The sequence below is a fragment of the Candidatus Pelagibacter bacterium nBUS_25 genome, assembly GCF_051200975.1.
GTDB lineage: Bacteria > Pseudomonadota > Alphaproteobacteria > Pelagibacterales > Pelagibacteraceae > Pelagibacter.
The window spans coordinates 1-57,671 of sequence record NZ_CP172846.1; the positions used below are offsets into that span (position 1 = coordinate 1).

The 57,671-nt window shown below is 28.9% G+C and carries 50 protein-coding genes and 3 tRNA genes (1 of these 53 running past the window's edge); 33 read left to right on the forward strand and 20 right to left on the reverse strand.

From position 1 onward, the window contains the following. Positions 1 to 100: 100 nt before the first annotated feature. Both dnaA and dnaN read left to right on the forward strand, forming a co-directional pair. Complete coding sequence (gene dnaA / locus ACIJYH_RS00005; protein WP_435163016.1) at positions 101 to 1,525, forward strand: chromosomal replication initiator protein DnaA; 1,425 nt, start codon at positions 101 to 103, stop codon at positions 1,523 to 1,525. Further along, positions 1,515 to 2,627 (forward strand): DNA polymerase III subunit beta, encoded by a 1,113-nt coding sequence (dnaN, locus tag ACIJYH_RS00010; protein ID WP_435088453.1) that lies wholly within the window; start codon positions 1,515 to 1,517, stop codon positions 2,625 to 2,627. Before dnaA ends, dnaN begins: the two co-directional genes overlap by 11 nt. On the opposite strand, the gene ACIJYH_RS00015 is transcribed toward dnaN, so the two are convergent. From ACIJYH_RS00015 to argH, 3 genes are all read right to left on the reverse strand, one after another. Beyond that, positions 2,624 to 3,325 carry a lysophospholipid acyltransferase family protein gene (locus ACIJYH_RS00015; protein ID WP_435163018.1) on the reverse strand — a complete coding sequence of 234 codons (702 nt, stop codon included), beginning with the start codon at positions 3,323 to 3,325 and terminating at the stop codon, positions 2,624 to 2,626. The two genes, dnaN and ACIJYH_RS00015, sit on opposite strands and share 4 nt — an antisense overlap. A gap of 5 nt (positions 3,326 to 3,330) precedes the next feature. Then, complete coding sequence (gene lysA, locus ACIJYH_RS00020; protein WP_435163020.1) at positions 3,331 to 4,545, reverse strand: diaminopimelate decarboxylase; 1,215 nt, start codon at positions 4,543 to 4,545, stop codon at positions 3,331 to 3,333. A gap of 124 nt (positions 4,546 to 4,669) precedes the next feature. Next, positions 4,670 to 6,061, reverse strand: a complete 1,392-nt coding sequence (argH, locus tag ACIJYH_RS00025; RefSeq protein WP_435163022.1) for an argininosuccinate lyase — start codon at positions 6,059 to 6,061, stop codon at positions 4,670 to 4,672. A gap of 24 nt (positions 6,062 to 6,085) precedes the next feature. Between argH and ACIJYH_RS00030 the strand changes: the two genes are divergently transcribed. Then, positions 6,086 to 6,595, forward strand: a complete 510-nt coding sequence (locus ACIJYH_RS00030) for a TlpA family protein disulfide reductase (protein WP_435163024.1) — start codon at positions 6,086 to 6,088, stop codon at positions 6,593 to 6,595. Here the strand turns inward: ACIJYH_RS00030 and ACIJYH_RS00035 are convergent. Then, positions 6,592 to 6,795, reverse strand: coding sequence for a twin transmembrane helix small protein (locus ACIJYH_RS00035; protein WP_435088458.1), 204 nt, complete (start codon positions 6,793 to 6,795; stop codon positions 6,592 to 6,594). The genes ACIJYH_RS00030 and ACIJYH_RS00035 overlap by 4 nt on opposite strands. A gap of 49 nt (positions 6,796 to 6,844) precedes the next feature. Between ACIJYH_RS00035 and ACIJYH_RS00040 the strand changes: the two genes are divergently transcribed. Further along, complete coding sequence (locus tag ACIJYH_RS00040; protein WP_435163026.1) at positions 6,845 to 7,495, forward strand: alpha/beta hydrolase; 651 nt, start codon at positions 6,845 to 6,847, stop codon at positions 7,493 to 7,495. Positions 7,496 to 7,542: 47 nt separating this feature from the next. After that, complete coding sequence (locus ACIJYH_RS00045; protein WP_435163028.1) at positions 7,543 to 8,112, forward strand: HNH endonuclease; 570 nt, start codon at positions 7,543 to 7,545, stop codon at positions 8,110 to 8,112. Here the strand turns inward: ACIJYH_RS00045 and ACIJYH_RS00050 are convergent. From ACIJYH_RS00050 to ACIJYH_RS00060, 3 genes are read right to left on the reverse strand one after another with little or no spacing between them, the layout of a single operon-like run. Continuing rightward, complete coding sequence (locus tag ACIJYH_RS00050; RefSeq protein ID WP_435163030.1) at positions 8,109 to 8,642, reverse strand: demethoxyubiquinone hydroxylase family protein; 534 nt, start codon at positions 8,640 to 8,642, stop codon at positions 8,109 to 8,111. The genes ACIJYH_RS00045 and ACIJYH_RS00050 overlap by 4 nt on opposite strands. Beyond that, entirely contained in the window at positions 8,626 to 9,111 is a 486-nt protein-coding gene (locus ACIJYH_RS00055) for a disulfide bond formation protein B (protein WP_435163032.1), read from the reverse strand. Before ACIJYH_RS00055 ends, ACIJYH_RS00050 begins: the two co-directional genes overlap by 17 nt. Then, positions 9,104 to 9,709 carry a YqaA family protein gene (locus ACIJYH_RS00060; RefSeq protein ID WP_435163034.1) on the reverse strand — a complete coding sequence of 202 codons (606 nt, stop codon included), beginning with the start codon at positions 9,707 to 9,709 and terminating at the stop codon, positions 9,104 to 9,106. Before ACIJYH_RS00060 ends, ACIJYH_RS00055 begins: the two co-directional genes overlap by 8 nt. Before the next feature lie 63 nt (positions 9,710 to 9,772). On the opposite strand from ACIJYH_RS00060, the gene ACIJYH_RS00065 reads away from it, so the two are divergent. Together ACIJYH_RS00065 and ACIJYH_RS00070 are read left to right on the forward strand one after the other, a co-directional pair. Next, positions 9,773 to 9,857 (forward strand) — tRNA-Leu (locus ACIJYH_RS00065). A 7-nt stretch (positions 9,858 to 9,864) separates the two neighbouring features. Next, positions 9,865 to 11,562 (forward strand): AMP-dependent synthetase/ligase, encoded by a 1,698-nt coding sequence (locus tag ACIJYH_RS00070; RefSeq protein WP_435163038.1) that lies wholly within the window; start codon positions 9,865 to 9,867, stop codon positions 11,560 to 11,562. 368 nt (positions 11,563 to 11,930) lie between these two features. Here ACIJYH_RS00070 and ACIJYH_RS00075 read toward each other — a convergent pair whose 3' ends face one another. The 4 genes from ACIJYH_RS00075 to ACIJYH_RS00090 are packed head-to-tail and all read right to left on the reverse strand — an operon-like array spanning position 11,931 to position 16,021. Next, complete coding sequence (locus ACIJYH_RS00075; RefSeq protein ID WP_435163040.1) at positions 11,931 to 12,851, reverse strand: CarD family transcriptional regulator; 921 nt, start codon at positions 12,849 to 12,851, stop codon at positions 11,931 to 11,933. Next, positions 12,793 to 13,119, reverse strand: a complete 327-nt coding sequence (gene fdxA, locus ACIJYH_RS00080; RefSeq protein ID WP_435088466.1) for a ferredoxin FdxA — start codon at positions 13,117 to 13,119, stop codon at positions 12,793 to 12,795. Before fdxA ends, ACIJYH_RS00075 begins: the two co-directional genes overlap by 59 nt. Further along, the gene (locus tag ACIJYH_RS00085) at positions 13,119 to 13,532 is read right to left on the reverse strand and encodes a TerB family tellurite resistance protein (protein WP_435163042.1); all 414 of its coding nucleotides are present in this window, start codon (positions 13,530 to 13,532) and stop codon (positions 13,119 to 13,121) included. The genes fdxA and ACIJYH_RS00085 overlap by 1 nt, the downstream gene beginning before the upstream one ends. Positions 13,533 to 13,537: 5 nt before the next feature. After that, positions 13,538 to 16,021 carry a helicase-related protein gene (locus ACIJYH_RS00090; RefSeq protein ID WP_435163044.1) on the reverse strand — a complete coding sequence of 828 codons (2,484 nt, stop codon included), beginning with the start codon at positions 16,019 to 16,021 and terminating at the stop codon, positions 13,538 to 13,540. A gap of 173 nt (positions 16,022 to 16,194) precedes the next feature. On the opposite strand from ACIJYH_RS00090, the gene ACIJYH_RS00095 reads away from it, so the two are divergent. The 3 genes from ACIJYH_RS00095 (at position 16,195) to ACIJYH_RS00105 (ending at position 20,896) form a co-directional block, all read left to right on the forward strand. Then, a complete protein-coding gene (locus tag ACIJYH_RS00095) occupies positions 16,195 to 17,421 on the forward strand; it encodes a pyridoxal phosphate-dependent aminotransferase (protein ID WP_435163046.1) in 1,227 nt (408 codons plus the stop codon). Between the two features lie 74 nt (positions 17,422 to 17,495). Further along, complete coding sequence (locus ACIJYH_RS00100) at positions 17,496 to 18,500, forward strand: TAXI family TRAP transporter solute-binding subunit (protein WP_435163048.1); 1,005 nt, start codon at positions 17,496 to 17,498, stop codon at positions 18,498 to 18,500. Positions 18,501 to 18,574: 74 nt separating this feature from the next. Continuing rightward, complete coding sequence (locus ACIJYH_RS00105; protein ID WP_435163050.1) at positions 18,575 to 20,896, forward strand: TRAP transporter fused permease subunit; 2,322 nt, start codon at positions 18,575 to 18,577, stop codon at positions 20,894 to 20,896. Here the strand turns inward: ACIJYH_RS00105 and ACIJYH_RS00110 are convergent, their stop codons facing one another. Both ACIJYH_RS00110 and ACIJYH_RS00115 read right to left on the reverse strand, forming a co-directional pair. Beyond that, the gene (locus ACIJYH_RS00110; RefSeq protein WP_435163052.1) at positions 20,897 to 21,322 is read right to left on the reverse strand and encodes a PaaI family thioesterase; all 426 of its coding nucleotides are present in this window, start codon (positions 21,320 to 21,322) and stop codon (positions 20,897 to 20,899) included. Positions 21,323 to 21,442: 120 nt separating this feature from the next. After that, positions 21,443 to 21,519 (reverse strand) — tRNA-Arg (locus tag ACIJYH_RS00115). Between the two features lie 74 nt (positions 21,520 to 21,593). On the opposite strand from ACIJYH_RS00115, the gene ACIJYH_RS00120 reads away from it, so the two are divergent. From ACIJYH_RS00120 to ACIJYH_RS00135, 4 genes are all read left to right on the forward strand, one after another. Then, positions 21,594 to 22,781 (forward strand): acetyl-CoA C-acetyltransferase, encoded by a 1,188-nt coding sequence (locus tag ACIJYH_RS00120; protein WP_435163054.1) that lies wholly within the window; start codon positions 21,594 to 21,596, stop codon positions 22,779 to 22,781. A 129-nt stretch (positions 22,782 to 22,910) separates the two neighbouring features. Further along, complete coding sequence (gene aceE / locus ACIJYH_RS00125; RefSeq protein WP_435163056.1) at positions 22,911 to 25,949, forward strand: pyruvate dehydrogenase (acetyl-transferring), homodimeric type; 3,039 nt, start codon at positions 22,911 to 22,913, stop codon at positions 25,947 to 25,949. Beyond that, positions 25,949 to 27,214 carry a 2-oxo acid dehydrogenase subunit E2 gene (locus ACIJYH_RS00130; protein ID WP_435163058.1) on the forward strand — a complete coding sequence of 422 codons (1,266 nt, stop codon included), beginning with the start codon at positions 25,949 to 25,951 and terminating at the stop codon, positions 27,212 to 27,214. Before aceE ends, ACIJYH_RS00130 begins: the two co-directional genes overlap by 1 nt. 8 nt (positions 27,215 to 27,222) lie before the next feature. Further along, positions 27,223 to 28,116 carry a DMT family transporter gene (locus ACIJYH_RS00135; protein WP_435088476.1) on the forward strand — a complete coding sequence of 298 codons (894 nt, stop codon included), beginning with the start codon at positions 27,223 to 27,225 and terminating at the stop codon, positions 28,114 to 28,116. Here the strand turns inward: ACIJYH_RS00135 and ACIJYH_RS00140 are convergent. After that, complete coding sequence (locus ACIJYH_RS00140; protein WP_435163060.1) at positions 28,113 to 28,877, reverse strand: undecaprenyl-diphosphate phosphatase; 765 nt, start codon at positions 28,875 to 28,877, stop codon at positions 28,113 to 28,115. The genes ACIJYH_RS00135 and ACIJYH_RS00140 overlap by 4 nt on opposite strands. A 182-nt stretch (positions 28,878 to 29,059) precedes the next feature. On the opposite strand from ACIJYH_RS00140, the gene ACIJYH_RS00145 reads away from it, so the two are divergent. Then, entirely contained in the window at positions 29,060 to 30,499 is a 1,440-nt protein-coding gene (locus tag ACIJYH_RS00145; protein ID WP_435163061.1) for an NAD(P)-dependent oxidoreductase, read from the forward strand. After that, positions 30,499 to 35,004 (forward strand): glutamate synthase large subunit, encoded by a 4,506-nt coding sequence (gene gltB / locus ACIJYH_RS00150; RefSeq protein ID WP_435163063.1) that lies wholly within the window; start codon positions 30,499 to 30,501, stop codon positions 35,002 to 35,004. The genes ACIJYH_RS00145 and gltB overlap by 1 nt, the downstream gene beginning before the upstream one ends. Here the strand turns inward: gltB and ACIJYH_RS00155 are convergent. Continuing rightward, a complete protein-coding gene (locus ACIJYH_RS00155) occupies positions 35,001 to 35,744 on the reverse strand; it encodes an alpha/beta hydrolase (RefSeq protein ID WP_435163065.1) in 744 nt (247 codons plus the stop codon). The genes gltB and ACIJYH_RS00155 overlap by 4 nt on opposite strands. Positions 35,745 to 35,786: 42 nt before the next feature. On the opposite strand from ACIJYH_RS00155, the gene ACIJYH_RS00160 reads away from it, so the two are divergent. The 11 genes from ACIJYH_RS00160 to ACIJYH_RS00210 all read left to right on the forward strand — a co-directional run bounded on the left by ACIJYH_RS00160 (position 35,787) and on the right by ACIJYH_RS00210 (position 48,901). Continuing rightward, a complete protein-coding gene (locus ACIJYH_RS00160; RefSeq protein ID WP_435163067.1) occupies positions 35,787 to 36,941 on the forward strand; it encodes a glycosyltransferase family 4 protein in 1,155 nt (384 codons plus the stop codon). Continuing rightward, positions 36,941 to 38,857, forward strand: a complete 1,917-nt coding sequence (gene thrS, locus ACIJYH_RS00165; protein ID WP_435163069.1) for a threonine--tRNA ligase — start codon at positions 36,941 to 36,943, stop codon at positions 38,855 to 38,857. The genes ACIJYH_RS00160 and thrS overlap by 1 nt, the downstream gene beginning before the upstream one ends. Beyond that, positions 38,858 to 39,403, forward strand: coding sequence for a translation initiation factor IF-3 (infC, locus tag ACIJYH_RS00170; RefSeq protein WP_028036189.1), 546 nt, complete (start codon positions 38,858 to 38,860; stop codon positions 39,401 to 39,403). Between the two features lie 53 nt (positions 39,404 to 39,456). Then, positions 39,457 to 39,663, forward strand: a complete 207-nt coding sequence (gene rpmI, locus ACIJYH_RS00175; RefSeq protein WP_008545827.1) for a 50S ribosomal protein L35 — start codon at positions 39,457 to 39,459, stop codon at positions 39,661 to 39,663. A gap of 2 nt (positions 39,664 to 39,665) precedes the next feature. Next, complete coding sequence (rplT, locus tag ACIJYH_RS00180) at positions 39,666 to 40,022, forward strand: 50S ribosomal protein L20 (protein ID WP_023649116.1); 357 nt, start codon at positions 39,666 to 39,668, stop codon at positions 40,020 to 40,022. 43 nt (positions 40,023 to 40,065) lie between these two features. After that, a complete protein-coding gene (gene pheS, locus ACIJYH_RS00185; protein ID WP_435163071.1) occupies positions 40,066 to 41,133 on the forward strand; it encodes a phenylalanine--tRNA ligase subunit alpha in 1,068 nt (355 codons plus the stop codon). Next, on the forward strand, positions 41,130 to 43,538 hold the full coding sequence (pheT, locus tag ACIJYH_RS00190; protein WP_435163073.1) for a phenylalanine--tRNA ligase subunit beta: 2,409 nt from the start codon (positions 41,130 to 41,132) through the stop codon (positions 43,536 to 43,538). Before pheS ends, pheT begins: the two co-directional genes overlap by 4 nt. A gap of 5 nt (positions 43,539 to 43,543) precedes the next feature. After that, entirely contained in the window at positions 43,544 to 45,352 is a 1,809-nt protein-coding gene (lepA, locus tag ACIJYH_RS00195; RefSeq protein WP_435163074.1) for a translation elongation factor 4, read from the forward strand. Between the two features lie 2 nt (positions 45,353 to 45,354). After that, a tRNA-Ser gene (locus ACIJYH_RS00200) sits at positions 45,355 to 45,444 on the forward strand. A 113-nt stretch (positions 45,445 to 45,557) separates the two neighbouring features. Continuing rightward, positions 45,558 to 47,618: a DNA gyrase subunit B gene (locus tag ACIJYH_RS00205; protein WP_435163076.1), complete on the forward strand. Its 2,061-nt coding sequence runs from the start codon at positions 45,558 to 45,560 to the stop codon at positions 47,616 to 47,618. Between the two features lie 2 nt (positions 47,619 to 47,620). Continuing rightward, complete coding sequence (locus tag ACIJYH_RS00210) at positions 47,621 to 48,901, forward strand: ActS/PrrB/RegB family redox-sensitive histidine kinase (RefSeq protein ID WP_435163078.1); 1,281 nt, start codon at positions 47,621 to 47,623, stop codon at positions 48,899 to 48,901. On the opposite strand, the gene ACIJYH_RS00215 is transcribed toward ACIJYH_RS00210, so the two are convergent. From ACIJYH_RS00215 to ACIJYH_RS00225, 3 genes are read right to left on the reverse strand one after another with little or no spacing between them, the layout of a single operon-like run. Then, the gene (locus tag ACIJYH_RS00215; RefSeq protein WP_435163080.1) at positions 48,898 to 50,697 is read right to left on the reverse strand and encodes a cobaltochelatase CobT-related protein; all 1,800 of its coding nucleotides are present in this window, start codon (positions 50,695 to 50,697) and stop codon (positions 48,898 to 48,900) included. The two genes, ACIJYH_RS00210 and ACIJYH_RS00215, sit on opposite strands and share 4 nt — an antisense overlap. Beyond that, the gene (gene cobS / locus ACIJYH_RS00220; protein WP_435163082.1) at positions 50,698 to 51,672 is read right to left on the reverse strand and encodes a cobaltochelatase subunit CobS; all 975 of its coding nucleotides are present in this window, start codon (positions 51,670 to 51,672) and stop codon (positions 50,698 to 50,700) included. It lies immediately after the preceding gene. After that, positions 51,644 to 52,189 carry a J domain-containing protein gene (locus ACIJYH_RS00225; RefSeq protein ID WP_435163083.1) on the reverse strand — a complete coding sequence of 182 codons (546 nt, stop codon included), beginning with the start codon at positions 52,187 to 52,189 and terminating at the stop codon, positions 51,644 to 51,646. Before ACIJYH_RS00225 ends, cobS begins: the two co-directional genes overlap by 29 nt. A 21-nt stretch (positions 52,190 to 52,210) precedes the next feature. On the opposite strand from ACIJYH_RS00225, the gene ACIJYH_RS00230 reads away from it, so the two are divergent. Then, entirely contained in the window at positions 52,211 to 52,471 is a 261-nt protein-coding gene (locus ACIJYH_RS00230; RefSeq protein WP_435163085.1) for a BolA/IbaG family iron-sulfur metabolism protein, read from the forward strand. Here ACIJYH_RS00230 and aroB read toward each other — a convergent pair. After that, complete coding sequence (aroB, locus tag ACIJYH_RS00235; protein ID WP_435163087.1) at positions 52,460 to 53,566, reverse strand: 3-dehydroquinate synthase; 1,107 nt, start codon at positions 53,564 to 53,566, stop codon at positions 52,460 to 52,462. The two genes, ACIJYH_RS00230 and aroB, sit on opposite strands and share 12 nt — an antisense overlap. Continuing rightward, on the reverse strand, positions 53,553 to 54,065 hold the full coding sequence (locus tag ACIJYH_RS00240) for a shikimate kinase (protein ID WP_435163089.1): 513 nt from the start codon (positions 54,063 to 54,065) through the stop codon (positions 53,553 to 53,555). Before ACIJYH_RS00240 ends, aroB begins: the two co-directional genes overlap by 14 nt. A gap of 57 nt (positions 54,066 to 54,122) precedes the next feature. On the opposite strand from ACIJYH_RS00240, the gene ACIJYH_RS00245 reads away from it, so the two are divergent. The 5 genes in view from ACIJYH_RS00245 to truA are tightly spaced (at most 23 nt apart) and all read left to right on the forward strand, a layout consistent with a single transcriptional unit that may run on beyond the window. Continuing rightward, positions 54,123 to 54,305 (forward strand): hypothetical protein, encoded by a 183-nt coding sequence (locus ACIJYH_RS00245; RefSeq protein WP_435163091.1) that lies wholly within the window; start codon positions 54,123 to 54,125, stop codon positions 54,303 to 54,305. After that, a complete protein-coding gene (locus ACIJYH_RS00250) occupies positions 54,280 to 56,043 on the forward strand; it encodes a hypothetical protein (protein ID WP_435163092.1) in 1,764 nt (587 codons plus the stop codon). The genes ACIJYH_RS00245 and ACIJYH_RS00250 overlap by 26 nt, the downstream gene beginning before the upstream one ends. A gap of 23 nt (positions 56,044 to 56,066) precedes the next feature. Then, entirely contained in the window at positions 56,067 to 56,582 is a 516-nt protein-coding gene (def, locus tag ACIJYH_RS00255) for a peptide deformylase (RefSeq protein ID WP_435088497.1), read from the forward strand. Positions 56,583 to 56,585: 3 nt separating this feature from the next. Further along, positions 56,586 to 57,509, forward strand: a complete 924-nt coding sequence (gene fmt / locus ACIJYH_RS00260; RefSeq protein ID WP_435163094.1) for a methionyl-tRNA formyltransferase — start codon at positions 56,586 to 56,588, stop codon at positions 57,507 to 57,509. Beyond that, positions 57,510 to 57,671, forward strand: partial view of a tRNA pseudouridine(38-40) synthase TruA gene (truA, locus tag ACIJYH_RS00265; protein WP_435163095.1) — the start only. It continues 579 nt past the right edge of the window; only the first 162 of its 741 coding nucleotides appear in the window; its start codon is at positions 57,510 to 57,512; its stop codon lies beyond the right edge, outside the window. It abuts the gene before it with no gap.

Here is a 57,671-nt window from a genome sequence, read left to right on the forward strand (position 1 = left end):
ATTAAATTCTACAATCATAGATTTAATTTATTTTTAAAAAAAAATATTAAGTGGTTGCAAATTTTTTTATTTCGTTCTAACTGAGATTTCCCTACAAGTTATGAACAAATCTACAAATATAAATAATTTAAATAGTTTTAAGTCTGAAAATTTTGATTGGAAATTAGTTCAGTCTGAAATGAAAAATAAGCTAGGACTAGACGTTTATGAAAGCTGGCTTAAAAAAATTACTTTTGTGGATGAATTTAATAATTATTTATTATTATCTGTTCCAACAAGATTTATTAGAGACTGGATTACATCAAGATACATTGATCAAATTTTACAAATAATTCGTTTATATAAAAAAGATATTATTAGAATTGAATTTAAAATTGATGACAAAAATACAAATCAAAATCTTGAAAATATAAATGTTAATGAACAATTACCCGATAGAAGTGAAAATGTATCATTTATAAAAGATTCTTATTTGCAGTATAATCGAATTGATCCAAATAAAAGATTCGACAACTTTATAACTGGTACAAGCAATAAACTTGCTTATGAAGCATCGTTAAAGGTTTCAGAAAATATATCTCATTATAATCCACTTTACATTTATGGTGGTGTGGGAATGGGTAAAACCCATCTATTAAACTCAATTGGAATTGAACTTAAAAAAAATAACAAAGTAATGTTTATATCAGCTGAACGGTTTATGTATCAGTTTGTGAAATCGATCAAAGCTAATGATATGGTTAAATTTAAGGAATATTTTAGAAATACAGATATTTTATTAATTGATGATATTCAATTTATAAGTGGTAAAGAAGCGATGCAGGAAGAATTTTTTCATACATTTAATGCATTATTAGATAAAGGTTCTCAAATAATTGTATCAGCTGACAGAGCACCAAACAAACTATCAAGAATTCAAGATAGAATTAAGTCTAGATTTTCTGGTGGTTTAGTTGTCGATATTCAAAAACCTGATCTTGAACTTAGAAAAAAAATTGTTGAAAAAAAAACTGAGGAATTAAACAATTTATATGCAGACCAACTACAAGTATCAAAAGAAATACAAGATTTTATAAGTACTGAAATTACAGCAAGTGTTAGAGAATTAGTTGGAGCAATAAATAGAGTAGTTTCATTTTCTAGAATCTACAACAAAGTTCCAAATTTGGCTGAAACAAAGGTTGTTTTGAAAGATTTGTTAAATCTGGCTGAAAATAAAGTAACAATAGATTTAATTCAAACAACAGTATGTAAATTCTTTAAAATAAGTAAGAATGAAATGCTTTCATCAAGAAGATCCAGATATTTAGTTAGACCTAGACAAACCGCTATATATTTAACAAAAATTTTGACATCAAAATCTTTACCAGAAATTGGAAGAGAGTTTTCAAATAGGGATCATACTACCATAATACATTCAGTTAAAACCATTGAAAAAATTAAAGAAAAAAATCCTGAGATGGTAGATAATATTAATAAATTAAAAAACCAGATATTATATAATAATAAAGATAATGAAATTTAACGTAAATCAACAAGATCTTCAGCAAGCATTGAATTACTGCCAGGGTGTAATTGAAAAGAGAAGTACTCTACCTATATTGTCTAATATTTTATTAGACGCAAGTAATTCCAGATTAACAATTACAGCAACAGATTTAGACTTAATATTTATTCACCAATTAAATAATGTTGAAGTGTTAGAAGAAGGAAGAACAACAACAACCTCTTCAATTATGTATGATATCATAAGAAAATTCTCTTCTGGAAAAAAAATTAATTTATCTTTGACAGACGTCAGTAAATTACAAGTAGAGTCAGAAAAATCTATATTCAACTTAAATTGTATTAGTGCAACTGAATTTCCATTAACTGATGAAAATTTTAATCAAAATGAATTTACAATAAAATCTAAACAGCTTTTAAAATTATTAAATAAATGTAAATTTTCAGTTTCTAATGATGAAACAAGACATTATCTAAGTGGGATTTATTTTCATCAGACAGAAGTTGAGGATAAAAATTATTTAACGGCTGTAGCAACTGATAGTCACAGAATGTCCATTTCAAAAATAAGATTAGATCAAAAAATTGATTTTGAACCAATTATACTTCCAAAAAAAACTATTTTTCAATTATGCTCGTTGCTAGATAGTTATGATGGAGATGTTAAAGTATCTAACATTAAATCAAAGATAAAATTTGAGTTAAATAATAGCATATTGATTTCAAAACTAATTGATGGGAAATTTCCAAATTATATTCAGGTAATACCAAAGAATAATCAAAAAAAACTAGAAATAGATTTAAAGTTATTTTTAAATTCTGTTGACAGAGTTGCTTCTGTATCTTTGGATAAAAAAGATGGAGTTAAATTCAATTTATCAAAAGATACTCTAGACCTTTCGGTTAATAATACAAATAGTGGTGATGGTAAAGAAACATTAAATGTAAAATTTGATCATGATTTAGAAATAAGTTTTAACTCAAGATACTTAATTGATGTTGCTTCGCAATTAGATGGAGAAAGAGTTGAAATATTTTTTAATGACACAGGCTCACCAGCTTTAATAAAAGATCCAGGTGATTTTGATAGTATTTTTGTGGTTATGCCTATGAAGGGTTAGTTTAACAAATTAAGTTCTTCATAAATATTATTTTCTAAAATTTTGATAAAATCTTTCTTCGAGTAACCTGCTATTATTGGTTTTAAGATTGAAATAGTTATTACTTTATTGCTATGTTTTAGACCCTTTTTAGGCCAAACATAACCCGAATTAACAGCAACTGGCTGGCAAGAAATTTTTAATTCTTCATAAATTCTTGATGCACCTTTTTTAAAAGGAGGTCTTTCACTTGGCGGAACCCTAGTACCTTGTGGAAAGATTATTAATGGTCGTTTAGATTCATCAATTATTTTAGAGATATCTTCAAAGAATCCCAAGTTATCCTTGGTAACTTTATTTCTCTTAATTGATATTGATCCAATTTTTTTAAGATACCAGCCAAAAATTGGAATTAAAAGTAACTCTTTTTTTAAAATGAAAACTGGTGAATTGAAAATAGTTTGAAGATAAAATGTTTCAAACATTGATTGATGAGATGCAGCAATAAAAAATTTTTCATTATTTATAATATTTTCTTTACCTTTAATTATTATTTTTGTGGATAAAAAAAACTTTAAACAAAAACTTGTCCAATAACCCATCAATTTACCGCCAAATAAAACAACTTTTTGAGGTAAAAGAAAAGCAGGTAAAAAAAATAATGAAATAATAATTATTCCAGAAAAAAAGAATATTGAAAATATAAAGTTTCTTATCATTAAAGCTACATCAAATCTTTGTGCTTTTGCCTTTTTTTAATAATTCTAATTTTTGACTCTTCAATTAGTAATTCTGCTGGTTTTGGCCTAACATTATAATTTGAGCTTAATGACATCCCATATGCACCAACATCACACATCACAATAATATCTTTTTCCTTTAATTTCTGAAAATTTTTTAATGACGCAAATTTGTCTGTACTCTCACAAATGGGACCTACAAATTCATAGGTTTTTTTTGATTTTCGATTTGTTTTGATTGAGGTTAATGTTTTGTGATTTGCTCCATATAAAGCGGGTCTCATTAAATCATTCATGGCCGCATCTAGTATAACAAAATCTTTCTCATCATTTTCTTTAATGTAAATGACTTTAGAAATTAAAAAACCTATATTTCCGACTATAGATCTTCCTGGTTCAAAAATGATTTTTGTAGAATGTTTTTTTAAAAATTTTTTGATGGCAATATTGTATTTGGTGTAATTAAGTTTTCTATTATTATCACCATAGGAAATTCCCATTCCTCCACCTAAATCAATAAATTCAAAGTTATGTTTAGTTTTAACAATAATTTTATCAATCACATTAAGCATTTTTTCATAAGGTTTATGGTCTAAAATTTGACTCCCAATATGAACACTCAAACATTTTAGACTAATATTTTTGGAACCCATGCAGTAATTAACAAGCTCTAAAAATGTCTTTTCATTTACACCAAACTTATTTTCTTTTTTACCAGTTGAAATTTGACTTAAAGTATTTGCATCTGTATTTGGATTTAATCTAATACCAATTTGTACTTTCTTTTTTTTATTTTTTGCTATTCTATCAATTTCTTTGATTTCACTTTTAGACTCAGCATTTATTAATAATATTTTTTTATCAATAGCATAAGCTATTTCCTTTGATGTTTTGCCAACACCTGAAAAGACAATTTTTTTTGGATTAATACCTGCTTTAAGAGCCATCATAAGTTCTCCTATTGATACAACATCTGCTCCTAAACCAAATTTTTTGATTTCTCTAATTAAATTTACATTCGTATTAGATTTAATTGCAAAACAGATTAATGGAGAAAAAGATTCAAAATTTTTTTTAAAGTCATTAATATTTTTTTTTAACTGATTATAAGAATAACAATAAGTTGGTGTATCAAATTTTTTAGCAATATCTCGAACTTTTACTTTTTCAATTGTTAGTATTTTTTTGATATATTTCATCAAGCCTTATTGGTAAGGATTATTATTTCAGCTTTTTGTTTTGGATCTTTATATTCAGGATCTCCTTTTTTTCCACAAGAGATCAATAAACAACTAAGTAAAAAGGTAAAGATAATTTTTTTAATCATTTTTGTTTTTTATATTTTATTATCATTTTTTTAATATTTTCAAAAGCTGTTCCTCCATAAGATTTTTTAGAATTTACAGAATTTGTTAAATCAAACACTTTTAAAACTTCGCTAGTTAATTTTGGCTCAATTTTTTTTAATTCCTCTAAGCTTAACTCATTTAGTTTCTTTTTTTTCTTTTCAGCCAAATTAACCACAGCAGCTGTTTTTTGATAAGCTTTTCTAAATGACATGGAGTGGTTTTTTACAAGATAATCTGCAAGATCTGTTGCAGTAATGTAGCCCGTATTAGCAAGTTCAAGCATTCTTTTTTTATTAGGGCTAGAATTCTTAAGTACTTCATCAAATATTTTTAGACTATTTATTAAAATGTCATTAGATTTAAAAACAATTTCCTTATCATCCTGAAGATCTTTGAAATAAGATAAAGGCAATCCTTTCAAAATCGTAAGCATAGAGAATAAATTTCCATAACTGCTCCCAGATTTTCCTCTTAAATATTCTAGAAGATCAGGGTTTTTCTTTTGTGGCATTATGGAGGAGCCTGTTACAACTTTATCTGATAAATTTAATAAACTAAATCCATCTGAGCTCCATATGATTAATTCCTCTGCAATTCTTGAAATATGCATTGAACATACAGAAATACTATACAAAAAATCTAAAACAAAATCTCTATCTGAAACAGTATCAATTGAATTATTTGTTGGTCTTTTAAAACCAAGTTTTTTACTAGTATAATTTCTATCTATATTAAAAGAAGTGCCTGTCAAAGCAGCAACTCCTAATGGATTTTCATCTAAGCTATCTAAATTATTATTAAATCTTTTTTTGTCTCTATTAAACATTTCAACATAAGCCATTAAATAGTGGGCAAATGAAATAGCTTGAGCATTTTTAAGGTGTGTAAAACCAGGCATTATGGTTTCAATATTTTTTTCAGCTAATTTTAATGTACTTTTAATTACTTTATCTAAATTAAAGTTAATCTCTTTGGTTGCAGATCTCATCCAAATTTTAAAATCTGTAATAACTTGGTCGTTTCTTGATCTAGCTGTATGAACATAACCTGCTTCATCACCAATTATTTGAAAAAGTCTTTTTTCAATATTCATGTGAATATCTTCATATTTCTTATCAAACTCAAATTTTTTATTCGATATTTCCTTTTCTATTTTATTTAGACCATAGATAATTTTATTTTTAATTCTAAAAGAAATAATTTTTTGTTTAAAGAGCATTTCAACATGTGCAATGGACCCTTGAATATCTTCTAGGTAAAGTCTCTTATCGATATCTAAAGAATTACCTACTTTTTGAAATAAAGTCGATGAACTTTTTTTAATTCTAGTATTCCAAATTGCTTGGTTGTTTTTATTTTTTCTCATGTTATTTAATTATACCTATTTAACATGAGATTCTTAATATTATTTATTTTTTTGATAACAAGTGTTGCGGCAAATGAATTGTCTGAAATAAAAAATATAGTCATACATAAAGACCCAAAAACATACGATAATCTAATTTTTTTAGACAAAAAAGATCAAAAAATTAATATTAAAGATTTTAATGGAAGCTTGGTTTTAATGAATTTTTGGGCAACTTGGTGTGAGCCATGCAAGGAAGAAATGCCATCATTGGATAGACTTCAAAATAATCCAAAACTTAATAATTTAAAAATTTTTGTAATTAATATTGAAAAAGAAAATTTAAAAAAGGTTAATAAATTTTTACAAGAATTGAATATTAAAAATTTAGAACCTTATTTTGACAATCCAATAACTTTAGCAAAAAAACTTTCACTACGTGGAGTTCCAACAACAGTACTTTTTAATACTGAGGGCAAAGAATTCGCAAGGATTATGGGTTCAATAGATTTTGATAATTTAAAATTTATTGAGTGGTTAAAAAATTATAATTAGTTTTTAAAAAAATAGGCAAACGCAACAAGAACAAGTATTGCTATAAATTGCAAAAGAACTCTTAATTGCATTAATTTATTAGAGTATTTTTTACTAGTCTCTCCACCTTTAAATAGAGTTCCAATACCTAAAATTAAAACAATTCCAACTGCTAATAAAAGTACAATAGATATAATTTTAACTAATATTCCTGAAATCATATAATTATTGTAGTGTGTTTTAAAAAATAAAAAACATAATTAATTGACTATGACATTTTGCCTAAACTCTATAATTATAAAACCAGAAAATGGGAACGAGATCAAAAATGCTATAATCTTACTTCATGGGTATGGAGGTGATGGCAAAGATATAAGCATGCTGTCTTTAAATTGGAAAAGACATATGCCAAATACAGTTTTTATTTGTCCTAATGGACATGAAATTTGCTCAATTAATCCATCAGGATTTCAGTGGTTTGATTTAACTAAGGATGATCCTGAATATATCCTTGAACAATCTATAAAGGCTGAAAATAAAATTCAAAAATTTATTCATGAAATTAAGCAAGATTTTAATTTAACTAATGATAAAATATGTTTATCAGGATTTAGCCAAGGATGCATGATGTCAATTAATGTGGGTTTAACTTCTGAGAAAAAATTTTCATGCATTGTTGGTTTTTCAGGAAAAATTATCAATCAGAATAATCTAAAAAATAGAATAAAAAATTCTACAAATACTTTATTGATACATGGTGAGTCAGATCAAATAGTACCTTCAACAAGTTTATTAGAAGCAAAAGACTTTTTAATTAGAAATAATATTGAAGTTGAGACTCTATTAATTAAAAATTGTGATCATCATATTCCTATGGAAGCATCAAGTACAGCTCTTAATTATATTTTAAAAAAATTTTAATATCTCTTATTATTGATAAAATAACTCAACTAAGTTAAAAATAGTTAATGAATAATTTTTTTGAACAAAATGTTTCATTAGAAAAGTGCCCAGCTTTAGTTCTTAATGCTGATTACAGACCATTAAGCTATTATCCATTATCTTTATGGTCTTGGCAAGATACTGTTAAATCTGTTTTTCTAGATAGAGTTATAATTGTTAGTAATTATGATCGAACAATCAGAAGTCCATCATTTGATATGAAATTACCAAGTGTCATTGCTTTAAAAGATTATATCGTACCACAATCAAAACCTAGTTTTACAAGGTTTAATGTATTTTTAAGAGATAAGTTTTCTTGTCAATATTGCGGAAGTAATGAAGAGCTTACTTTTGATCACTTGTTACCGAGATCAAAAGGAGGTGAAACAAATTGGGATAATGTGGTTACCGCATGTTCTTTGTGCAATGTGAGAAAAGGAGGAAAATTATTAAAATATTCAGGTATGTCGCTTAATCAAAATCCTTATAGACCTACAACTGAAGATTTACACAAAAATGGTAAAAACTTTCCACCTAATTTTTTGCATAAAAGTTGGATGGATTATTTATATTGGGATGTTGAGTTAGAGTCTTAAATTTTTTCAGAAATATTAATTGCAATTTTAGAGCCAGTTTTAATCATTAAATCTAAAATTGAATAGGCACCCTTTTTTGTTGCACCCTTTTCGTAAGCTATATCTTTGTGATTTAACTCATCTTGTCTAAATTTAGTAATCTTTTTCTTTAAATTTTTTTCATTGCTTCCAAGCTGTTTTATTTGATTTAAGTAGTGTTCATCAATTACCTCTTCCACAGAAGCTGTACACAGCATTGCTGCTTTTTTACCAAGTAAAGTTGAACCAAAACCTAAACCAACACCAAGCAAATCCCAAAGAGGCAACAATTTTGTCGGAGGAATTTTTCTTTTTTTAATTTCATTTTCAAAAAATTCGCAATGTTCTTTTTCATGTATTTTCATTTCCTCAATAGTTTTTTTTAAACTTTCATCTTTTATAAATGTATTAAGAGCTAGTAATTGACCTTCATATATTTTAACTGCTCCACGTTCACCAGCATGATCAACTCTTATGAATTCTTCAATTTTTTTTTTATCTATTTTTGTCATATTCAAAATATATTTTTATTAAGATAATAGTTATTAAACATGAAATAATTATATTAAATGTTGTAAGCGATAATCCAAAGATTTTAAATGTTACATCTTTGCAACTAACACTTTTTTGTTGCAATTGCTTGAGTATTTCTTCTTTAGATAGAGTTTCAGATGCATTTTGAAGATCACACACAAGTGATTCTTGTATTAAGCCTTGCTCAATACCGAAGTGGTATAAAGATAGTAGTGTTGCACCAAGAAACACTATTATTAATAAGAAAATAAAAAATTTTTCAAAATGATTAAATTTTAAATTTAGAATAATTATAATTATTGAAAAGAAATAGGGTATTCTTTCCAATAAACAAAGATTACAAGGTTGATGGCCTAGAACAAGCTCAATAAAGTAAGCTGAAATTAATGAAATTAAACTAATTAGAAAAATAGTTTTGAATAAATTTTTTTGAATTAGACTAAGCATTAAACTTGTGAATTAAATATATAATAACAAATATTAAAACTAATAATATGCCAACAATAGCAAACCATTTAGAACCATATTTGCTCATGAACTGTGTAAATAAATGACCAAATCTATATGATAAATAAGCTATGATAAAAAATCTTAAACTTCTTGAAATTAAGCTGACCAATATAAAGCCTAATAAATTAAAACCAATTAATCCGCTTGCAATAGTAAACACTTTATAGGGTAATGGAGTAAAGCCAGCTAGAAAAAGCACCCCTAACCAAGCCAGAAAACCTTCTTCAAGTGTTAGACTATTTTTTAAGGCAGAAACTTTGTTTTCATAGCCATAAAACTCAATTACTCCCATTGCCATATCAAAAAATATAGCACCTAACATGTATCCGAATATACCACCCAAAACTGAAAAAATAGACGCTATTATAAAAATCTTAATATATTTAATCTTTTTAGCAATGACCATTGGAATGATCATAACATCAGGAGGAATTGGAAAAAAAGAACTTTCAGCGAAAGAAACTATACCTAAAAAAAAATTAGAATTTTTATGAGAAGCTAAATCTAAACATTTTAGGTAAAGAGTTTTAAACATTTTTTGGTTTTATTATAATTTTAGTTCTTATACTATTTAAAATATTATTTTATTAATAATTAAGGGCGAATGGCGGAACTGGTAGACGCGCACGACTCAAAATCGTGTTTCGCAAGAAGTGAGAGTTCGATTCTCTCTTCGCCCACCAAGAATTTATGAATATAGATCAATATAACAACCTTTTAGAATTGTTTCATTATCAATTTGTAAAAGAAAAACCTGATCAAATTTTTCTTCAATCACTAAAAGACCATAACTTGAAATTTACTTGGCAAGATACATACCTAAATATTTTAAAGTTGGCTGAAGAATTAGATAAAATTATTGATAATAGTGATCGATGCTTGTTAATTTCAGAAAACAGGCCAGAGTGGATGATTTCCGATTTAGCCATTATGTTATCTAAAGGCGTAACAGTTCCAGCTTACACAACCTATACCGAAAGAGATTATGAATATTTGATAGACGATTGCGAACCATCAGTAATAATTGTTTCTGATGAAAATCAATACGAAAAGATAAAGAATTTTATAAGTAATAAAACATTTATTAAGAAAATAATTTCATTTGAAAGCTTCAAAAACGATCATAAAATAATTTGCATAAAAGAAATTTTTAAAAAAAAACAATTTAAAGAAAAGAATTTATTAAATCTTGAAATAAAAAGAAAAGATTTAGCATGTATAATTTATACATCTGGTACACAAGGTAACCCAAAAGGTGTAATGTTAAGTCATGGAGGCATACTAAGTAATTGTGAGGGATCAATTTTATTATTAAATGAAATCATTTCAGTAAAACCAAAATTTCTTACTTGGTTACCTTTGTCTCATTCATATGAGCATACCGTACAATTTGTTCAGATTGCAATTGGTGCTCAGGTTTTTTATGCAGAAAGTATTGATAAACTAATTAAGAATATGAGTGATTGTAGCCCTGATATAATGACGGCTGTGCCACGGTTTTATCAAAATTTGTATCAAAAAATTGGTACAAGCTTTAAGAAGACCAAGGGTTTTAAAAATTATCTAATAAATAAAACATTACAGTTAGGTAAAAAGAAACTATTAAAAGAAAAATTTTCCTTACTTGAGTCTTTACAAAATTTAGTTTGTGAAACATTAGTTAGAAAAAAAATAAAATCTCAATTTGGAGGATCATTAAAAGCTTTTATATCAGGTGGAGGAGCACTTGATAAGGAAGTTGGAGTATTTTTAAACTCAATAGGACTTCCAACGCTGCAAGGTTATGGTTTAACCGAAACTTCTCCAGTTGTGAGCTGCAATCCAATTCACGATATAAGAATTCAAACTGTGGGACCTCCCTTCACAGGAAATCAAGTTAAAATAGCTGATGATGGAGAAATTTTGATCAAGGGAGAAAATGTAATGTTAGGATATTGGAATAATAAGGCAGAAACAGATAAAGTGTTAAAAGATGAGTGGTTATATACAGGTGACATTGGTCATTTTGATAATAGATATTTAAAAATTACTGATAGAAAAAAAGATATTATAATTACCCTTGGAGGAGATAATATTTCTCCAGTTAAGATAGAAAATGATCTTGCTAAAATAAATTTTATAGAACAGTCATTAGTATATGGAGATAGTAAACCTTATTTAGTTGCTCTATTAATCTTAAATAAAGAATTTAAAAAAACTTCTAACAATGAAATTGATCGTGAAATAGAAATAATAAATAAAAATTTACCAAAAATAGAAAAAATAAAAAAATTTATTGTTGCTGAAGAACAATTCACAATTGAAAATGGATTAATGACTCCAACGTTAAAATTAAAAAGATATAAAATAATTAATAAATATAAAAATCAATTAGAAGAACTTTATTAAATATTATTATTAAGTGTGTTTATTATCCGCATAAACATTAATTAAATTGATTAAATAAAATTTTAAATAAAAAATAAAAAATAAAAAATTTATTTAAAAATTCAGTTTTAATTAAAGAATTGACATAACTTACATAAAAAAATAAAAATATAGTAATAGCGAATCAACTTGATTCGTTTAACTTAAACAGGGAGCTAAAGATGCCTAAGAAAAGAAAAAAAGCTGCTAAAAAAACTAAGAAAAAAGCAGCAAAGAAAACTAAGAAAAAAGCAAAAAAGGCTAAAAAAGCTAAAAAAAGAAAAAGATAGTAATTTACTAATCTTTACTAAAAACGCTTCTCATTACAAACTGTATGAGAGGCGTTTTTTTTATTCGTCTAAATTTTCGTCTGGATCAGTTGGAGGCTCTTCAACAGGTAATTCTGCTGTAGGTGATTTTGGTGCAGAAGCTATTGGTTGTGCCTGTCCACCTAAATTTCTTTTTAACGCCTTATCAAGTTTCTTTTGTGTATCCTCTAAAGATACATTCAGCACAATTTGAAACTCTGATAAAATTCTTTCATATGCTTTTTCAAACAATTGTCTTTCACTATAAGATTGGTCAACCATAAGATCATCGCCTTTATTTAAATCCCTAACTACCTCTGCTAATTCATAAATTTTACCAGAAGAAATTTTAGCTTCATATTCTTGTGCTCTTCTACTCCACATAGATCTTTTAATTTTTGGCTTACTTTTTAAAATGGAAATACATTTATTAACTTGATTGATTGTTGCCAGAGGTCTCAAGTGAGATTGCTTATTAACTGGAACCATACCGTTGGCTTTATCTTTTTCAAACTTTATGACGTATGTTTCTACATCAATACCACCAATATTTATCTTTTTAAATTCTGTGATTTGACCAACGCCGTGCTTTGGATAAACAATGTGGTCTTTTATTTTATATTCTCTTTTTTCAGTTTCTTGTTTTTTAACTTTTTTTATTTCAGGTTTTATTTCATTACTTTTAGAAATTCTTAAGTTATCAACTTTTGGTTCTTCTTTGGTTTCAGAGGCTTTTGCTGTTTTTTTTATCTTACCTGGTTTAGGAGCAACTTTTTTTAAAACTTTCGTTGTTTTTTTGATTACAACTTTTTTAGTTTTTTTTACTTTTTCTTTTACTAATTTTTTAGTTTTAGCTACTTTTTTAGTTGGAACTTTCTTCTTCACTTTTTTTTCAGGTTTAGCTTTAAAGATTTTCTTTAAAATATTTTTCGTACTTATTTTGCTCATTTTTAAATTTTTCATGATCCGTTGGAGGATCTTTTTTTTCACTTATGTTTGGCCAGATTTCTGAATATTTTTTGTTGATTTCTAGCCACTGTTCACTCCCAGACTCAGTATCTGCTTTTATGGCATCTACTGGACATTCTGGCTCACAAACGCCACAATCTATACACTCATCCGGTTTAATTACAAGCATATTTTTGCCCTCATAAAAACAATCCACTGGGCAAACATCAACGCAGTCAGTTAATTTACACTTAATACATTTATCATTAACTATATAAGTCATTATAATTTTTCTTTTTTAATTCTGTCTTTAATATCGCCCATTGTTGAACTGTCAATATAAAGTAAGCCAGCTAGACGTCTCATTAAATTTGTCTCATAAATATCAGCATCATTGTTAGAGTAAATAATAGACCATAGAGCTTCAATTATTTTAATTTTGTCAGCTTCAGGTAAGTTTTTTACTTCTTTTGTAAAATCTAATATTTGATTTGAATTTTCTTCAATAGTTTTTGCCTCTTGGATAATTTTAGATATATCTTTATTGTCTGCACCTAATTCTAAAAGAGTTTTTTTAATAATTTCTTCTTCACTTTCAGTATAATTTTCATCAATTTTAGCTGCATAAATTAATAATGCACATGTTCTAACTAAAAAGTTAATTTCGGTAACAGGTAAATCTTTTTTAAAAAACATCAGAATTAACCGAGATTTAAATTTTTTAAGATTTTAAATGGATTTTCACTTGAAACTTCTTTTATTGAATTCTTTTTAAATTTTTTAATTGGATTATATTTAAAAAAAGTTTCATCGTTTTTATCAAATATTTTATAATTCATTTTTTGTAAAAGTTTCTTAAAATTATCTTTACTACAACCTAATAAATTAAGCATTTCTGGTATCATCTTAATTTCTTTATTTTCCTTTAAATTTGATGAGTTTATGATTAGCATAAATAATCTCTCAAGAATGTCTATTCTTACAAATAGTGTGTCAAATTTTTCAAACCCACATAAAAGCATAAAATTTTTATTTCTAAGCTCTTTATCATCTAAAAAATTTAGACCAAATGTAGGTGGCTTGATATTATAATATTTCTGATGGAAATTTTTCCACAACAATGTTCTTAATGATACTGCTTCTGGCTTAATTAATTGGTATAAAAATACGTGGTATCTTCCGAATTTTACACCTAAATCTCTTAAAATTTTTCTTTCATTTTGACCAAGCGACTTAAGATATTCAGAAACTTGTTCTCTTTTTAAAACACCATTATTTTCATAAAGTTGATAGGCTAAAGCTTTGATCGATGAATTTTTATCTTTAAGATTCTTTAGATCTACTAAGCTTTTAAGAACCAAGTTAATTTTATCTTGTATCCATTTATTAATATAGTCACTAAGTTTTTGTTTTTGAATAGGTTCAATAATATCATCAACTATGAGTTCAAAATTTGGATTTAAATAATCATGCCCAGAAGATAATTTTGCAATTGGAAAATCATTCCAATAAATTTTAAAATCATCATTTAATTCAATCAATCCTGTGTCAATAATAATTTGAATTCTTTTTTCTAGCTCTGGTCCAATAGTTTGTCTTGCAGCTTTTTTTAAAGATTTGATATCCGTTTCTAAAGCACCTTTTTTTAAATCCAGTACCAATTTAAGACCATTTATTTTGCCAATAAATTGGTCATCAATCATTACATCGTTATTTTCAAGTATATCTGTTTTAAATTCCATATCTTGTTTTAAACCTCTTGCGAGAACACTTGCTCTTTTATCAATAAATGTTTTAGTAAGTTCTTCATGAAGTCTGTCTGAAAGTTTATCTTCTAGGTGTTTTGTTTTTTCAATCCAATAGTCTTGATTTTCTGTCCAATTATTTTTATTTGAAACATAAGACCAAGTTCTAACATTTGCAATTCTATTTGATAGAGAATCAACATTTCCCTCTAATTTATCAAGTTTTATAAGCTGTAATCTCATAAAATCATCTGTGATTTGGTGTTTTCCACTACTGAGATATTTGAAAACATTTCCTATGACTTCATAATGATTTCCATATGTTTTTTTGACAAAATCAGGAATTTGACAACATTCCCACAAAAGACCGAGTAATTTTTTATCAAAATTTAAATTTAATAGGTTTTTATCTTTTAAAAAATATTTAAGAGCTTTTTCATCTTCACATTCATGAATTTTACGTAACCACCCCATCTGTGGTTTTTCTTCTAAAGATTTTATCAAACTAAAAGTATTATTAAAATTTAAGTTTGAATTTCTCCAAAATAAAGTTCTTATATCTTCAAATTTATGGTTTTCTAATAGCTCTACATCTTCAGCTGTAATTTCTTTACAATCACCAGTAACACCAAAACTACCATCGTTTAAATATCTTCCAGCTCTACCGGCAATTTGACCCATTTCAGATAAATTTAGCTTTCTTAATTTTTTTCCATCAAACTTTTTAAGATTAGAAAAATAAACATAATCTAAGTCCATGTTAATGCCCATTCCTATTGCATCAGTTGCAACTAAAAAGTCAACATCACCAGATTGGTAGAGTTCTACTTGAGCATTTCTAGTTTTTGGACTTAAAGACCCCATGACAATTGCTGCTCCACCTTTTTGTCTTCTAATTAATTCAGCTATTGCATAAACTTCTTCAGCTGAAAAAGCTATAATTGCTGTTTTTCTATTTATTCTTGAAATTTTTTTATGACCTGCATATGTTAATTTTGACAATCTTTCTCTATTTATAAATTCTATATCACCATCTAATTTAGAAATTATATTTTTGATAGTATTAGAACCCATAAGCATTGTAAGTTTTTCACCTCTCATGTTTAAAAGTCTATCTGTAAAGATATGACCTCTTTCGTGATCAGCACACATTTGAATTTCATCAACACCAACAAAATCTAAATGTTTATCAATTGGCATGGATTCCACTGTGCATAGGAAATATTTAGCATTGGTTGGAATAATTTTTTCCTCACCAGTTATTAAAGCAACTTTATCTACACTGACTTTTTTTATGACCTTGTCATAAACTTCTCTGGCTAATAATCTTAAAGGAAAACCAATCATGCCTGACTCAAATGAAAGCATAGTTTCGATAGCCAGATGTGTTTTTCCAGTATTAGTGGGTCCGAGAACAGCAGTAATTTTGTATTTAGTCATTTCTACCTTTGGTGTACTTTTTTTTATACCTACCAGATATTGTTGGTGTTAAAGAACAAAGATAGACTAAAACATGACCGAATCGGAGGATAAAAAGTTCTCATTTTGCTACAAACTATACTTAGATTAGCATAATTAAGATTAATTCTATAATAGTAATTTAAAAAAAAAGAATGTTAAAAAATTTAGTTAAAAATTTAAAACCATCCTCTACTTTACTGATCAATGAAACTTCAAGAAAATTAGAGGAACAAGGAAAAAAAATATATAAATTTGGCTTTGGACAGTCACCATTTAAAGTTCCAGAGGATGTTGTTGAAGAACTTAAAAATAATGCACATCAAAATAAATACCTACCAATGCAGGGTCTTTTGGAATTAAGGAAGGCAGTAGCAAAATACACATCAAAAAGAAAAAATCATGAATATAAATCTGAAAATGTAATTATTGGACCTGGTTCAAAAGAATTAATGTTTTTATTACATGTGATATTTGATGGAGAAATAATATTGCCTGCTCCTAGTTGGGTTTCATATGCTCCACAAGCAATACTGGGCAGAAATAAAACACAAATTTTACAAACAAAAAGAGAGAATAATTGGTTTCCAACCGCCTTGGAAATTGAGGAGATTATTTTAAAGGATAAAAATAAAAATTATTTATTATTCTTAAATTCACCAAATAATCCATCAGGTCAAATTTGTGAAAATTTAAAGGAAATTGCTGATATTGCTAAAAAGTATAATCTTATTATTTTGTCCGATGAAATATACTCAGAATTAAGTTTTAGAGATAATTATCAATCTATTTCTAATTTTTGCCCTGATAAAACAATTGTTAGTACTGGATTAAGCAAATGGTGTGGAGCTGGTGGATGGAGGTTGGGTTATTTTTTAGTACCAGACTCATTAATACAAATTAGAGATATGATTAACGTCTTAGCTAGCGAAACTTTTTCTGCTGTTAGTGCGCCTATTCAATATGCAGCGATAACAGCTTATAATAATGATCACTCACACTATATTAATATATCCAGAAAAATTTTAAGTGCAGTTGGTAATTATGTTTATGAAAATCTAAAATCTAATAAAATTTTGATCAATGAGCCTCAAGGAGGCTTTTATTTAATGCCTGAGTTTTTAAATAAAAAATTTAATACTTCATCAGAAATGTGTGACAGTATATTGAATGGTACAGGTGTAGCCTTGTTACCTGGATCTGATTTTGGTTTTGATCAAAACAAAATGTTGGCAAGATTGAGCTTTACTGATTTTGATGGTCAAAAATTTATGAATAAAATTGATGTAAATCAAAAAATTGATAGTGATCTTATAAATGAATTTGCACCTAAAATTATTGAAGGTGTTGATAAGTTAAAAAAATGGTCTGAATCAATATAAAATCTTACTATACATACCCAAACATTTACTGTTAAAATTAACTTTTAAAAATAAACGATATAGAGGGAGAAATAATGAAAAAAATAATTACATCTCTATCAAGTGCTTTACTGATATTGGTTGCATCTTTGTCTTTAACTGGTGTAGCAAAATCGGCAGAGTTCTTTACGATAGGAACTGGCGGACCTACTGGAGTATATTTCCAGACAGGAAATGCCATTTGTAAAATGTTACACAAATCAGCAATAAGTGCTGATCACGGAAGAAAAAAAGGTACTGCTAAAGCATATAGATGTACCGCACCATCAACTGGTGGATCAAATTATAATATTGGTCAAATAGCAGCTGGTGAATTTCAATTTGGTGTAGCTCAATCAGACTGGCAGTATCATGCTGTGAATGGATCTAGCAAATGGGAAGGTAAACAATATAGTGACTTGAGAGCTGTGTTCTCAGTTCATAATGAACCTTTTCAAATCTGGGCTAGAAAAAAAGCAAAGATAAAAGATTTTGCTGGATTAAAAGGAAAAGTTGTCAACATTGGTAATCCAGGCTCTGGTCAAAGAGGAACTATGGAAGAACTAATGAAAGCAATGGGTGTTGATAATAGTTATTTTAAATCAACAACTGAACTTACTTCATCTGAGCAAGTAAAAGCTTTATGTGATGGTAAAATTGATGCTTTTGGTTATTCAGTAGGTTTCCCAAATGGTGCCATGGAACAAGCAGCTACTTGTGCTGCTAAAGCTTCGCCAATTAACTTAACAGGACCTGAAGTACAAGGTTTAATAGATGGTGCTGATTACTATGCGCAAGCTGTAATTCCTAAAGGTACTTATACAAAACAGAAAAAAGATGCGACTACATTTGGTGTAAAAGCTACTGTAGTAACTTCTGCTGATGTTTCTGAAGAGCTTGTATATTTAGTTGTAAAAGCTGTGATGGAAAATTTTGATGATTTCAAAAATCAACATCCTGCTTTTGGATTTTTGGAAAAGAAAAACATGATTAAAGATGGTTTATCTGCTCCATTACACCCAGGTGCAATTAAATATTATAAAGAAGTTGGGTTAATGTAATCTAATTAAGAAATTTAATTAAAAGGCCTGATTTTTATCGGGCCTTTTTTTTATAATAGAGTATCTTTTTAAAAATGAATCAAAGTTTAAATGAAAAAGTAAAAAGTAAGATTAGCGAAGACTTATCACCAACTAAAAATCTTACAGGCTTTCATCTAAAAGTTGTTGCAGCTATTGCAATCATTTGGTCATTATTTCAACTTTGGTATGCATCCCCATTCCCTTTCATGTTTAATTTTGGTATGTTTAAAGGGTTGCCAGCGAGAGCTATTCACTTAGGTTTTGCTCTAACTTTAGCATTTTTAATCTTCCCAATTACAAAAGATAAAAAGATTACAATATTCGATATTTTAATTAGTTTCATAGCTGCTTTTTCATGTCTTTATATATATTTCTTTTATGATCAGCTTGTTGATCGTGGTGGAGTTCTTTTAAATCTTCAAATTGGAGAAAATTATAATCTTCCAGTTGAATTAATCATTGGTAGTTGTGGTATTATAATTTTACTTGAGGCAACTAGACGGGCGATAGGTTTGCCTCTAGTTATTATTGCAATATGTTTTTTGTTATTTTCTTATTTTGGAAGATATGCCCCTGAAATAATTTCTCATGGAGGGCTTTCATTAAATAGACTTATTGGTTTTCAATGGCTAGATCAAGAAGCTATTTTTGGAATTCCAATAGGAGTTTCTGTAGATTTCATATTTTTATTTGTACTATTTGGAGCTCTTTTAGAAACAGCAGGAGGTGGAAAATATTTCCTAGACTTAGCTTTTGCAATGGTAGGAAAAATGAGAGGTGGACCTGCAAAAGCTGCAATTCTAGGTTCTGGAATGACAGGTTTAATTTCAGGCTCATCCATAGCCAACACAGTGACCACAGGAACTTTTACTATTCCTATTATGAAGAAAACTGGTTTTTCAAAAGAAAAAGCTGGTGCTATTGAAGTTTCATCATCTGTTAATGGTCAATTGATGCCACCTGTTATGGGTGCCGCAGCTTTTGTAATGGCAAGTTTTATCGGAGTTACGTATTTTGAAATAGTGAAGCATGCTTTTTTACCAGCAATAATTTCATACGTAGCGCTATTTTATATTTCTCACTTAGAAGCTTTAAAATTAAATTTAAAAGGAATGGATGAAGAAGACGTACCAAATTTAAAAAAAACATTTCTTTCTGGTCTCCATTTTTTGATACCTATTTTTGTATTAATTTATATGCTGGTTTACCTAAGGTTTACCGCTTCCTATTCTATTTTTTACGCAACTATTTCGCTCATTATTGTTAATTTAATTTACCTATCTATTAAAGGTGAGGATTTAAAAAACTCACTTAAAGTTTGGTTTAATCAAACTATTGTAGGTTTTGAAAAAGGTGCCTTAAATATGGTTGGTGTTGGAATAGCTATAGCAACAGCAGGAATAATAGTTGGAGCTGTTGGATCAACAGGATTAAGTACAAACTTAATTATAGTTATAGAGTCGATAGCAAAAGATAATGTTACAATATTATTATTTTTAACTATAATTTTATGTTTGTTATTAGGAATGGGATTGCCAACAACAGCAAACTATGTGGTTGTTGCTTCATTAATGGCAACTGTTTTAGTTGATGTTGGTAATGCATCAGGGTTTATCTTTCCATTAATAGCAGTTCACCTATTTGTATTTTATTTTGGTTTAATGGCAGATGTAACGCCTCCAGTGGGTCTTGCCTCATATGCTGCTGCAGCTATTTCAGGAGGTGATCCTTTAAAAACTGGGTTACAAGCATTTTGGTATAGTTTGAGAACAGGAATACTACCAATTGTTTTTTTATTTAATCATGAATTACTTTTAATAGGAATAGAAAATATTTGGCATGCATTAGTTGTTATTATTACTTCTTTAGCAGGAATATTAGTGTTTACTTCGGCAACACAAGGTTGGTTTATTAATAAATTAAAATGGTATGAAATAATCATTTTTTTAATAATTTCTATCTCATTATTGTCCCCCGAGTTTGTTCTTAATAAATTTTATCCTAAATATAATTATCAGAATATTAGTGTAATTAATTCAGTTATATTAGATCCAAAAAAGGAAGTGCGATTTAAAATTATAAGACCTAGTCCATATGGAGAAAGATATAAATTATTTGTAATTAACAAAAATACTTTTGAAAAAGAATATGATTTAGAAGAATACGGAATTAGTTTAGTGAAAGAAGAGAATAGAATTATCGTTGATAATCTAAAATGGAATGGAGAAGCTAAAAAAAGTGGATTTGAGATGGGTGATTATATAAGTGAATTTAAAATAGAAAATTTAAATAGACCTAATAAGGGTGTTATTTATCCTATTGCAATTTTGCTTTTAATTTTCTTTGGTTATATGAATTATAGACGAAAAGAATAATTAACCACCTGGACCTAAATTTGAAGGTTTAACTTTTAAAATTTTCCAAACCCCAGAGGCTGAAGTAATGATCTTGTCATTACATCTTAATTCACAAAATAAAAATACAAGTGTATTTGTTTTTTTTAGTATTTTTGTGAATCCCTTTATTTCATCACCTTCTTTAGAAGCGCCAATAAATTTTAAATCTAAAGAAATAGTTACGCAAGGTGCATTGCCAGATGTCCTATGAGCTGCTGTGCCCGCTCCAGCATCTATTAAAGCTGATAAATAACCACCATGGGTTATTCCAGCAGCATTTAAATGATTTTCATTTATAGTAGATTTAAATTCATATTCTGTTTCTGATATTGTTTTAAACAAAACACCCCCATTGTGTTTCATAAATCCTGGCTTAATGCTTATTTGTTCATAATCATTGCTCATAGTTTTTTTATAATACAAAAGTTAAAATTAATAAAATTATTAAAACAATTATAAAAAAATAAATAACTGATTTTTGTAATGATGCTTTTATCAACCAATCTAACATTTTAACTCCTTTTTTGGTGGACCGCCCAGAACTCGAATCTGGAATCTCCCGGTTCGTAGCCGAGCGCCTTATCCAATTTGGCCAGCGGTCCTTATTAAATAATTATCTCCATATATCAAAGTTTTTGATGTAATTTAACTTATTAAATATTATGTTGAGCTATCAATGAGTAAAAAACTAGATGATATTGTTATAACATCTGCACTAAGAACACCTATAGGTGCATATAAGGGATCTTTAAAAAGTATTAGTGCGGATAAATTAGGTGCACTAGTTATTAAAGAAGTTATTCATAATTCAAAAATAAAAGCAGATGAGGTTGACGAAGTAATAATGGGACATGTTCTTACTTCTGGTTTAGGTCAAAATCCAGCTAGGCAAGCATCTATTCGAGCTGGGGTACCTGTTTCAAAACCTGCACATATTATCAACCAAGTATGTGGATCTGGATTAAGAGCTGTAATTTCAGGCTATCAATCGATTAAACTTGGAGAAAACAAAATAATTATTTCAGGTGGGCAGGAAAATATGTCAAGGGCACCACACTCAATATTTTATAGAGAAGATAAAAAATTATTGGAAAAAAAATTAGTGGATACCATGATTAATGATGGGTTATTAGACTCTTTTAATGATTACCATATGGGAGTTACAGCAGAAAATGTTGCTGAAAAATTTCAAATAACAAGAGATGAGCAAGATATCTTTTCATTAAATTCTCAGGAGAAAACTCAAGAAGCAATGAATAAAAATAAATTTAAAGATGAATTAATTAAATTACAAATAAATAATAATGAAGAAAGCTTTGAACTTGATAAAGACGAGCATCCAAGAAGTAATTTAAAACTAGAAGATTTAAAAAAGTTAAAAACTGTTTTTAAAGAAAATGGAACAGTTACTCCAGGTAATTCTTCAGGAATAAATGATGGAGCAGCAGCAGCAGTATTGATGACAAGAGAACAGGCGGAACATAAATCACTAGAACCATTAGTTAAAATAACTTCCTGGGCCTCTTGCGGTGTTGAACCATCTTTAATGGGTCTTGGCCCAATACCAGCTGTTAAAGAAGCACTTAATAAAGCAAATTGGAGCTTAAAAGATGTTGATCTGTTTGAAATAAATGAGGCATTTGCAGCTCAAAGTATCGCCGTGATAAAAGACTTAAAAATTGATCAGTCTAAAGTAAATGTAAATGGTGGCGCAATAGCATTAGGACATCCTATCGGTGCATCAGGGACTAGAATATTAGTTACACTTATTCATGAAATGATTAAACAAAATAAAACAAAAGGATGTGCTGCACTCTGTATCGGAGGCGGAATGGGTATCGCAATGTGTGTTGAAAGAACCTAAAAAGCGCCAATTTGTTTTATTTTTACAACTTTTTGCTCAATTAAAATATATGTTCTCAAAAAAACCCTAATTAATGTGCTAAAATAAAAATCAATAAATTTTTTTTAGGTATATAAAACATTAAAAATAATGAGTGAAAAATTACTTGTCCCTGATATTGGAGATTTTGACGAAGTTGAAGTTATAGAGATTCTTGTAAAACAAGGAGATCAACTAAATATAAATGATCCAGTAATTACAATCGAAAGTGACAAATCGAGTGTTGAAATTCCGTCAACAGTCTCAGGTAAAATAGAGACAATTGAAGTTAAAGTAGGAGATAAAGTTTCAAAGGGAAGTTTAATCTTAAACATTGTTTCATCAGGTGAAAATAAACAAACTGCTCCAATCCCAAAAGACACTGAAAGCATCATAAAACAAGCCGAAGTAGCTATGACTAAGAAAGAGGAAGAGATTGTGGTTTCTAAACAATCAACTCAAAAAAAAGAACAATCAATTATTCAAGTAACTAATGGAAATGATATTGATCCTTTAGAAACTCAAGATTGGTTAGAATCTTTGTCGGAAGTAATTTCAAAAGATGGAAATCAAAGAGCTCATTTTTTAATTAAAGAATTAATTAATAAAGCATATCGTGAAGGAGCAAACATTCCTTATACGCAAAATACGCCATATATAAATACAATCCCACCAGAAGCAGAGGTCAAATCAAATGGAGACCAAAATATTGAAAGAAGAATTAGGTCTTTAATAAGATGGAATGCAGCTGCAATGGTTGTAAGAGCAAACAAAAAGTTCCCAGAACTTGGTGGACACATAGGAACATTTGCATCGGCTGCTACATTATATGATGTTGGAATGAATCATTTTTGGAGAGCAAAAAATAATAAATTTGGTGGAGATTTAGTTTATTTTCAAGGACATAGTGCTCCAGGAGTATATTCTAGAGCATTTTTAGAGGGAAGACTAAACGAAAAACAATTGGATAGTTTTAGACAAGAAGTTAATTCTGGTGGACTTTCCTCATATCCTCATCCATGGTTGATGCCTAAGTTTTGGCAATTTCCAACTGTCTCAATGGGTCTTGGTCCTATGCTTGCAATTTATCAGGCAAGATACATGAAATATCTTATTAATAGAGGTCTTATAAAAGATGAAGGTCGAAAAGTTTGGGCCTTTTTAGGTGACGGAGAAATGGATGAACCAGAGTCTATGGGTGCAATAGGATTAGCTGCTAGAGAAAAACTAGATAATTTAATATTTGTGATTAATTGCAATCTACAAAGACTTGATGGACCTGTACGAGGAAATGGAAAAATTATTCAAGAATTAGAGGGTAGTTTTCGTGGAGCTGGTTGGAATGTAATAAAAGTAATATGGGGTTCGTATTGGGACTCGTTGATAGCAAATGATAAAACAGGTCATTTAGTTAAAATAATGAATGAAACAGTAGATGGCGAATATCAAGCGATGAAAGCTAGAGATGGTGCTTATGTAAGAGAAAAGTTTTTTGGTAAATATCCAGAAACACAAGAATTAGTTTCAAGCTTATCAGATAAAGATATTTGGAGATTAAATAGAGGTGGTCACGACCCTCATAAGGTATTCGCTGCCTATGATAAAGCCACAAAAAACCAAGGAAGCCCGACAGTTATTATTGCCAAAACTATTAAGGGATATGGAATGGGTAAGACAGGCGAAAGTGTAAATACTACTCACCAAACAAAAAAATTAGATGTAGATGATTTGTTGTATTACAGAGATCGTTTTGATGTTCCTCTAACAGATGAACAAGTTAGAAATATCGAATATTTTAAACCAGATGAAAAATCACCAGAAATTAAATACTTAAAAGAAAGAAGGTTGAATTTAGGTGGCTATTTACCTGAAAGAACAACTTATGCAAAACCAATTAAAGCACCATCAAAAGATATTTTTGATTTTATGAAAGTTTCAACTGGTGAAAAAGAGATGTCAACAACAATGGCAATGGTAAGAATGTTTACTAATTTACTAAGAGATAAAAATATTTCACCAAGATTAGTTCCAATCATCCCTGATGAGGCAAGAACATTCGGAATGGAAGGTTTTTTCCAAAAAATTGGAATATATGCACACGAGGGACAAAAATATGAACCAGAAGATGCTGCACAGTTAAGTTCTTATCGTGAAGATAAAAGTGGCCAAGTATTAGAGGAAGGAATTAACGAAGCTGGAGCGATGTCATCTTGGATTGCAGCTGCTACAGCATATACAAATCATGATATAGAAATGATACCAATTTATATTTTTTATTCCATGTTTGGTTTTCAAAGAATAGGTGATCTTGCGTGGGCTGCAGGCGATAGTCAAGCAAGAGGATTTTTAATTGGTGCTACTGCTGGGAGAACAACTTTAGCTGGAGAAGGACTTCAACACCAAGATGGACACAGTCATTTAATAGCCTCTACAATACCAAATTGTGTAACTTATGACCCAACTTTTCATTATGAACTAGCTGTAATTTTTCGAGAAGGTCTAAGAAGAATGCATGAGAAGAAGGAAAATGTTTTTTATTATATTACTACAATGAATGAAAATTATTCTCATCCTGAAATGCCAAAAGATAAAAATTGTGAAGAAGGTATTCTTAAAGGAATGTATAAGATTAAAGAATTTAATAAGTTTAAGAAGACAAAAATCCAACTTTTAGGATCAGGCACTATTCTTCGTGAGATGATAGCTGCAGCCGAAGTGCTTCAAAATGATTATCAAATTGATAGTGAAATTTGGAGTGTGACAAGTTTTAATGAATTAAGAAGAGATGGAATGGAGGTTGAGAGGTATAATCTTTTAAATCCTGACAAAGAACAAAAAACTTCATTTGTTGAAAAATGTCTAGGAAAATCTGAAGGTCCAATAATGGCAGCATCAGATTATATGAGAATGAATTCAGATCAAATAAGACCATATGCTAACAAAAGTTTTTACTCTCTAGGAACAGATGGTTTTGGTAGAAGTGATACTAGAAAAAATTTAAGAAAGTTTTTTGAGGTAGATAAAGAGCACTTGGTTGCTTATAGTTTAAGTGTTTTGGCTAAAGAGCAGTTGATAGCCTCAAAATATGCAGAAGAAGCAATAAAGAAATATAATATTGATGGTGAAAAACCAATGCCAACCAAATTATAATGTCAGAAACTGAAGTTAAAGTACCAAATATTGGAGATTTTAAAGATGTTGAAGTAATAGAGGTCTTAGTTTCAGAAGACCAAATAATTAAAAAAAACGATCCCTTGATAACGATTGAAAGTGACAAATCTAGCGTAGAGATCCCTTCTAACTTTGAGGGAAAAATTAAAAATTTAAAAATAAAAGTAGGAGATAAAATTTCAGAAGGTGATTTGATATTAACTTTAGATAGCAAGTCACAAATAATCCAAGTAGCTGAAAAAAAACCAGAAATTGAAAAAGAATTTAAAAGAATTAAAGTAATTAAACCTGAAATAGAACAAACTACAAAAATTCAAAATAGAAATACATCCAACGATATTTCCTATGCAAGTCCAAAAGCTCGAAAATTTGCAAGAGAACTTGGAGTAGATATTAGTCAAGTTGCGGGAAGTGAAAAAGATGGAAGAGTTATTGAGGACGATATTAAAAAATTTGTTTCTTCTAAACCAAAAAATATTGATGAAGTTAAAGAAAATAAGTCAAATAAAATTAAAAATGAATTTGAGCATTCTGATTTTGGAGAAATTGAAATTAAAGATATTCCAAGAGTAAAGAAATTATCCTCAACCTATTTAACTAATTCATGGACAACCATACCTCATGTTACAAATCATGATGAGGCAGATATAACAGAAATGGAAAACTTCAGAAGTTCTCTGACCAATATGTATACTGGAGAAAAAATTAAAATTACTCCTTTAGCATTTATAATTAAAGCATTAGTCGCATCTTTAAAAAAATTCCCAAGTTTTAATTCCTCTATTGATGAAATTGATACTGGAAAAATGACATTAAAAAAATATTTTCATATTGGGATTGCTGTCGATACACCAAATGGTTTAATGGTTCCTAAAATCAGAAATGCTAATAACAAAAAAATTTCATTACTCAGCAATGAATTAAAAGAAGTTAGTGAACTTTGCAGAAATCTCAAAATCGATAAAAAAGAATTATTTGGTGGATCTATGACTATTACAAGTTTAGGTGGAATAGGTGGATCATTTTTTACTCCAATTATAAATTACCCAGAGGTCGCAATCTTAGGAGTGGGTAAATCGCAAAAAAAGCAAATTTTTATAAATGGAAAATTTGAAACAAGAATAATGTTGCCAATCTCTTTATCTTATGATCATAGAATTATAGATGGTGCTGAGGCAGCACGATTTAATAATGACTTAAAAGAAAATTTAGGTAAAAATTTTGCCTACAAACTAGCTGTCTAATATAAGTCATGTCAAAAACTACTTCATTATTAAGTGCCTTGTTATGTACTTTTATTTGGGGCACAACATTTATTGCTCAAGATACAGGTATGGACAACATTGGGCCATTCACATTTAATGCAGTTAGATTTTTTATTGGTTTCCTAGCTATCACGCCGTTAGTTTTGTTATTTGAGTTAAAAAAATTTAAGTCAGAGTTTAAATCTGACATTAAATCTTTCATTAATCTTTCAATTTTAATTGGTTTGTCATTGTTTTTGGGTTCTGCATTACAACAAGTTGCACTTCTTTATACAGATGTTGCAAACGCTGCATTTTTCACAATTTTTTATGTTCCGATGGTTCCAATTATAATTTTTATATTTAAAAAAAAATCAATTCATTGGAGTGTTTGGCCATCTGTTATTTTGTGTTTAATTGGAGGTTATTTATTGACAAATTTTTATGATGCAACAGTAAGACTTGGAGATAGCCTAGTAATTCTTGGAGCTTTATTTTGGAGTACTCATATTATATTCACAGGAATAATTGTTAAAAAGTATGATCTTCCTTTAACCCTTGGTGCTATTCAAACTCTTATTGTTTCTGTATTTTCTTTTGCAATAGGACTTTTCTACGAAGAGTTTATTTATATTGAAATTATAAAAGAAATAAACTCTATCTTATATGCTGGTATTTTATCAGGAGGTTTTGCTTTTGTTTTACAAATCTATGCTCAAAAAAATATAACCCCTGCCCCTGCAGCTATAATCTTTTCTTTAGAAGGAGTATTCGCAACTATTGCAGCTTGGTATATTTTAAATCAAATTTTAGATATTAATAATTTACTTGGCTGCTTTTTTATTCTTTGTGGTGTTTTATTGTCTCAACTACTACCTTTAGTTAAAAAAAAATATTCTTAATAAATCACAGCAAATAAAATTAATGCTATGATAACTCTATAAATTACAAAAGCATTCATCGAAAATTTATTTATATAAATTAGAAAAAACTTTACTGTTAAAAAAGAAAAAATAAATGAAGTCAATATTGCAATAATTGCTAAATAACTAAATTCAACTGATTGAGAAAATATATCTTTTAACCCTAAAAAACTCGCACCACTTAAAGCTGGGATAGAAAGTAAAAATGATATTTTGCTAGAGTCCAATCTATTAAATTTTAAAATCCTTGCAGCAGTAATGGTTATACCTGCCCTGCTAACCCCAGGTATTAATGAAAGAATTTGAAAAATACTTATAAATAAAATTGACTGAAGATTTAAGTTTGAAGATATTTTTTTATCAAAACGATTTTTATCTGCCACATATAAAACAATTCCAAAAATTAAAGTTGACCATGCAATGACTTTAACATTTCTTAATTCATAAATAATACCTGTTGAATACAAAATATATCCAACAATAATTAATGGAATTGATCCCACAATAATAAGGCTTAAAAGTCTCTTATTATTTTTAATATCCATTAAATCCTTTTTGAAATAATAGATAATTGCAAATAAAGACCCCAGATGGAGGCTGATATCTATTAATAATGAGCTAGATTTAAATTCATACAAACTTGAAACTAATATTAAATGTGCTGATGAACTTATGGGTAAAAACTCTGATATACCCTGAATAGCTGAGAGTATTAAAACTTCTATTATGTTTTGAAACATTTTATCTAACTAACTTAAAAAATATTTATTTAAAACAATTCGATTTAGACATATTAGCTATGCAAATGTTAAAAATACTATAATTTTCAAAGTTATATAAGTTAATAAGGTCATAATAACTGACCTATTTTTTACTTTAATTAATAAAAACAACATATAACTTGCCAGAACAAAAATAATTTATGACTGATAAAATGCTAAAATTTGTAAAAATAGGTCAACAAACTCCACCTAAAAGAGAGAGTGATGTCAGAAAAAAAGACTTTAATGAGATCTATGATGAGTTTATTAGCGGTCAAGCAAAAGAACAATCAAGTAGATGTTCTCAGTGTGGAGTTCCTTTTTGTCAGGTTCATTGTCCATTAAGTAATAATATTCCAGATTGGCTTAAACTTACTGCGGAAGGAAGACTTCAGGAGGCTTATGAACTGTCTCAAAGTACAAACAATATGCCAGAAGTTTGTGGAAGAATATGTCCACAAGATAGATTGTGCGAAGGTAATTGTGTAATTGAGCAATCTGGTCATGGAACAGTAACAATTGGTTCAATGGAAAAATATATTACTGATAATGCGTGGGAACAAGGTTGGGTAAAACCTATAGATATTTCTAATGAAAAAAATGAGAGTGTTGGAATAATTGGAGCTGGTCCAGCTGGTTTAGCAGCTGCTGAGGAATTGAGAAAAAGTGGATATAAAATTACAGTTTATGACAGATATGACAGAGCTGGAGGATTATTGATTTATGGAATTCCAAATTTTAAACTTGAAAAAGAAGTTGTTGAGAGAAGAACTAAACTTTTAAGAGATGGAGGAATTGAGTTTATTCAAAATTTTGAAGTAGGAAAAGATGCAAGCTTAGAACAATTGAGAAAAAAACATGATGCTATTTTAATAGCAACTGGAGTTTACAAAGCTCGAGAGGTAGAACTTCCAGGTAATGATTTAAATAATATTTTTCCCGCAATGGATTTTTTAATGGCATCAAATAAAAAAGGATTGGGTGATAAAGTAGAATTATTTGATAAAGGAATTTTAAACGCAGAAGGAAAAGATATTGTTGTAATTGGTGGTGGTGATACAGCGATGGACTGTGTAAGAACATCAATAAGACAAAAAGCTAAATCTGTTAAATGTTTATATAGAAGAGATAAAGAAAATATGCCCGGATCAGCAAGAGAAGTAGCTAATGCTGAAGAAGAAGGTGTTGAGTTTGTCTGGTTATCAAGTCCCAAGGAATTTAGAGGAACCAACAAAGTTGAAAAATTAATAGTTGATCAGATAAAATTAGGTGAACCTGACGAAAGTGGAAGAAGAAAACCAAAAGTTCAACAAGATTCAGATTTTGAGGTAAAGGCTGATATGGTTATTAAAGCCCTAGGTTTTGATCCTGAGGATTTGCCAACTTTATTTGACTCAAGTGAACTACAAGTAACAAAATGGGGAACTGTGAAAACTGATTTTGATACAATGGAAACAAATTTGAGTGGGGTTTTTGCTGCAGGTGACATAGTTAGAGGTGCATCTTTAGTTGTCTGGGCGATTAAAGATGGAAGAGATGCAGCCACTTCAATTAAAAAGCACTTAGAAAATAAGCATTCAAAACAATCAAAAGTAGCTTAATGAAAAGTTATAAAAAAAATTTTGAATTATTAAAGAAAAACCATGTTTATTCTGAGGAGATGGAGCACGATGCTTGTGGTGTTGGTTTAATTGCATCTACTGAAGGAAAGAAATCACGTAAAGTTGTTGAGTATGGAATTGAAGCTTTAAAAGCAGTTTGGCACAGAGGAGCGGTTGATGCTGATGGAAAAACAGGTGATGGTGCAGGAATTCATGTAGAAATACCTAAAGATTTCTTTATAGAAAAAATAGAAGTTACCGGTCACTCCTACGATAATTCAGAAATATGCGTTGGAATGATTTTCTTACCAAGAAATGACTATGCAGCACAAGAGAGTTGCAAAACAATAGTTGAAAGCGAATTAACAAAAAACAATTTTAGTATTTATGGTTGGAGACAGGTTCCAGTTAATCCAAAGGTTTTAGGTGAAAAAGCATTTCAAACAATGCCAGAAATTATTCAAGTGCTTTTTAAGTCTAACAATCCAGAATTATTAAACAAAGATCTTGAAAGAAAGATTTATGAAACAAGAAGAATAATTGAAAATAAAGCATTTCAAATTTCTTTAAATAATTTTTATATTTGTTCTCTCAGTTCAAAATCAATCATTTATAAGGGAATGTTTTTAGCAGAGGCTATTTCAGATTTTTTCTTAGACTTAAAAGATGAAAGATTTATCTCAAGATATGCAATTTTTCACCAAAGATTTTCTACAAACACTGCACCAAGCTGGAATTTAGCTCAACCTTTTAGAGCTATTGCCCATAATGGAGAAATCAATACATATCGTGGTAATAAAAATTGGATGAAAGTTCATGAGCAAGAAATGAATAGTCCATTGTTTGATGACATAGAAAATTTAAAACCAGTAATTCAACAAGGTGCATCAGACTCAGCGGCATTAGATAATGTTTTTGAATTATTAAATATTTCAGGTCAGCCAGCACCTTTAGCAAAATTAATGTTAGTGCCAGATGCTTGGTCTAAAAAAAATAAAACTTTATCTAAAGATCATCAGCAATTGTTTAATTTTCTAAACAGCACTATGGAACCTTGGGATGGGCCTGCAGCTATTGCTGGTACGGATAATGAGTGGGTAATTGCTGCAAATGACAGAAATGGATTGAGACCATTGAGATATGCAATTACTAAAGATAATTTATTATTTGCAGGTTCAGAAACAGGAATGATTGAACTTAATGAAAAGAAAATTTTAACTAAGGGAAGATTAGGTCCTGGAGAAATAATTGGAGTTAGAATTGAAAAGGGAAAAGTATTTACTAATAGTAAAATTAAAGATTATTTGGCCAAGGAATATAAACATTTTAATTCTCAAATTATTGATTTAGATGAAAAAATTACTATTTCTGGAGAAAAACACTCATTTTCTGGAGATGATTTAAGAAGAAGACAATATACATTTGGAATTAGCCTAGAAGATTTAGAGCTTATTTTGCACCCAATGGCTGAAGATGCAAAAGAAGCAATAGGTTCTATGGGTGATGATACCCCACTTGCTGTATTGTCAGATAAATACAGACCTCTTTACCATTTCTTTAGACAAAATTTTAGCCAGGTAACAAATCCTCCAATTGATTCATTAAGAGAAAATAAGGTTATGAGTCTAAAAACAAGGTTTGGAAATTTAGGTAATATTCTGGACTTTGATAATTTAACTAAGCAAAATATTTATGTTTTAAATAGTCCAATTTTATCAAACTCTCAATTTGACAAGTTTATTAATTTTTTTGGTAAAAATTCGTTAGTCATAGATTGTACTTTTTCTAAAAATCAGTCTTTATTTGAGGCAATAAAACAAGTTCAAAAAGATGCAGAGATAGCTGTAAGACAGGGTGTTACTCAATTAATTTTAAGTGATAAAGGATTATCAGAAACTAATTTGCCTATTCCTATGCTTTTATGCGTAGGAGCAATCAATTCATTCTTAATAGAAAAAAAATTAAGAGGATATGTTTCCATAAACGTCCAATCTGGAGAAGCTTTAGATACACACTCATTTGCTACTTTAATTGGTGTAGGAGCAACCACAGTAAATCCATATCTTGCTTTTGATAGTTTGTATCAAAGACACGAAAAAAAACTTTTTGGAAAATTTAGCTTTGATGAATGTGTGGAGAGATACATCAAATCAGTGAATGCTGGTCTCTTAAAGATTATGTCTAAAATGGGAATTTCTGTTTTAAGCTCTTATAGAGGAGGATGTAATTTTGAAACTGTTGGATTAAGCAGAACAATTGTTGCTGATTATTTTCCAGGTGTTGTATCTAAAATATCTGGGATTGGATTAACAGGAATAGAAAAAAAAATTAGATCTATTCACAAAGAAGCATTTGAAAGTTCTGAAACTATTTTACCAATAGGTGGAATATATAGATACCGTAAAAATGGTGAGACACATCAGTATCAAGGAAAATTAATTCATTTATTACAAAGTGCTGTAGGATCTAACTCTTATGAGGCATACAAGAGATATGCTGATGGAATATATAATTTGCCGCCAATAAATTTGAGAGATTTAATTGATTTTAGATCAAAAAAATTGAAAGGACCGATAGAAATTTCAGAGGTTGAGCCTATAGAAAATATTCTTAAAAGATTTGGAAGTGGAAGCATGTCACATGGAGCTCTCTCAAAGGAAGCGCATGAAACGCTTGCAACTGGAATGAATAGAATTAAAGGTGCCTCATGTAGTGGCGAAGGTGGAGAGGATGAGAGCAGGTTTAAAGTATTAGAAAATGGAGATAGTGCAAATTCTAGAGTAAAACAAATAGCTTCAGCAAGATTTGGCGTCACTGTAAACTACCTAAATAATTGTAATGAAATTGAAATTAAAATAGCTCAAGGAGCAAAACCAGGAGAAGGTGGGCAATTACCAGGGTTTAAAGTTACAGATGAGATTGCAAAACTAAGACATTCAACACCTGGAGTTACTTTAATATCTCCTCCGCCACATCATGATATTTATTCTATAGAAGATCTTGCTCAACTTATTTATGATTTAAAACAAATAAACCCTAAAGCAAGAATTGGAGTTAAACTTGTTGCTTCATCAGGTGTAGGAACTATTGCTGCTGGTGTTGCTAAAGCGAAAGCTGATATAATATTAATATCAGGACACAATGGTGGTACTGGTGCAACACCACAAACTAGTGTTAAGTATGTTGGAATACCATGGGAAATGGGCTTAACAGAGGCCAATCAAGTTTTAACTTTAAACAACCTAAGACACAAAGTTACTCTTAGAACTGATGGTGGCATTAAAACAGGAAGAGATGTTGTTATTGCAGCGATGATGGGAGCCGAAGAATACGGAGTGGCAACCACTGCTTTAGTTGCGATGGGCTGCATTATGGTTAGACAGTGTCACTCAAATACATGCCCAGTTGGCGTTTGTACTCAAGATGATAAACTTAGAGAAAAATTTACAGGTACTCCAGATAAAGTAGTTAACTTATTTACTTTTATTGCATCTGAAGTAAGAGAAATTTTAGCAAAAATAGGCTTTAAATCATTGAATGATATAATTGGTAGAACAGATCTTTTAATGCAGGTCAGTAAAGCTTCTCCAAATCTTGATGATTTAGATCTGAACCCACTTTTTGTACAGGCAGATAATGGTAATAATAAAAGATATTGTGAAAATCAGGAAATAAATCATGTACCAGATACACTTGATCAAGAAATTTGGCCAGAGATTGAAAAAACTTTAGATAATTCTGGAAAGTTTGAAAAAGAATACATTATTAAAAATACTAATAGAGCTGTTGGAACAAGAATATCTCATCATCTTTATAAAAAATATGGATATGAAAAACTAAATGAAAACTTTTTAGTATTAAATTTCAAAGGATCAGCAGGTCAGTCATTTGGTGCTTTTTCAGCAAAAGGCTTAAAACTTGTTCTTAAAGGAGATGCTAATGATTATGTGGGTAAGGGATTGTCTGGTGCAACAATTTCTATCAAATTGTCTGATGAAAGTAATTTAATTTCAAATGAAAACACCATTATAGGTAATACAGTTTTATATGGTGCAACTTCAGGAAAATTATTTGCAGCTGGACAAGCGGGAGAAAGATTTGCTGTTCGAAATTCTGGAGCGACTACTGTAATTGAAGGATGTGACTCAAATGGCTGCGAATATATGACAGGTGGAACAGTAATAATTTTAGGTGATGTAGGTGATAATTTTGCAGCTGGAATGACAGGAGGTATGGCATTCATTTATGACAAATCAAGAGAATTTGAAAAAAAGGTAAACAAAGAGTCTGTTGTGTGGCAAAATGTAGAAACAGATTATTGGAAAACATATCTTAAAGATTTAATCAAAGAGCATTTTGACGAAACAGGGTCTAATTTATCAAAGTTGTTAATTGAGAATTATAATGAAGAGTTAAAGAATTTTGTTCAAGTTTGTCCAAAAGAAATGTTAGACAAGTTAAGTAATCCAATTAGCCTCAAACCAGTTATTAAAGAAGTTAGTTAAATAATCAATTTAAGTTCTTTAATTATTGTTTTAAGCCACTTTTGACTTGATAAACTGTGATCACCATCATTAATAATTACTAATTTTTTTTTTGCTTTTTGAAATATTTTTAAAACTTTTCTTGAATAAGAAACCGGCACTACTTCATCTTTTTGACCGTGAACCATAGTAACATTTATTTTGGAATTTATTTTTTTGTTTAAAACCTTATTTTTTCTGCCATCTTTTATCAATTGAAGAGTAATTGGATATTCATAGTTGCCATGTTTTAATTGTAAAATTCCCTTTTGAATAGTTTCGGACTTCATTTTTTTTGTGAATTTTTTCCACATCAAATTTTCTAAAAATTCAGGCGCAGAACCAATGCCTAAAAATCCTTTTATTTGATTTTTAAATTTTTGAAACTGTTTAAGGGCTAACCACGCACCCATGCTTGAACCAATAATAGTAAAGTCATTCTTTTTAACAAATTTTTTAATAAGAGCAGATGTTTCATTGCTCCATTTAGTAATATTGCCATTTATAAATTTTCCTGATGACTTTCCATGTCCTGAATATTCAAGCGCTAAAAAACTTAGTTTATTTTGCTTAGCAAATTTTAAAAAAGCATTAGGTTTTTTTCCCTCTAAATCAGACATAAAACCATGTAAAAAAACAATAAAAGGGGCACCTTTATGAATGTTACAAATAAATCTTATTTTCTTACTTTTTGAAACTTTGTGATATTTGAAATGAGTCATAATCGTTTATATGTTTAATCTAATATTATATAATCATATCAAATGTCATCTAATTTAAAAGTTTTACAAGTCATACCAAAATTAGGTTATGGAGGAGCTGAGACAGGCTGTTATGACATTGCTCATTATTTACCAGAAAATGATTGTGGATCTTATATTGTAACTAGTGGTGGAGAACTTCTTAAATTTATTGATAAAAAAAAAGTAAAAATAATAAAACTTCCTGTTCATAGTAAAAATCCATTAATTATATTTATAAATTTTTTAGCTTTAATTGGTGTGATATTAATTAACAATATTTCAATTGTGCACGCTAGAAGTAGGGCTCCTGCTTGGTCATGTTTGTTAGCAGCAAAAATTACTGGCAGAAAATTTGTTACCACATTCCATGGGACCTATAATTTTAACAGTAAAATTAAAAAATTTTATAATTCTGTGATGGTTAGGTCAGATTTAATTATAGCAGGATCTAATTTTATTTTTTCTCATATAAAAGAAAATTATAAAGAATATTTTGATGTTAAAAAAAAACTTTTAGTTATCTTTAGAGGTATCAACGTTGATTATTTTGATCCAACTACCAAACTAGATAGTGATGAAAAAAAATTATTAAAAAAATGGCAAATTGAAAAAGATAAAAAGATAATTCTCTTGCCTGGAAGGCTAACAGGATGGAAAGGACAAGAAGTTTTTATAGAAGCAGTTAATTTAGTTAATATCGAACTTGGGTATGAGGCTTTTTATGCTGTAATACTTGGAAGTGATCAAGGTAGAGATTTATATAAAAAAAAACTTATCAGACTTACAGAGCAACATAGATTAAATAATCAGGTAAAATTTATTGATCATTGTAATGATATGGCTTTAGCTTACAAAATTTCAGATATAGTGATATCTGCATCAATTGAGCCGGAGGCTTTTGGAAGAGTAGCTGTTGAAGCTCAATCAATGGAAAAACCAATAATAGCAAGTGATATTGGTGGGTCTAATGAAACTATAATTGACGAAAAAACTGGTTTTTTATTTGAGTCTAACAACGCGAAATCATTAAGTAAAAAAATTTTAAAAGTACTTTCTATGGATGAGGTATCATTACAATCGATTGGTAAAGAAGGAAGAAAAAACATAATTCAAAAATTTAATGTTGAAAAAATGTGCTTTTCTACTTATTCAGAGTATAAAAGAATATTAAATTAATGCCTATAATTACATTACCAGATGGAAATAATTTAACATTTCCAGACAAAGTTACAGGTCTAGATGTAGCTGAAAAAATTAGTAAGTCACTTGCTAAACAAGCCATGGTTATAAGTGTTGATGGTGATTTAAAAGATTTAGATTTTTTAATAGAAAAAGATTGTTCTATTAAAATTTTTACGTCTAAAAATCCTGAGGGCCTAGAAACCATAAGACACGATACAGCACATATATTAGCAATGGCAGTACAAGAATTATTTCCAGGAACACAAGTTACTATTGGGCCAGTTATTGAGAATGGTTTTTACTATGATTTTGCAAGAAAAGAACCTTTTACTGAAGATGATTTAGAAAAAATTGAAAATAAGATGAAAGAAATTGTGGATAGAAATGAAATCACAAAACGAGAAGTTTGGGAGAGAAATAAAGCTATTTTACATTTTAAAGAAAAAGGAGAAACTTATAAAGCAGAGTTAATCCAAGCAATCCCGGAAAATGAAGATGTGTCTATTTATTTTCATGGAGACTGGCATGATCTTTGTAGGGGGCCACATCTTTCTTCAACTGGTAAAATTGGAAAATTTTTTAAACTTACAAAAGTTTCAGGAGCCTATTGGAGAGGCGACTCTAACAATGAAATGTTGCAAAGAATATATGGTACAAGTTGGGCAACTCAGAAAGATTTAGATGAATATTTAAAAAGAATAGAAGAAGCTGAAAAAAGAGATCACCGAAAACTTGGAAAAGAAATGGATTTATTTCATTTTAGAGAAGAAAGTCCAGGTTCAGTATTTTGGCATGAAAAAGGATGGGCTTTATTTCAAAAATTAATTAATTATATGAGAGCCAGGCAGGATGCTGCGGGCTACAAAGAAGTTAATACACCAGAGATATTAGATAGACAATTATGGGAAAAATCTGGTCATTGGGAAAAGTATGGTGAAAATATGTATACATCAGAAACACCAGATGAAAAAGTATTTGCAATTAAACCTATGAATTGTCCTGGACATATTCAGGTATTTAATCAAGGTTTAAAAAGTTACAGAGATCTACCTTTACGTATTACAGAATTTGGAAAGGTACATCGTTATGAACCATCAGGAGCGTTACATGGCCTATTAAGAGTAAGAGCATTTACACAAGATGATGCTCATATATTTTGCTCTGAGGATCAAATTACAAGCGAATGTCTAGAGGTCACTAATTTAATTTTAGATATTTATAAAGATTTAGGTTTTGAAAATGTAATTCTTAAATATGCAGATAGACCAGATATAAGAGTTGGTGAAGACGAGGTTTGGGATAAAGCAGAAACTTCTTTACTTGAAGCAGTCAAAGCATCTAATTTGGAATATAGCATTAATAAGGGTGAAGGTGCATTTTATGGCCCAAAAATTGAATTTGTATTAAGAGATGCAATAGGTAGAGATTGGCAGTGTGGAACTTTGCAAGTCGATTTAAACTTACCTGGTAGATTGGATGCTTCTTATGTTGACAAAGATGGAACTAAAAAAGTACCTGTTATGCTTCATCGAGCGCTATTTGGTTCTTTAGAAAGATTTATAGGTATTCTTATAGAAAACTATGCGGGCAAATTTCCTTTTTGGATTTCCCCATTGCAAACAGTTGTGATACCAATATCAGAAGAATTTGATGATTATGCCATCGAAGTGTCAAAAAAAATTAAACAAGCAGGGATGAGTTCAAACGTTGATTTAAAAAAACATAATTTAAATTACAAAATAAGAGATCATTCATTAGCAAAAATACCTCTTTTATTAATTTGTGGTAAAAAAGAAGTTGACTCTAACTCGGTAACGATTAGAAGATTAGACACGAACAAACAAGAAAATATGGATTTAAATTTATTCTTAAAAACTTTCTCTGCTTTAAACAAAGCATCTTCAAACTAAGTGGCAGATTTTAAACAAAATTATTTTCAAAGAAGAACAAAAGATAGAGGTCCTAGGTCTAATAATAGAATCTCGTCTCCTGATGTTCAGGTTATAGCAAGTGATGGTGAAAACCTTGGTGTGATGAATACTAATGAGGCAATCTCAATGGCAAAAAATCAGGGATTAGATTTAATAGAGATAGCAGCTAATGCAAACCCGCCTGTTTGTAAAATTATGGATATGGGTAAATTTAAATATGATGCCCAAAAGAAAGCAAATATTGCCAAGAAAAAACAAAAAATTGTTTTATTAAAAGAAATTAAAATGAGGCCTGTTACAGAGACTCATGATTATGATTTTAAGGTTAAAAATGCAAAAAAATTTATAGCTAAGGGAGATAAAGTAAAATTTACCGTTAGATTCAAAGGCCGTGAATTACAACACTCTCATTTAGGAAAAGAATTGATGGATAAGATCAAAGAGGACATGAAGGATATTGGCAAGGTAGAATTGCATCCTAAATTTGATGGTAAGCAAATGATTATGGTAATTCAGCCTTTATAGGCCTTAATATAGGTTGTAAATTTATATCAATCTTTGTATAAGACCGCAGAATTATGCCAAAATTAAAAACAAAAAGCTCAGCTAAAAAAAGATTCAAGATATCTGCAAAGGGTAAAGTTATGACAGCCCAAGCTGGTAAAAGACACGGCATGATTAAAAGAACGAATTCTCAAATAAGAAAATTAAGAGGCACAACAACTATGTCTAAGCAAGATGGCAAAATTGTTAAATCATACATGCCTTACAGTTTAAGAGGTTAATAATGGCAAGAGTAAAAAGAGGCGTAACTAGCAAAGCAAAACATAAAAAAGTTTTAAAAGCTGTCAAAGGTCAATGGGGCAGAAGAAAAAATACGATCAGAGTTGCAAAGCAAGCGATGGAAAAAGCGATGCAATATGCTTACAGAGATAGAAGAAATAAAAAAAGAGATTTCAAATCATTGTGGATACAAAGAATTAATGCTGGTGTAAGAGCCGAAGGTTTGACTTATTCTAAATTTATTAATGGCCTAGGAAAATGTGGTATTACAATTGATAGAAAAATTCTTGCTGAAATTGCTTACGACAGTCCAGAAGCATTTAAAACAATTGTACAAAAAGCTCAATCAGCTTTAAATTAATCTTCTCTATTGTTTTTATTTCTTAAGGAAATAATCTATCAATATGTCAGACATAAAAAATATTAAAAATGACTATTCGACTAAGCTTAATAAAAATTTAAGTTTAGAAGAAATTAATCAAATCAAGACAGAGTTATTTGGCAAGAATGGTCTGATTTCTTCTCAATTCAAAAATATTGGATCTATACCAGAGATAGACAGAAAAAAATTTGCATCAGATCTAAATCAAATTAAGAACGAGTTACAAAATTCAATAGCCAATAAAATTAATGAAATTGAATCAAAAAGAATAAATGAAAAATTAGAAAAAGAAAAAATTGATGTAACTCTTCCTGAGCGATCATTTGTTAGAGGTAAAATTCATCCTGTTTCACAAACTATAGATGAAATTTCGTCGATCTTTTCCGAGATAGGTTTTAGTGTTGAAGAGGGTCCAGATATTGAAAATGAATATAATAATTTTACAGCGCTAAACACTCCTGACAATCATCCTGCAAGAGATATGCATGACACATTTTATCTTGATGAGAATAAAGAAATTCTATTAAGAACTCACACATCGCCAGTGCAAATTAGAACAATGTTAAAAGACAAACCTCCATTTAAGATTATTGCACCTGGAAGAACTTACAGATCTGATAGTGATCAAACACATGCACCAATGTTTCATCAAGTAGAGGGTTTACATATAGATAAAGATATAAATATGGGACATCTAAAAGGTTGTTTAAATTATTTTATTAAAGAGTTTTTTGAAGTTGAAAAAATTAAAATGAGATTTAGACCAAGCCACTTTCCATTTACTGAACCATCAGCAGAAGTAGATATTGGTTATGAAATTAAAGATGGAAAATTAATTATAGGAGAAGGTGATCAATGGCTTGAAATTTTAGGCTGTGGAATGGTTCATCCTAATGTTTTGAAAAATGTAAAAGTCGATCCATCAAAATATCAAGGATATGCATTTGGAATTGGGATTGATAGATTAGCGATGCTTAAATATGGCATTAATGACTTAAGAGCTTTCTTTGATTGTGATTATAGATGGTTAAATCATTTCGGTTTTGATCCTTTGGATGTACCAACAAATTATAGAGGCTTGAGTCGATGAAAATTACATTTGATTGGTTAAAAGATCATTTAGATACAAAATTAAAAGAAGACAAGCTTTTAGAACAGCTAACAAGTGTTGGGCTAGAAGTTGAAAGTGTAGAAAATTTATCTGCTGGTCTTGAATTATTCAAAATAGCAAAAATTTTAAAGACAGAAAAACATCCAAATGCAGATCGACTTAAAGTCTGCGATGTTGATGTGGGAGAAAAAGAAATAAAAAAAGTTGTTTGTGGTGCGCCTAATGCAAGAGAGGGATTGATAACAATATACGCTCCTCCTGGGGCTGTTGTTCCAAAAAGTAAAGTAAAGTTAGTGATAGCTAAGATTAGAGATGTTACTTCATATGGAATGCTTTGTTCTGAATCCGAATTAAATTTATCTGACGAAAGTGATGGAATAACAGAATTATCTTCAAAAAAATTTGAAAAGAGTATTGGAAAAAGTTATTTTTCAGAATCAAGCTCTAATCTTATAGATCTGTCAATTACCCCCAACAGACCAGACTGTCTTGGTGTGAGAGGAATAGCAAGAGATCTTGTCGCTTCAGGTTTTGGAAAATTAAAAGATTTAAAAGAGAAAAAAATAAAATCAAAATTTAAACAAACTGTAAAAGTAAAAATTAATAAAGAAAAAAACCAAGGATGTAGTGCATTTGGAAGTTGCTTAATTACTAATGTAAAAAATGTTGAAAGCCCACAATGGTTAAAAGATAAATTAGTTTCAATTGGTGAAAAACCAATTTCAGCAATAGTTGATATTACAAATTATGTTATGTTTGATATCAATCGTCCATTACACGCTTATGATGCTGAAAAAATTGAAAAAGGTATCATAGTTCGAAATTCAAAATCTGGAGAAGAATTTACAGCTTTAGATAATAAAAATTACAAACTAGAAGATGGAATGTGTGTAATTAGTGACAGTAAAGGTGTATTGGGATTAGGTGGAATTATCGGGGGCACAAGGTCTGGTACAGAACTTGATACTAAAAATATTTTATTAGAGTCAGCATATTTTGAACCTAGATCAATTAGAAGCACATCAAAAAAACTAAATATAGATACAGATGCAAAGTTTAGGTTTGAAAGAGGTATTGATCCATTGTCAATTGAAGATGGTTTAAATAAAGCATCATTATTAATTAAAGAAATTTGTGGTGGAGAAATTAGTAAAATTGATATTCAAACAATTGAAACAAACAAAATTAAAAACATTAAATTTGACACTGATTTATTTAAAAAAATAACTGGATTTAAAATTTCAACTAAAGAAATGATTAAAATCTTAGAAGATCTTGGTTTTATAATTAAAAAAGAAAAAAAATATTTAAAATTAACAATTCCAACATGGAGACCAGATATTTCACAAGAAATAGATATTGTCGAAGAGTTAGTAAGAATAACTGGTTATGATAAGATTGAAATTATAGATCCAATAAAAGAAAGAACCAAATCTACTTTAACTCAGACTCAAAAGTTATTTCATTTTTTACAAAGAGCGGTTGCTTCAAAAGGTTATCTAGAGGCAATAACATGGTCATTTACTGACTCAAATTATAATGATCATTTTAAAAATAAGAATAAAGAAATTAAAATTGTAAATCCCATAAGTTCAGAATTAGGAGTTTTGAGAAACTCAATATTTTCTAATTTAATCATGCATATGAATAAAAATCTGGACAGAGGTCTTAAAGATTTATCAATATTTGAAATAGGACCAATTTTTACTGGCTCAAACCCAGGTGAACAAAATACTGTAGTCTGTGGTTTGTCAGCAGGTAAAAGATCAAGATTGTCATGGATTGAAAATGAGAGAAATGTTGATGTATTTGATGTTAAAAGAGATGTAGTTCAATCTTTAGTTGAAGCTGGGTACAATTCAGATAAATTTTTTATAGATAGCGAAACACCAAATTATTATCATCCAGGCAAGTCAGGTAGATTATTTTTAAATAGAGGCAAAGATCAAGTAGCAGCTTATTTTGGTGAAATTCATCCCAATATTTTAAAAATGATAGATATTAAAACAGAGTCTTTAGTGGGTTTTGAAATTTTTCTAGATAATTTAAAATTACCAAAAAAAACATTAAAAGACCAAAAAACTAAATTTGAAGTATCAGATTATCAAAAATCTGAGAGAGATTTTGCTTTTATAGTTGATAAAGAAGTTGAAGCGCAAGATTTAATTAATGCTGTTTCAAGTGTGGATCAAAAACTGATTAGTAATATTAAAGTTTTTGATGTTTATGAGGGTGAAAACATTCCAGAAAATCAAAAATCAATAGCAATTAGTGTGACCATACAATCATCTGAAAAAACATTGAATGATAGTGATTTAGAAAACATCAATAATTCTATAATTAAAACAGTTGAAAATAAAACTGGCGCTAAGATACGATCTTAAAGCAAATGAGTAATATCGATAACATTAGAAACTTTGCAATTATTGCGCATATTGATCACGGTAAATCTACAATAGCAGATAGAATAATTCATAGCTGTGGAGGGCTCACAGAAAGAGAAATGAAAGCTCAAGTATTAGACTCAATGGATATTGAGCGTGAAAGAGGAATTACAATTAAAGCTCAGACAGTAAAACTTAATTACAAAGCAAAAAATGGTAAAAATTATATTTTAAATATTATTGACACTCCTGGTCATGTAGATTTTAGTTACGAGGTTAGTAGATCTCTTTATGCCTGTGAAGGTTCAATTTTAATAGTTGATAGTACTCAAGGGGTAGAAGCACAAACACTTGCAAATGTTTATCAAGCTTTAGATATAGATCATGAGATAGTACCAGTTTTGAACAAAGTTGATCTTCCAGCATCAGATTTAGATAGAACAAAAAAACAAATCGAAGAAGTAATAGGTATTGATACAGAAAGTGCGATTCCTTGTTCAGGGAAAACAGGTGAAGGTATTGGTGATATATTAGAACAAATTATTACAGTCTTACCTAGTCCTAAAGGTGAAAGTTTAGGAGATTTAAAATGTTTATTGGTTGATAGCTGGTACGATACTTACCTTGGAGTTGTTATTTTGGTTCGAGTAATTGACGGTAAAATTTCAAAAAATATGAAAATTAAAATGATGTCTACAAATCAAGAATATATTATTGAAAAAGTTGGGGTATTTACGCCAAAAGCGACAGATATTAATGAGTTAAATGCAGGTGAAATAGGCTTCATAACAACTGGAATAAAAGTTTTGTCTGAAACAAAAGTTGGTGACACTATATGTGACGCTGCCAAACCATTAAAAGAAGCCTTGCCAGGTTTTAAGCCAAGTAAGCCTGTGGTGTTTTGTGGATTGTTTCCAGTTGATAGTTCAGAATATCAAAAATTAAAAGATGGATTGGCTAAACTACAATTAAATGATGCAAGTTTTTCATTTGAACCTGAATCTTCTTCAGCTTTAGGATTAGGGTTTAGATGTGGGTTTTTAGGATTACTTCATTTAGAAATTGTTACAGAAAGACTGGAAAGAGAATTTGATGTGAACTTGTTAACAACTACACCAGGAGTTGTATATAAAGTTTATATGAATAATGGAGATATTGTTGATCTACACAATCCATCAAGCTTACCAGATCCAACATTAATAAAATTAATTGAAGAACCGTGGATAAAAGCAACAATAATTACGCCAGATGAATATTTAGGTTCGATAATAAAGATGTGTCAGGATAAAAGAGGGGTGCAAACTAATTTAAGTTATTCTGGAAACAGAGCAGTTGTAAATTATGAGCTACCTTTAAACGAAGTAGTTTTTGATTTTAATGATCGTTTAAAATCGATGACTAGTGGTTATGCTAGTTTTGATTATGAAATTATTGAACATAGAGAAGGTGATCTGGTAAAACTAGGAATTCTAGTTAATGCAGAACCAGTTGATGCATTAGCAATGATGATACATAAAGATTTTGCTCAAAGAACAGGAAGAGAAGTTTGTGAAAAGCTAAAAGATTTAATACCAAGGCATAATTTTATGATACCTGTTCAAGCTGCAATAGGAGGCAAGATAATTGCTAGAGAAACTATTAAGGGTTTTAAAAAAGATGTTTTAACAAAAATTCATGGTGGTGGAGCTACAGACAGAAAGAGAAAGCTTCTTGAAAAACAAAAAAAAGGAAAAGCTCGATCAAAACAATTTGGAAGAGTAGAAATTCCCCAGGAAGCATTTATTGGTGTTCTCAAGATTTCAAAAGAGAAATAATTGGAGAGGTGGCCGAGCGGTTGAAGGCGCACGCTTGGAAAGCGTGTAAAGGAGTGATCCTTTCATGGGTTCGAATCCCATTCTCTCCGCCATCAAATAAGCAATATTTTACAGGCTAAATTAGTCTTTTTTTGACTATATAAGCAAAGATAAATCAGCATTTTTTAAAAAAAATGTTATAATTTTACCTTTCCTAAATTAAAAAATGACAAATAAAAATACATATCAAGCAGACTCAATTAAGGTTTTAAAAGGTCTTGAGGCGGTCAGAAAAAGACCGGGAATGTATATTGGGGACACGGATGATGGAACTGGTTTGCATCATATGGTTTATGAGGTCGTTGATAACTCTATAGATGAAGCTTTAGCAGGTCATTGTAAAAATATTAATGTAAGAATAAATTCTGACGGAACTATCACTGTTAATGATGATGGTAGAGGAATTCCTGTTGATATGCACAAGGGAGAAAAAAAATCAGCAGCAGAAGTTATTATGACACAACTTCATGCTGGTGGTAAATTTGATCATGATTCTTACAAAGTTTCAGGTGGACTGCATGGCGTTGGAGTTTCTGTTGTAAATGCATTGTCTGAAACATTACAATTAGAAATAAGTAGAGATGGAAAAAAACACTTTATAGAATTTAAAAATGGTGAAGCCAAAGCTCCTTTAAAAGTCACAGGAAATTCTAAAGAAACTGGAACTCAAATTACATTTTTACCCTCAAAAGAAATTTTTTCTTCTATAAAATTTAGTGCGAATATTCTTATAAAGCGGATGAGAGAGTTAGCTTTCTTAAACAAGGGTATTAAAATAATTTTTACAGATGCTAGTTTAAAAAAAGAAAAAGTATCCCAATTTAAATTTGATGGTGGTGTACTTGAATTTGTAGATTTTCTAGATGAAAAAAGAGAAAAACTACAAAATAAAAATGGAAATGATTTATTTAAAAAACCAATTTATATTGAGGGAAAAAAAGATAATATTGAACTTGAGTGTTCTTTGAAGTGGAATGCAAGTTATGCTGAAGATATTTTTCCTTACACTAATAATATTTATCAAAAAGATGGTGGAACACATTTATTAGGTTTTAGAAGTGCATTAACAAGAGTTGTTAATAAATATGCGAACGAACACAATCTACTTAAAAAAAATAAATTAGCAATTTCAGGGGACGACATTAAAGAGGGACTTACTTGTGTGTTATCTACAAAAATTCCTGATCCAAAATTTTCTTCCCAGACAAAAGATAAGTTAGTTTCATCAGAAGTCAGAATGATTGTAGAAAACATTGTTAATGAAAAATTATCTATATGGTTTGATCAAAATCCTTCGATCGCTAAAATAATTTTAGCAAAAGTTATTCAAGCAGCAATGGCGAGAGATGTGGCTAGAAAAGCTAGAGAAAATGTAAGAAGAAAAGGTGCTCTAGAATTAAGTGGTCTTCCAGGAAAATTAGCTGATTGTCAAATTGGAAAACAAGATGGCACAGAATTATTTATTGTAGAGGGTGATTCAGCAGGAGGATCTGCAAAACAAGGTAGAAACAGGGCTAATCAAGCCGTTTTGCCTTTAAGAGGTAAAATTTTAAATACTTACGTAGAAGATTTAGCCTCTAAAAAGAACGGTAATGGTGATGGTTCAGAGCAACAAAGAACAAAGGCTTTATCTAAAATGATTTCATCCAATGAAATAGTTACTTTAATTAATGCATTAGGTTTAGATCCAAAAGTACAAGAAATAGATCTAAAAGATCTTAGATATGGAAAGATTATTATTATGACCGATGCAGACGTAGATGGGTCTCATATTAGAGCACTTTTATTAACTTTTTTTAATAACAAACCATTTAATAAACTGATTGAAAATGGACACGTGTATTTAGCCCAACCACCATTATTTAAAATAAATAAAGGATCAAAAGGAATTTATATTAAAGATGAAAAAGAATTAGAGGATTATATTGTTAATAATAATAAAGAATTAAAAAAAATTAAAAAAGGATCTAAAGAATTTATTAAAGAATTAGATCTAGAAAAATCAAAAATGAACATACAAAGATTTAAAGGACTAGGTGAAATGAATCCAGAAGAGTTGTGGAGCACAACATTAGACCCTGAAACAAGAAATTTATTACAAGTACAGTATTCAAAGGATTTAAAGAAAGATCAAAGTTTAATTCATACTTTAATGGGTAATGATGTTGCATTGAGAAAAGACTTTATAATTTCAAATGCAATTAATGTACAAAATCTTGATATTTAATAATGAAGTTCTTTGAAACTTCAAAATATCATTTCTTTAAAAAATCAACTTATATAAGCCTTAGATGGATTGGTATTATTGGGCAATTAATATCAATTAATTTTGTATATTTTTTCTTAAATTTTAAGTTTGATTTTATAATTTCTAATCTGGTTATATTCTTAGGTATTTTAAGTAATTTATTTTTAATATTTATTTATAAAAAAACACAATTATCAGATAGATCAGCTTTTATTTTTTTAGTAATAGATATATTACAATTAGGTGCTTTACTCTATCTAACAGGGGGTGTTACCAATCCATTTGTTATTTTTTTATTAATTCCAAGTGTTTTTTCATCATCAAATCTAAGTTTCAAAACTAATTTTTTATTAGTATTTCTATCAATAATTATAATCTTTATACTTACATTTTATTCATTAGATTTGCCCTCTCCTATGAGTGATCATTTTCATGTAAGTCCGTATTATTTTTATTCAATTCCAATTGCTTTAACAATAGCTTTAATTTTTCTAAATTATTTAGCAATGTCATTTGGAGCACAATCTAGATTAAGAAGAGAAGCATTAGCAAAAATGGAAGAAGTTATGGCTACAGAACATGAACTTTTATCATTAGGAGGACAAGCTGCAGCTGCAGCCCATTCACTTGGAACACCTTTGTCCACAATTAAGATTATTGCTCATGATCTTGAGAAACAATTCAAAGAAAAAGAAGATGTTAAAACAGATATAGAGTTATTATCTAGCCAAGTAGAAAGATGTAATGACATTTTAAAACGATTAACTTTGAATCCAGTAGAAGAGGATAATTTTATTGATATTGATCTTACAATGAGAGATTACTTAAGAGAAATTATTTCGTCATTCAGAGAGATAAGTAAAAAAAATTTTATTTTCAATTATGATCAATTTTCAAATATAAAAAAGATAACAAAATCAATAGAAATTGTTTATGGTTTAAGAAATTTTATTGGAAATGCTAATAAATTTTCTAAAGAAACAATCTATATAAATTTAAAAAGTGATAGTGAAATTACAGAAATTATAATTGAAGATGATGGAAATGGATATCCAAAGGATGTTTTATCAAAAATTGGAGAACCATATTTAAAATCAAAAGACACAATTGATAAGTCAAAAACAGGATTAGGATTAGGTTTATTTATTGGTAAAACGCTTTTAGAAAAAAATTTTGCTTCAATTAATTGTAGAAACTCCCAAACAAGAAGTGGAGCAGAGGTTATTATTAAATGGAATAATAAAGATTTATTTAATCTTTAGTGAAATTTTTTTTTAGTTTTAAACAAAGAGCTTAACTGGGATACCATAACATCTCCTAATTCATTTACATCAGTAATTTTTATTGCTTTATCATAATATCTTGAAACATCATGACCAATACCAATCGCTAGTACTTCAATTTCAGTTTTGTTTTCAATAAATTTTACCATTTTTTTAAGGTGTTTTTCTAAAAAATCACCTGAATTAACTGAAAGTGTAGAGTCGTCAACTGGTGCACCATCAGAAATTACCATCATAATTTTTCTTTCTTCTTTTCTTTTTTTAATTCTATTGTAAGCCCATGAAATAGCCTCTCCATCAATATTTTCTTTTAATAAACCTTCTTTTAGCATTAAGCCTAGATTATTTTTAGCTTGTCTCCAGTGGGTATCGGCACCTTTATAAATTATATGTCTTAAATCATTTAATCTACCAGGGGTTTTGGGTTTAGAGTTCTTATTCCAAAGTTCTCTGCTTTGGCCACCTTTCCAGTTTTTTGTTGTAAACCCTAAAATTTCAACTTTAACAGAACATCTTTCTAAAGTTCTAGATAATATATCTGCACATATTGCTGCTATTGTAATGGGTCTTCCTCTCATTGATCCAGAATTATCTATTAACAAAGTTACGATTGTGTCTTTAAAATCCAAGTCTTTTTCTTTTTTAAATGATAATGAGTTATAGGGGTCCATAATAATTCTTGGCAATTTTGAACTATCAAGTAGTCCCTCCTCTAAATCAAAATTCCATGCTCTATTCTGTTTTGCAAGCAATTGTCTTTGAAGTTTATTTGCAAGCTTTGTTATTACATCTTGAAAACCAACTAATTGTTGGTCTAGTGTTCTTCGAAGTTTTGCTGCTTCCTCTGCATTTTCTAATTTTTCAGCTTTTGTTACTTCGTCATATTGAGTTGTAAAAATTTTATAATCTAAATTGATATTATCAAGATTTTTTTGAGCAATTTGTTCTGAGCTCTGTTCATCAGACTCAGTATCTGAAAGTTGTTCATCAAGATTAAATTCATCTACATTGTAATCAGCGTCCAAAGTGGCTTGAGTTTCTTGATCATTATTTTCATCTTTATTATCTTCTTGATCTTTATCTTGATCATCATTTGATGGATTGTCTTGTTCTTGATCTTGATTATCTTCTTTTTTTTCTTCGTCTTCTTCACTCTGAAAAATATCCATCTCTTCTAAAATTTGGGAGAATCGTGAGCCATAGTTGTCTTGATTTTCTAGATTTTCTTGCAAAAATTTTTTATGTTTTTCTATCGATTGTTCAAAGTCTTTTTCCCAAAAATTTAACATTTTTGTTGTTAAAGCGCTTAATTTTATTTGATGAAAATTTTTAAGCATATATAGCTCAAATGCTTCAGTTACAGGAACATCTTCTTTTGTTTTTAACTGATCCTTCCTTTTTGTATTTATTATATGTGAGTAATTTTGTTGAAAATTTTTTTCAATACCTTTAAGCATTTTGCCACCTAAGGCCTCATATCTTATTTTTTCAGCTATACTATAGAGTGATCTTGATGAAGTGTTAGCAGGAAGGTTTTTTTTATAAATGAATTCATTAGAAAATTTTTTTTTTAAAGCAGAAGAGTCTGTTTCTGCTCTCAATTTAATAAAGTCACTTGGTTTTGTTAAATTATCAATTTCAACAGATTGTAAATTTTGTTTTTTATCATTTTCAGATGATTTGTTGATTAAATCGAAATCATCAGAAATTACTTTTGCTGTTGATGTTAAGGCTAGTCTAAATTTTTCTTTTAAATTATCTATCTTATCGTTCATTTAAATCTGAATATTCATCAACGACTCTGGAAGCTCTTCCCCAAAGCATCTTTGATAATATTCTGCGATAGTATTTTTTTCAATTTCATCACACTTGTTAAGAAAAGTTACTCTAAAAGCATACCCTGTATCTTTAAAAATTTCTGAGTTTTCTGCCCAATGTAAAACTGTTCTAGGGCTCATTACTGTTGATATATCACCTGCAATAAATCCTTTTCTGGTTAATGAGGCTACTTTTATCATATTGGCAACTTTTTCTTTACCCTTCGCGTTATTAAGGCTCTTATTTTTTGCTAGAACTATATCTAGCTCTCTTTCGAGGCTTAGGTAGTTTAGGGTAGTAACAATATTCCATCTATCCATCTGCCCTTGATTTATTTGCTGGGTTCCATGATAAAGGCCTGTTGTATCTCCTAGGCCAACAGTATTTGATGTTGCAAATAATCTAAAAAATTTATTTTGTTTAATAACTTTATTTTTATCAAGAAGAGTAAAATTACCTTCAGCTTCCAAAACTCTTTGGATTACAAACATTACGTCAGGTCTTCCAGCATCGTACTCATCAAAAACAAGTGCTACTGGATTTTGTATCGACCAGGGCAAAATACCCTCATTAAATTGAGTAACCTGTTTTCCATCCTTAAGTACAATTGCATCTTTTCCTATTAAGTCTATTCTACTTACATGGCTATCTAGATTTACTCGAATACATGGCCAGTTTAATCTTGCTGCAATTTGTTCTATATGAGTTGATTTTCCAGTACCGTGATATCCTTGAACCAACACTCTTTTATTGTAAGCAAAACCCGAGATTATCGCCATCGTAGTATCTCTATCAAATTTATAACTTTTATCTATTTCAGGAACATATTCATTTTTTTTTGAAAACGCTTCCACTTCCATTTCGGAATCAATACCAAAGGTTTGTTTTAATGAAACTTTTATATCAGGTTGAATATTTAGATTTGGTGTCAATTTTTTCTCTATATGTATTTTTAAGCTGTGTATAAGCCAAAGTAATTAATTTAAGTTTTTCTTCATATTTTTTGTTACCAGCATTTATATCTGGGTGATATTTTTTGACAAGCAATTTGAACTTATCCTGCACTTTTTTCCATTTCAATCCTACAGAAACTCCTAATATACTAAAGGCTTTGATGTCTTTGTGATTAAATTTAAATTGACGCATATGATCGTACTCACCATTAATCTTATCTTTATCTAGCTCGTCTCTCAAAGTATTATTCCAAAGAACTTTAAAAAAATTATCTGAAGAACTAAAACTTTGAGTTGGTTTATGCCAAATCATATCTGACTTTAAAAAATTTAAAACCTGGTCATCATTCATACCTGAAAAATAATTCCAATTTTTATTGAACTCTTTCACATGCTCTAAGCATAGCATTCTATACTTTTTACTATTATCTTTTTCTACTGGTGCCCTGTAATCACCAATTTCGTTACAATTATTCCAGTCGCAAATATTTTTCATGATGTATAATAGTTTCAATTTATGGATATAAACGAGTTAATTGCAATTGTAAAAAAAAAACTTACTGATCAAATTAATTTTGAAAGTATAAAAATTGAGGACAAATCATTTCTTCATAAAAATCATATTGGCAATCAAGAGGGCAAATTTCATTTAAAAATTATTTTAAATTCAAATGAATTAAAGATTTTGAGTAAAATCGAAAGTAATAAAAAAATCTATAAAATTTTAGATAAAGAATTAAAAGAGAATATTCATTCAATACAAATATTAATTTCTTAACTCATTTTTTAGAAATACACGCAAACTATTTTTTTTATATGTTTTGTTTATAACAGGTAATCCAATTCTTTTTAATAAAACTAAATTAATTTTATCTGTATTATTTTTTTTATCTTTAATCATGAATGATAATATCTTATTTAAATCTTTAATTTTAAAAAAATTTTTGATTTTAGATGGTAAATTTGCTCTAGAAATATGATTTATAATTGAATTATAGTCATTTTTTTTAAGCAAATTATTCTTTAAACTAAAACTCAACGCACTTTTCATACCAAGTATTACAGCTTCACCATGATTGAGTTTTTTTGAATAACCTAAAGAAGCTTCGTAAGCATGTGCAAAAGTATGACCAAAATTTAAAATTTTTCTAAGATTTTTTTCTTTTTCATCTTTTTCAACAACACTTTTTTTAATATTACAGCTTTCATAGATCGCTTTTTCAATGGATGGAGATGAAAGCTTTAAAATTTTATCACTATTTTTATCTAAAAAATTAAAAAATTTTTTATTAGCGATCAAAGAATGTTTTAAAATTTCGCCATAACCACAAATCACTTCTCTTTTAGGTAGTGTTTTTAAAAATTGAATATCAGATATAACTAAATTTGGTTGATAGAAACTTCCTATTAAATTTTTTCCATATTTAGTGTTAACACCAGTTTTACCTCCAATGGAAGAGTCGACTTGCGATAATAAGGTAGTTGGAATGTTTATGAATTTTAAACCTCTTTTAAATAGACATGCTGCAAAACCACTTATATCACCTGTAATTCCCCCACCAATGGAAATTACGCAATCCTCTCTTGAAAAATTTTTATTTAATAAAACATCTAAGATCTTATTTACACTGTTAAAATTTTTGTTAATTTCGTTAGCATTGAAATTATAAACATAAAGTTTTTTTTGATTCAAAGATTTTTTGACTTCTGAAACTGATTGTTTTGAAATATTTTTATCAACAACAAGTAAACATTTTTTAAAATCTATTGAATTTTCTTTTATAATTTTTGATATATTTGATACTAAATTTGAACCAATAATAATTGAATAGTTCTGGGTTCTAGTATTTATTTTTAACTTAATAGGTTTCATAATTTTTTATAACATTTTTAACAATATTTTTTTTTGATAGTTTGTCACATTTAATTTCATATAAAGCTTTTGAATAAATGTTAGATCGTTTTTTTATTAAATCAATCAATTCATTTTCTGTGGAATTATAAGCAAGAGGTCTTTTTTTACTATTTTTAATTCTATTAAGTAATGTTTTATTATCCCAGTTTAACCAAAAAGAAATATGATTTTTTAATATCTCTTTTCTAATGACGTTGTTTACAAATGCTCCTCCGCCAAGAGATATTACAGATGAATTAATTTTTAGTATTTTTAAAGTAATTTTTTCTTCAAATTTTCTAAAATAGTCTTCACCTTTTATCTCAAATATTTCTGATATCGATAGGCCTAGTTCTTTTTCGATTTCTTTATCAACATCTATGAAATCTAATTTTAATTTTTTTGCAACTAACAAACCAATAGAACTCTTCCCAGATCCCATCATACCTAAAAACACAAGATTTTCTTTTGATTTCATAAGTTTCTTTATTGAAAAAACACAAATATGTCTTAATTTGAAATTAACTAAAGTTATATGCAATTTAATAAAAATACAAGTTCAGGCAAAACCAGCTTTATTGGTCTAACCATCAAATCTATTATTGGTCTTACAGTAATTATGGGGATTATGTTTTTTATTAATAAAGTTGATTTTCCAGCTCCAAAAAAAGAAATAGAAAAAATTATTCCAAATGAAAATTTTAAAATTGTTAAATAAGAAAAATTTATCAATTATAATTATTTCTTTATTATCATTTATTTCCACTATTGCTGAGGAAAAACCAGTCGATATTTGGAACCTAGATAAACAAGAAATAGATACTGCATCTGAAGAAAAAATAACAGTCGAAAAAACTGAAGAAGTATCACAAAGTAGCATCTACGAAACACAAACAGATAAAAACAAAGACTCCATAAAACTAGACGAAGACTTAACATCAAAAACAATTAAAATTGCTGGATTATATGATCCACAGGATTATGGTTTGAGTATTAGTATGTGGTCAAATTCTGATGGGTTAAAATTAAAAAAACTTTTTAAAAGCATTGATAAATATAATCTTTCAAAAGATGCATCTGAAATTTTAAATATTTCATTATTAACTAACGCTTATTATCCAAATCAAAATATTACAGATAAAGAGTTTATAAAATTTAAAACAAATTGGTTAATAAAAGACTCTAACTTAGAATTAATTGAAGAATATCTTATTAAAAATCAAATAACAAATTTGCATCCAGAATTGATGAAATATATGGTTGATAATTATTTGTCTCAATCGAATGTAAAAAAATCATGTGAAATATTTTCAAAAATTAATGAACCTTTAGAAAATGAATATTTATCAAAATTCAATCTATATTGTTTAATAAACTATGGAAAAAATGAAGAAGCTCAATTAATTTTAGATTTAAAAAAAGAATTAGGCTTTGAAGATGAATATTTTGAAAATAAAGTAAATTATTTGTTTGGATACATAGATGAAGCAAATAAAGAAGTCTCTGAGAATTCTATTTTAGATTTTCATTTAGCCCATAGAACAAATCCTGAATTTTCATTTGAACCAAAAAAAGACACTCCTAAATTAATTTGGAAGTATTTATCAACATCTAATTTATTATATAGAATTCAAGATTTAGAAATTACCGATATAGATAAAATTTCTACTATTGAAAAAGCCACCCATGATAAAAATTATTCAGAAGAAGAGTTGTTTGAGTTTTATAAGCGATTTCAATTTAACATAAATCAGCTGTTAAACACCAAAGAGTCCTATAAATCCTTATCCTCTATTGAAGGTAAGGCCCTAGTATATCAAAGAATACTTTTAACAGAAGAACCAAAACTAAAACTTGAACTGATGAAAATTTTGAAAGATATTTTTGAGTCTGAGGGTATTGGTAATGCTTTTGAATTAAAGCTAGGAAAATTTTTAAAAAAAATTGATGAAACAGATGTACCTTCTAATTTTACTACTTTTTATAATCAGCATATAAAAAATGATGAAATTATTGATAAAAAAATTAAATATAATAATAAAATATTACATCAATCAAAGTTAGTAAATTATTTTAATGGGGATTATGCTAAATCAAAAATTGAAGAAGATCTAAATAAGTTTTTAAAAAAAATAAAAAAAGACAAAAAATATTTCTTATCAAAGAAAGATATAATTTTCCTCGAAGCATTAAAATCTGACGGAATTGAAATCTCAAAAAAATATGAAAATCTTTATGAAATTAACAAATCAGAGATGCCGACAGATATCCAAAAAATGATAGATAATAAAGAAATTGGAGCAGCGCTACTTAGAATTATAGAGGTTATTGGACCAGAAAAAATTGAAGATATAGATGATGATACAGTATATTTTATAATTAATACGCTGAATCAATTAAATGCTGACTTAATTAGGAATAAACTTTTATTAAAAGTTCTTCCTTTTAAAGTTTAGAAATTATAATAAAATAATCCATCATGGCTGTTAAAACTATAATCACTGAACCTAATAAATTACTTAGACAGATTTCAAAACCTGTTGAAAGTGTAGGTAAAGAAGAACAGCAACTTATGGATGATATGCTAGATACTATGTATGATGCTAACGGTATAGGGCTTGCAGCAATTCAAATAGGTGTCCCAAAAAGAATTATAGTAATGGATATTAGTAAGGATGAAAAAAAAGAACCAAAATATTTTGTAAATCCAGTTGTTGTGAATAAAGATCCAATTAAAAATACACATGAGGAAGGATGTTTGTCAGTACCAGAACAATTTGCGGAAATAGACAGACCAAGTAAATGTAAAGTAGAGTATTTGGACTACAATGGAAAAAAACAAATGTTATTAGCTGATGGGTTGCTTGCAACATGTATACAGCATGAAATGGATCACTTAGAGGGAATACTATTCATTGATTATCTATCAAAATTAAAAAAATCTATGATCATAAAAAAACTATCTAAATTAAAATCAAATACTGCAATTCTTTAATTTATGGCAAAAAAGATAGTTTTTATGGGTACACCAATGTTTGCTGTGCCTATTTTAAAATCATTGTATCAAAATGGTTATCCAATTTCAGACGTGTACACACAGCCTCCTCAAAAATCACAAAGAGGACAAAAAATAAATAAATCACCTATACAAGGAATTGCAGAAACTTTAAATTTAGAGTTTAGAACTCCAAAATATTTAAAAGATAACAGGGAGGAGTATGAATATTTTAAAAGTATAAATGCTGATTTAGCAATAGTTGTTGCGTACGGACAAATTATTCCAAAAGAATTTTTAAGTTTAACTAAAAAAGGATTTATTAACATTCATGCATCTCTTCTACCCAAGTGGAGAGGGGCAGCACCTATACAAAGATCTATAATGAATTTAGATAAAGAAACAGGGGTTAGTATTATGAAAATAGCTGAACAGCTTGACACAGGTCCAGTGTGTAACACTTACAAAATAAATTTAGAAAATAATTTAAATGCAAGTGATATAGCTGATAAATTATCTTTAATAGCTGCAGAAAAAATATTAGATAATATTGACAATATATTGGATGATAAAGCTAAATTTATTAATCAAGATCATTCAAAAGCAACATATGCATCTAAAATTCAAAAAGCCGAAGGAGAAATCAATTGGAAAGACAATTCAAAAATTATCATTGGAAAAATAAATGGTTTGTATCCCACACCTGGTGCTTTTTTTATATACAAGGGCGAAAGATACAAAATTCTAAAAGCAGAAATTGGTAATGGGATTGGAAAACCAGGCGAGGTTGTTTCAAATTATTTAGAGGTTGTTTGCGGTGACAAACAAACAATAAAAATCAAAGAAATCCAAAGACAAGGAAAAAAGCCTCAAAATATTGGTGAATTCATGCTTGGATCTCAAATAAAACAAGGTGCAGTTATCTAAATGGCTAGGTATCAACTGCTTATTGAATATGTGGGTACAGACTTTAGAGGTTGGCAAATTCAAAAAAAAGGATCAACTATTCAAGGTCTTATACAGCAAAAATTGACAAAGCTTCTTAAAGAAAAAATAATCTTAAATGGATCTGGTAGAACAGATACAGGC

Bases quoted from the DNA above. Each gene is read 5' to 3' on its own strand.
- argH (WP_435163022.1), bottom strand. From the start codon at position 6,061: ATGAGAAAAAATAAAAACAACCAAGCAATTTGGAATACTAGAATTAAA.
- ACIJYH_RS00130 (WP_435163058.1), top strand. From the start codon at position 25,949: ATGTCAGAAACTGAAGTTAAAGTACCAAATATTGGAGATTTTAAAGAT.
- ACIJYH_RS00215 (WP_435163080.1), bottom strand. From the start codon at position 50,697: ATGAACGATAAGATAGATAATTTAAAAGAAAAATTTAGACTAGCCTTA.
- ACIJYH_RS00055 (WP_435163032.1), bottom strand. From the start codon at position 9,111: ATGCTTAGTCTAATTCAAAAAAATTTATTCAAAACTATTTTTCTAATT.
- ACIJYH_RS00240 (WP_435163089.1), bottom strand. From the start codon at position 54,065: ATGAAATCAAAAGAAAATCTTGTGTTTTTAGGTATGATGGGATCTGGG.
- ACIJYH_RS00250 (WP_435163092.1), top strand. From the start codon at position 54,280: ATGAAAATTTTAAAATTGTTAAATAAGAAAAATTTATCAATTATAATT.
- fdxA (WP_435088466.1), bottom strand. From the start codon at position 13,119: ATGACTTATATAGTTAATGATAAATGTATTAAGTGTAAATTAACTGAC.
- ACIJYH_RS00140 (WP_435163060.1), bottom strand. From the start codon at position 28,877: ATGTTTCAAAACATAATAGAAGTTTTAATACTCTCAGCTATTCAGGGT.
- dnaN (WP_435088453.1), top strand. From the start codon at position 1,515: ATGAAATTTAACGTAAATCAACAAGATCTTCAGCAAGCATTGAATTAC.
- ACIJYH_RS00110 (WP_435163052.1), bottom strand. From the start codon at position 21,322: ATGAGCAATGATTATGAACAAATAAGCATTAAGCCAGGATTTATGAAA.
- lysA (WP_435163020.1), bottom strand. From the start codon at position 4,545: ATGAAATATATCAAAAAAATACTAACAATTGAAAAAGTAAAAGTTCGA.
- ACIJYH_RS00060 (WP_435163034.1), bottom strand. From the start codon at position 9,709: ATGTTTAAAACTCTTTACCTAAAATGTTTAGATTTAGCTTCTCATAAA.
- ACIJYH_RS00225 (WP_435163083.1), bottom strand. From the start codon at position 52,189: ATGAAAAATATTTGCGACTGGAATAATTGTAACGAAATTGGTGATTAC.
- def (WP_435088497.1), top strand. From the start codon at position 56,067: ATGGCTGTTAAAACTATAATCACTGAACCTAATAAATTACTTAGACAG.
- ACIJYH_RS00085 (WP_435163042.1), bottom strand. From the start codon at position 13,532: ATGTTTTTTAAAAAAGATTTACCTGTTACCGAAATTAACTTTTTAGTT.
- ACIJYH_RS00035 (WP_435088458.1), bottom strand. From the start codon at position 6,795: ATGATTTCAGGAATATTAGTTAAAATTATATCTATTGTACTTTTATTA.
- aceE (WP_435163056.1), top strand. From the start codon at position 22,911: ATGAGTGAAAAATTACTTGTCCCTGATATTGGAGATTTTGACGAAGTT.
- fmt (WP_435163094.1), top strand. From the start codon at position 56,586: ATGGCAAAAAAGATAGTTTTTATGGGTACACCAATGTTTGCTGTGCCT.
- thrS (WP_435163069.1), top strand. From the start codon at position 36,941: ATGCCTATAATTACATTACCAGATGGAAATAATTTAACATTTCCAGAC.
- rplT (WP_023649116.1), top strand. From the start codon at position 39,666: ATGGCAAGAGTAAAAAGAGGCGTAACTAGCAAAGCAAAACATAAAAAA.
- ACIJYH_RS00245 (WP_435163091.1), top strand. From the start codon at position 54,123: ATGCAATTTAATAAAAATACAAGTTCAGGCAAAACCAGCTTTATTGGT.
- ACIJYH_RS00095 (WP_435163046.1), top strand. From the start codon at position 16,195: ATGTTAAAAAATTTAGTTAAAAATTTAAAACCATCCTCTACTTTACTG.
- pheT (WP_435163073.1), top strand. From the start codon at position 41,130: ATGAAAATTACATTTGATTGGTTAAAAGATCATTTAGATACAAAATTA.
- ACIJYH_RS00045 (WP_435163028.1), top strand. From the start codon at position 7,543: ATGAATAATTTTTTTGAACAAAATGTTTCATTAGAAAAGTGCCCAGCT.
- ACIJYH_RS00050 (WP_435163030.1), bottom strand. From the start codon at position 8,642: ATGACAAAAATAGATAAAAAAAAAATTGAAGAATTCATAAGAGTTGAT.
- ACIJYH_RS00205 (WP_435163076.1), top strand. From the start codon at position 45,558: ATGACAAATAAAAATACATATCAAGCAGACTCAATTAAGGTTTTAAAA.
- ACIJYH_RS00230 (WP_435163085.1), top strand. From the start codon at position 52,211: ATGGATATAAACGAGTTAATTGCAATTGTAAAAAAAAAACTTACTGAT.
- ACIJYH_RS00145 (WP_435163061.1), top strand. From the start codon at position 29,060: ATGACTGATAAAATGCTAAAATTTGTAAAAATAGGTCAACAAACTCCA.
- gltB (WP_435163063.1), top strand. From the start codon at position 30,499: ATGAAAAGTTATAAAAAAAATTTTGAATTATTAAAGAAAAACCATGTT.
- ACIJYH_RS00070 (WP_435163038.1), top strand. From the start codon at position 9,865: ATGAATATAGATCAATATAACAACCTTTTAGAATTGTTTCATTATCAA.
- ACIJYH_RS00160 (WP_435163067.1), top strand. From the start codon at position 35,787: ATGTCATCTAATTTAAAAGTTTTACAAGTCATACCAAAATTAGGTTAT.
- ACIJYH_RS00040 (WP_435163026.1), top strand. From the start codon at position 6,845: ATGACATTTTGCCTAAACTCTATAATTATAAAACCAGAAAATGGGAAC.
- ACIJYH_RS00075 (WP_435163040.1), bottom strand. From the start codon at position 12,851: ATGAAAAATTTAAAAATGAGCAAAATAAGTACGAAAAATATTTTAAAG.
- ACIJYH_RS00135 (WP_435088476.1), top strand. From the start codon at position 27,223: ATGTCAAAAACTACTTCATTATTAAGTGCCTTGTTATGTACTTTTATT.
- ACIJYH_RS00210 (WP_435163078.1), top strand. From the start codon at position 47,621: ATGAAGTTCTTTGAAACTTCAAAATATCATTTCTTTAAAAAATCAACT.
- aroB (WP_435163087.1), bottom strand. From the start codon at position 53,566: ATGAAACCTATTAAGTTAAAAATAAATACTAGAACCCAGAACTATTCA.
- ACIJYH_RS00105 (WP_435163050.1), top strand. From the start codon at position 18,575: ATGAATCAAAGTTTAAATGAAAAAGTAAAAAGTAAGATTAGCGAAGAC.
- lepA (WP_435163074.1), top strand. From the start codon at position 43,544: ATGAGTAATATCGATAACATTAGAAACTTTGCAATTATTGCGCATATT.
- ACIJYH_RS00030 (WP_435163024.1), top strand. From the start codon at position 6,086: ATGAGATTCTTAATATTATTTATTTTTTTGATAACAAGTGTTGCGGCA.
- rpmI (WP_008545827.1), top strand. From the start codon at position 39,457: ATGCCAAAATTAAAAACAAAAAGCTCAGCTAAAAAAAGATTCAAGATA.
- ACIJYH_RS00120 (WP_435163054.1), top strand. From the start codon at position 21,594: ATGAGTAAAAAACTAGATGATATTGTTATAACATCTGCACTAAGAACA.
- ACIJYH_RS00090 (WP_435163044.1), bottom strand. From the start codon at position 16,021: ATGACTAAATACAAAATTACTGCTGTTCTCGGACCCACTAATACTGGA.
- pheS (WP_435163071.1), top strand. From the start codon at position 40,066: ATGTCAGACATAAAAAATATTAAAAATGACTATTCGACTAAGCTTAAT.
- ACIJYH_RS00155 (WP_435163065.1), bottom strand. From the start codon at position 35,744: ATGACTCATTTCAAATATCACAAAGTTTCAAAAAGTAAGAAAATAAGA.
- ACIJYH_RS00100 (WP_435163048.1), top strand. From the start codon at position 17,496: ATGAAAAAAATAATTACATCTCTATCAAGTGCTTTACTGATATTGGTT.
- dnaA (WP_435163016.1), top strand. From the start codon at position 101: ATGAACAAATCTACAAATATAAATAATTTAAATAGTTTTAAGTCTGAA.
- ACIJYH_RS00015 (WP_435163018.1), bottom strand. From the start codon at position 3,325: ATGATAAGAAACTTTATATTTTCAATATTCTTTTTTTCTGGAATAATT.